The 57,671-nt window shown below is 44.6% G+C and carries 45 protein-coding genes and 3 pseudogenes (1 of these 48 running past the window's edge); 8 read left to right on the top strand and 40 right to left on the bottom strand.

Features of this window, described 5'->3' with window-relative positions; translation table 11 throughout:
• Both ACTNEW_RS10915 and ACTNEW_RS10920 read left to right on the top strand, forming a co-directional pair.
• The coding region (locus tag ACTNEW_RS10915; protein WP_441060750.1) for an IS3 family transposase at positions 1-227 on the top strand (227 nt) is incomplete at its 5' end.
• Positions 228-1,513: 1,286 nt separating this feature from the next.
• On the top strand, positions 1,514-2,668 hold the full coding sequence (locus ACTNEW_RS10920; protein ID WP_441060752.1) for a DUF4317 domain-containing protein: 1,155 nt from the start codon (positions 1,514-1,516) through the stop codon (positions 2,666-2,668).
• Positions 2,669-2,952: 284 nt separating this feature from the next.
• Here the strand turns inward: ACTNEW_RS10920 and ACTNEW_RS10925 are convergent, their stop codons facing one another.
• The 12 genes from ACTNEW_RS10925 to ACTNEW_RS10980 form a co-directional block, all read right to left on the bottom strand.
• Positions 2,953-4,278, bottom strand: coding sequence for an FKBP-type peptidylprolyl isomerase (locus tag ACTNEW_RS10925; RefSeq protein WP_441060754.1), 1,326 nt, complete (start codon positions 4,276-4,278; stop codon positions 2,953-2,955).
• A 249-nt stretch (positions 4,279-4,527) separates the two neighbouring features.
• Positions 4,528-7,848: a transcription-repair coupling factor gene (mfd, locus tag ACTNEW_RS10930; RefSeq protein WP_441060756.1), complete on the bottom strand. Its 3,321-nt coding sequence runs from the start codon at positions 7,846-7,848 to the stop codon at positions 4,528-4,530.
• Positions 7,845-8,432: an aminoacyl-tRNA hydrolase gene (pth, locus tag ACTNEW_RS10935; protein WP_441060758.1), complete on the bottom strand. Its 588-nt coding sequence runs from the start codon at positions 8,430-8,432 to the stop codon at positions 7,845-7,847. Before pth ends, mfd begins: the two co-directional genes overlap by 4 nt.
• Positions 8,433-8,475: 43 nt before the next feature.
• Positions 8,476-9,426: a TIGR03943 family putative permease subunit gene (locus ACTNEW_RS10940; RefSeq protein WP_441060760.1), complete on the bottom strand. Its 951-nt coding sequence runs from the start codon at positions 9,424-9,426 to the stop codon at positions 8,476-8,478.
• Positions 9,427-9,446: 20 nt separating this feature from the next.
• Positions 9,447-10,703: a CobW family GTP-binding protein gene (locus ACTNEW_RS10945; protein ID WP_441060762.1), complete on the bottom strand. Its 1,257-nt coding sequence runs from the start codon at positions 10,701-10,703 to the stop codon at positions 9,447-9,449.
• Positions 10,704-10,977: 274 nt separating this feature from the next.
• Positions 10,978-11,211 carry a polya polymerase gene (locus ACTNEW_RS10950; protein WP_441060764.1) on the bottom strand — a complete coding sequence of 78 codons (234 nt, stop codon included), beginning with the start codon at positions 11,209-11,211 and terminating at the stop codon, positions 10,978-10,980.
• A 177-nt stretch (positions 11,212-11,388) separates the two neighbouring features.
• On the bottom strand, positions 11,389-13,275 hold the full coding sequence (gene glgB / locus ACTNEW_RS10955; RefSeq protein WP_441060766.1) for a 1,4-alpha-glucan branching protein GlgB: 1,887 nt from the start codon (positions 13,273-13,275) through the stop codon (positions 11,389-11,391).
• A 33-nt stretch (positions 13,276-13,308) separates the two neighbouring features.
• Positions 13,309-14,658 (bottom strand): alpha-amylase family glycosyl hydrolase, encoded by a 1,350-nt coding sequence (locus tag ACTNEW_RS10960; RefSeq protein ID WP_441060768.1) that lies wholly within the window; start codon positions 14,656-14,658, stop codon positions 13,309-13,311.
• A 380-nt stretch (positions 14,659-15,038) separates the two neighbouring features.
• On the bottom strand, positions 15,039-16,295 hold the full coding sequence (locus ACTNEW_RS10965; RefSeq protein ID WP_441060770.1) for a polysaccharide deacetylase family protein: 1,257 nt from the start codon (positions 16,293-16,295) through the stop codon (positions 15,039-15,041).
• Between the two features lie 157 nt (positions 16,296-16,452).
• Positions 16,453-17,559: an N-acetylglucosamine-6-phosphate deacetylase gene (gene nagA, locus ACTNEW_RS10970; protein ID WP_441060772.1), complete on the bottom strand. Its 1,107-nt coding sequence runs from the start codon at positions 17,557-17,559 to the stop codon at positions 16,453-16,455.
• Entirely contained in the window at positions 17,556-18,869 is a 1,314-nt protein-coding gene (gene tig, locus ACTNEW_RS10975) for a trigger factor (protein ID WP_441060774.1), read from the bottom strand. The genes nagA and tig overlap by 4 nt, the downstream gene beginning before the upstream one ends.
• Positions 18,870-18,999: 130 nt before the next feature.
• Positions 19,000-20,703, bottom strand: coding sequence for a polysaccharide deacetylase (locus tag ACTNEW_RS10980; protein WP_441060776.1), 1,704 nt, complete (start codon positions 20,701-20,703; stop codon positions 19,000-19,002).
• Positions 20,704-21,096: 393 nt separating this feature from the next.
• On the opposite strand from ACTNEW_RS10980, the gene ACTNEW_RS10985 reads away from it, so the two are divergent.
• Positions 21,097-21,600 (top strand): hypothetical protein, encoded by a 504-nt coding sequence (locus ACTNEW_RS10985; protein ID WP_441060778.1) that lies wholly within the window; start codon positions 21,097-21,099, stop codon positions 21,598-21,600.
• A 174-nt stretch (positions 21,601-21,774) separates the two neighbouring features.
• Here the strand turns inward: ACTNEW_RS10985 and ACTNEW_RS10990 are convergent, their stop codons facing one another.
• The 16 genes and pseudogenes from ACTNEW_RS10990 to ACTNEW_RS11065 all read right to left on the bottom strand — a co-directional run bounded on the left by ACTNEW_RS10990 (position 21,775) and on the right by ACTNEW_RS11065 (position 38,056).
• Positions 21,775-23,100, bottom strand: coding sequence for a glycoside hydrolase family 140 protein (locus ACTNEW_RS10990; RefSeq protein ID WP_441060780.1), 1,326 nt, complete (start codon positions 23,098-23,100; stop codon positions 21,775-21,777).
• 24 nt (positions 23,101-23,124) lie between these two features.
• On the bottom strand, positions 23,125-23,571 hold the full coding sequence (locus tag ACTNEW_RS10995) for a DUF1934 domain-containing protein (protein ID WP_441060782.1): 447 nt from the start codon (positions 23,569-23,571) through the stop codon (positions 23,125-23,127).
• Between the two features lie 62 nt (positions 23,572-23,633).
• Positions 23,634-24,455 (bottom strand): glutamate racemase, encoded by an 822-nt coding sequence (gene murI / locus ACTNEW_RS11000; protein ID WP_441060784.1) that lies wholly within the window; start codon positions 24,453-24,455, stop codon positions 23,634-23,636.
• 40 nt (positions 24,456-24,495) lie between these two features.
• Positions 24,496-25,020, bottom strand: coding sequence for a hypothetical protein (locus ACTNEW_RS11005; protein ID WP_441060786.1), 525 nt, complete (start codon positions 25,018-25,020; stop codon positions 24,496-24,498).
• A 129-nt stretch (positions 25,021-25,149) separates the two neighbouring features.
• A complete protein-coding gene (locus tag ACTNEW_RS11010) occupies positions 25,150-26,820 on the bottom strand; it encodes a GerAB/ArcD/ProY family transporter (protein ID WP_441060788.1) in 1,671 nt (556 codons plus the stop codon).
• A gap of 94 nt (positions 26,821-26,914) precedes the next feature.
• The gene (locus ACTNEW_RS11015; RefSeq protein WP_441060790.1) at positions 26,915-28,411 is read right to left on the bottom strand and encodes a spore germination protein; all 1,497 of its coding nucleotides are present in this window, start codon (positions 28,409-28,411) and stop codon (positions 26,915-26,917) included.
• Between the two features lie 257 nt (positions 28,412-28,668).
• Positions 28,669-29,361, bottom strand: coding sequence for a GntR family transcriptional regulator (locus ACTNEW_RS11020; RefSeq protein ID WP_441060792.1), 693 nt, complete (start codon positions 29,359-29,361; stop codon positions 28,669-28,671).
• On the bottom strand, positions 29,351-30,247 hold the full coding sequence (gene ispE / locus ACTNEW_RS11025; RefSeq protein WP_441060877.1) for a 4-(cytidine 5'-diphospho)-2-C-methyl-D-erythritol kinase: 897 nt from the start codon (positions 30,245-30,247) through the stop codon (positions 29,351-29,353). Before ispE ends, ACTNEW_RS11020 begins: the two co-directional genes overlap by 11 nt.
• Before the next feature lie 110 nt (positions 30,248-30,357).
• A pseudogene (locus tag ACTNEW_RS11030) lies at positions 30,358-30,813 on the bottom strand (PD-(D/E)XK nuclease domain-containing protein); the annotation flags it as partial.
• A 133-nt stretch (positions 30,814-30,946) separates the two neighbouring features.
• A complete protein-coding gene (locus ACTNEW_RS11035) occupies positions 30,947-31,876 on the bottom strand; it encodes a DUF3878 family protein (protein ID WP_441060794.1) in 930 nt (309 codons plus the stop codon).
• Between the two features lie 39 nt (positions 31,877-31,915).
• Positions 31,916-32,683: pseudogene (locus tag ACTNEW_RS11040) on the bottom strand (transglutaminase domain-containing protein); the annotation flags it as partial.
• 3 nt (positions 32,684-32,686) lie between these two features.
• Positions 32,687-33,574 (bottom strand): ROK family protein, encoded by an 888-nt coding sequence (locus ACTNEW_RS11045; RefSeq protein ID WP_441060796.1) that lies wholly within the window; start codon positions 33,572-33,574, stop codon positions 32,687-32,689.
• Between the two features lie 4 nt (positions 33,575-33,578).
• Positions 33,579-34,283 carry an N-acetylmannosamine-6-phosphate 2-epimerase gene (locus tag ACTNEW_RS11050; RefSeq protein ID WP_441060799.1) on the bottom strand — a complete coding sequence of 235 codons (705 nt, stop codon included), beginning with the start codon at positions 34,281-34,283 and terminating at the stop codon, positions 33,579-33,581.
• A gap of 19 nt (positions 34,284-34,302) precedes the next feature.
• The gene (locus ACTNEW_RS11055) at positions 34,303-35,847 is read right to left on the bottom strand and encodes a serine hydrolase domain-containing protein (protein WP_441060803.1); all 1,545 of its coding nucleotides are present in this window, start codon (positions 35,845-35,847) and stop codon (positions 34,303-34,305) included.
• 216 nt (positions 35,848-36,063) lie between these two features.
• Positions 36,064-37,620 (bottom strand): DUF3794 and LysM peptidoglycan-binding domain-containing protein, encoded by a 1,557-nt coding sequence (locus ACTNEW_RS11060; protein WP_441060806.1) that lies wholly within the window; start codon positions 37,618-37,620, stop codon positions 36,064-36,066.
• A gap of 28 nt (positions 37,621-37,648) precedes the next feature.
• Complete coding sequence (locus tag ACTNEW_RS11065; RefSeq protein WP_441060808.1) at positions 37,649-38,056, bottom strand: protease complex subunit PrcB family protein; 408 nt, start codon at positions 38,054-38,056, stop codon at positions 37,649-37,651.
• 192 nt (positions 38,057-38,248) lie between these two features.
• On the opposite strand from ACTNEW_RS11065, the gene ACTNEW_RS11070 reads away from it, so the two are divergent.
• Positions 38,249-38,989 carry a lysophospholipid acyltransferase family protein gene (locus ACTNEW_RS11070; RefSeq protein WP_441060811.1) on the top strand — a complete coding sequence of 247 codons (741 nt, stop codon included), beginning with the start codon at positions 38,249-38,251 and terminating at the stop codon, positions 38,987-38,989.
• Positions 38,990-39,239: 250 nt separating this feature from the next.
• Here ACTNEW_RS11070 and ACTNEW_RS11075 read toward each other — a convergent pair whose 3' ends face one another.
• The 3 genes from ACTNEW_RS11075 to hcp form a co-directional block, all read right to left on the bottom strand.
• The gene (locus ACTNEW_RS11075) at positions 39,240-39,767 is read right to left on the bottom strand and encodes a spore maturation protein (protein WP_441060880.1); all 528 of its coding nucleotides are present in this window, start codon (positions 39,765-39,767) and stop codon (positions 39,240-39,242) included.
• Positions 39,768-39,856: 89 nt separating this feature from the next.
• On the bottom strand, positions 39,857-40,465 hold the full coding sequence (locus ACTNEW_RS11080; RefSeq protein ID WP_441060814.1) for a nucleoside recognition protein: 609 nt from the start codon (positions 40,463-40,465) through the stop codon (positions 39,857-39,859).
• Positions 40,466-40,556: 91 nt separating this feature from the next.
• On the bottom strand, positions 40,557-42,110 hold the full coding sequence (hcp, locus tag ACTNEW_RS11085) for a hydroxylamine reductase (RefSeq protein WP_441060816.1): 1,554 nt from the start codon (positions 42,108-42,110) through the stop codon (positions 40,557-40,559).
• Positions 42,111-42,251: 141 nt separating this feature from the next.
• Here hcp and ACTNEW_RS11090 point away from each other — a divergent pair, with 141 nt between their 5' ends.
• Positions 42,252-42,911 carry a Crp/Fnr family transcriptional regulator gene (locus ACTNEW_RS11090; RefSeq protein WP_441060819.1) on the top strand — a complete coding sequence of 220 codons (660 nt, stop codon included), beginning with the start codon at positions 42,252-42,254 and terminating at the stop codon, positions 42,909-42,911.
• Between the two features lie 54 nt (positions 42,912-42,965).
• Here the strand turns inward: ACTNEW_RS11090 and ACTNEW_RS11095 are convergent, their stop codons facing one another.
• Together ACTNEW_RS11095 and ACTNEW_RS11100 are read right to left on the bottom strand one after the other, a co-directional pair.
• Positions 42,966-43,127, bottom strand: coding sequence for a HipA N-terminal domain-containing protein (locus ACTNEW_RS11095; protein ID WP_441060822.1), 162 nt, complete (start codon positions 43,125-43,127; stop codon positions 42,966-42,968).
• Positions 43,111-43,317, bottom strand: a pseudogene (locus tag ACTNEW_RS11100) (helix-turn-helix domain-containing protein); the annotation flags it as partial. The gene ACTNEW_RS11095 and the pseudogene ACTNEW_RS11100, both read right to left, overlap by 17 nt.
• 254 nt (positions 43,318-43,571) lie before the next feature.
• Between ACTNEW_RS11100 and ACTNEW_RS11105 the strand changes: the two are divergent.
• Positions 43,572-44,600: an aldo/keto reductase gene (locus ACTNEW_RS11105; protein ID WP_441060824.1), complete on the top strand. Its 1,029-nt coding sequence runs from the start codon at positions 43,572-43,574 to the stop codon at positions 44,598-44,600.
• 88 nt (positions 44,601-44,688) lie between these two features.
• Here the strand turns inward: ACTNEW_RS11105 and ACTNEW_RS11110 are convergent, their stop codons facing one another.
• From ACTNEW_RS11110 to ACTNEW_RS11130, 5 genes are all read right to left on the bottom strand, one after another.
• A complete protein-coding gene (locus ACTNEW_RS11110; protein WP_441060827.1) occupies positions 44,689-46,251 on the bottom strand; it encodes a glycoside hydrolase family 43 protein in 1,563 nt (520 codons plus the stop codon).
• Positions 46,238-48,493 carry a glycosyl hydrolase family 95 catalytic domain-containing protein gene (locus ACTNEW_RS11115; protein ID WP_441060831.1) on the bottom strand — a complete coding sequence of 752 codons (2,256 nt, stop codon included), beginning with the start codon at positions 48,491-48,493 and terminating at the stop codon, positions 46,238-46,240. Before ACTNEW_RS11115 ends, ACTNEW_RS11110 begins: the two co-directional genes overlap by 14 nt.
• 2 nt (positions 48,494-48,495) lie before the next feature.
• Entirely contained in the window at positions 48,496-49,338 is an 843-nt protein-coding gene (locus ACTNEW_RS11120; RefSeq protein WP_441060834.1) for a carbohydrate ABC transporter permease, read from the bottom strand.
• A gap of 18 nt (positions 49,339-49,356) precedes the next feature.
• Positions 49,357-50,259, bottom strand: coding sequence for a carbohydrate ABC transporter permease (locus tag ACTNEW_RS11125; RefSeq protein WP_441060836.1), 903 nt, complete (start codon positions 50,257-50,259; stop codon positions 49,357-49,359).
• A gap of 102 nt (positions 50,260-50,361) precedes the next feature.
• Complete coding sequence (locus tag ACTNEW_RS11130) at positions 50,362-51,657, bottom strand: ABC transporter substrate-binding protein (protein ID WP_441060839.1); 1,296 nt, start codon at positions 51,655-51,657, stop codon at positions 50,362-50,364.
• 248 nt (positions 51,658-51,905) lie between these two features.
• Here ACTNEW_RS11130 and ACTNEW_RS11135 point away from each other — a divergent pair, with 248 nt between their 5' ends.
• Positions 51,906-52,661: a response regulator transcription factor gene (locus ACTNEW_RS11135; RefSeq protein ID WP_441060842.1), complete on the top strand. Its 756-nt coding sequence runs from the start codon at positions 51,906-51,908 to the stop codon at positions 52,659-52,661.
• 2 nt (positions 52,662-52,663) lie between these two features.
• Positions 52,664-54,427: a cache domain-containing sensor histidine kinase gene (locus ACTNEW_RS11140; RefSeq protein WP_441060845.1), complete on the top strand. Its 1,764-nt coding sequence runs from the start codon at positions 52,664-52,666 to the stop codon at positions 54,425-54,427.
• A gap of 242 nt (positions 54,428-54,669) precedes the next feature.
• Here the strand turns inward: ACTNEW_RS11140 and ACTNEW_RS11145 are convergent, their stop codons facing one another.
• Together ACTNEW_RS11145 and ileS are read right to left on the bottom strand one after the other, a co-directional pair.
• A complete protein-coding gene (locus tag ACTNEW_RS11145; RefSeq protein ID WP_441060848.1) occupies positions 54,670-57,126 on the bottom strand; it encodes a glycogen/starch/alpha-glucan phosphorylase in 2,457 nt (818 codons plus the stop codon).
• A gap of 11 nt (positions 57,127-57,137) precedes the next feature.
• A protein-coding gene (ileS, locus tag ACTNEW_RS11150; RefSeq protein WP_441060851.1) for an isoleucine--tRNA ligase crosses the window boundary here: on the bottom strand, positions 57,138-57,671 show its final stretch. The gene runs 2,619 nt beyond the window's last position; the window shows 534 of its 3,153 coding nt (coding positions 2,620-3,153); the start codon falls outside the window, past its right edge — the gene reads right to left on this strand; it ends in the stop codon at positions 57,138-57,140.

Raw genomic sequence — 57,671 nt, forward strand, 5'->3', positions numbered from 1 at the left:
ATGTGACAAGATCCATGTCCAGAGCAGGCACTCCTACCGATAATAGCGCAATGGAATCCATCAATGGCTGGATCAAAGCAGAGCTTTTTATGGATTTTCATGTCACAGGTGAACGACCAGTTCATGAAGAAGTAGATGAGTATATCAAGTTCTTCAACGAAGAACGTCCGGCTTATGCCCTTAGCTATCTTACTCCGAAGCAGTACCGTGAAAAGTATTCCGCATAATCTGTTCATAGGCTCGGATCCGGAGGCAGATACCAGACACCGCCTTAGCGGCTTGCCCTTGACATTCAGCCGTAAAGAAACGCTACAATATATGTCCGGCGGATGACAAATCAAATCTGTTCATGAGTTCATACCGTCGGCGAAAGCTGTCCAGCGTTTCTTGGAGCGATGTCAAGGGTGTCGTACGGCTTGTGTAGTCTTACGATGTAACTGAATAATTTTTTTAAATTCGTGTCCAAAATATGTTGACTAGTGCACCTTTGCCGACAGGAAATCTACTCTCATATTAGTTGTCCTATTGTTGTTAATAACCCCAATCCTCTGGATAAATCCAGTCAGATCTATAGAACAAAATATCAGCATTCCATTTCTAAACGGTTGGTTTTACAAAATAAATCGGTTGCATGCTGCCAAAAAAGAAAATTTCCCATCAGTAGAACAACTGCTGATTCTTCTGGATTACCCGATACCACAATCCGAAACTGTGCCAATGGAGTATTCTATACCAGTTGTAGCCATTGCAATCGATTGCAGCTAACAGTGGCGGTATAGATTATTCTTTTCGAACTGGACATGTAAGCAAATCATTTGTCGATTTAAAACCCATGAATCCATATCTTCTGTTTCCAATTCCCTCCCGGATTTTTCAACCCATAACTTCCCGTGAAACGCTAACTGTCAGCGGAAGAGGAACCCCTCCAGGGGCTGCGGCGGGCAGATACTTCCTGGTTCTGTGCACTCTGCAGGGGTTTTAGAAGTACTTGGCTTTCCGGTTTTCGCGTTGTGGGCCGGATTTGTGCTGTCTGAGCCAACGGCGAGTCCACGAATCCGGTCCACGGTTTTAGCGAAAACCGGAAAGCCTTAGTACTTCTTAAGCCCCGAAGCCTGCACAGGAACAGGAAGTATCTGTCCACCGCAGCCCCTGGAGGGGTTCCTCTTTCGCGTACGGTTTTTCACATCACACTTCACAGTGTTTCGCACTGAACCAAAGTTCTGGAGAAAACCATACGCATAGTAAAACTCGAAGAATTCTCACATACAGTTGCTGAACTAAAGCGCACTTTAGCAATCTAACTTCCAATATCATCTTACTGCATGGGCTCCCATAAAAATCAACCTTCATATTCTTTGTTCTGTTCTTCTTATACTTGCTCCTCTCTCTGGTCTGTTTTATAATAAAAAGAGTATCTATACAGCAGCAACTATCCTGCGCTATGTTTTTCACATATCGCAAAAATCCCGAAACATACAATCAAAAATCTATTACATATGAGGTGGCATATATCATGAATAAAAAAGAAATATCCGAAATCAAAAAACAGTTTACCCCTGCCAACTGTGCAATCACCCGCATACGCGGCTGCTATGTAGACGGCGAAAAGAATAAAAAAACAGAAGTAAAGGAAGCGTTTCTTTCTTTATCAGAAGAAGAAATGTTTAAGTATTTTGAAATTTTCCGTAAAACTCTTTCCGGTACTCTCGGCAAAAATCTCATCAACATGGAATTTCCGCTGGAGCAGGAAAAGGAAGGGGGAAATCAGCATTTCCTCATGAAACTGAGGGAGAGCAAACTCAAAGACGATGCTCTGACAGAGGCTTTTTTTGACAAGGTTATTGAAAATTATGATTATGCGGAAAATTACTACATTATTCTCATCCATGCGGTTTACGATATTCCGGGCAAAGCCTCCGATGGTCAGGAAATGTTTGATGCTTCTGACGAAATCTATGACCATATCCTCTGTAGCATCTGCCCGGTAAATCTGACCAAAGCAGGCCTTTGCTACAATGCCGAGACCAACAATATTGAAGACCGTATCCGGGACTGGATCGTGGAAATGCCGGATCTTGGTTTTCTGTTTCCTGTATTTAATGACAGGAGCACCGATATTCACGGGGTTCTCTATTATACCAAAAACGCCGAGCAGCTCCGCAGTTCCTTTGTGGATGAAATCCTCGGCTGCACTACGCCTCTTTCTGCCGGCGGACAGAGAGATTCCTTCAATGCTCTTGTAGAGGAAACACTGGGCGATGACTGCGCCTATGATACTGTCATGAATATTCACGGAAAACTGAATGAACTGGTAGAAGCCCAGAAAGAACTTCCGGATCCTGTCGTACTGACAAAATCCGAGGTGAAACGTCTCTTTGAAGACTGCGGCGTGGAAGAAACAAAACTGGAATCCTTTGATGAGCAGTACGAAATGGCTGCCGGAGAAAAATCCTCTCTGATGGCTGCCAATATTACCAACACCCGCCGCGTAGAGATTAAGACGCCGGATGTCGTAATCCACGTCAATCCGGAACGTGCGGACCTTGTCGAGACCCGGAACATCGACGGGCGCCGATGCCTTGTCATACCTATGGAAGATAATGTAGAAGTGAATGGAATCCATGTACGGATGAGTACCGGGAAAGATGCAGAAACTGAAGCAGAATAAGACAATAAGCCTCATTAACAGCTTTCCGGCCGCAATCACATGAAAGGTAATTTATATGTTTCGAAATGTCTGCATAAGCAGACATTTCCCTGTAATAAAAAAACCGGTCATTCTTCCCATTTCTGAAAAGATTAACCGGTTTTTGTTCTTTCTATCCAAATGTTGCCACCCGAGCTTTATGTTTCTTCCCAAATGTTGCCACCCGAGCTTTATGTTTCTTCCCAAATGTTACCATCCGAGCTTTATGTCTCTTCTGTCAAACTGACTCCTCTGCATTCCTGTCTTTATTTTGCAGCCTTCTCCGTTGGTGTCGGGGATGCAGTTGCTGTCGGCTCTGCTTTTTCTGTCGGAGTTACTTCTGCCCCGGCAGTTTCCGCTTCTTCAGTGTCTTCTGCCTCTGTTTCTTCTTCAGTTGCTTCCACCTCTGTCAGATCCGCGTCATCTGCTTCCTCGTCAATGATTTCCGCATCTTCCGCGATTTCCTCAGCTGCCTCTGCGTCAATTTCTTCTTCTGTCTGTACTTCCTCGTCCTCTGATTCTTCCTCAGCGGCATAGGTAAAACTGTGGCTGTCCGTAATCTTCAGTGTCTTCAGAACTTTTTCTTCCACCTGGATGTCTGCGTCTGCAAGCCACTGATCGGTTGTTTCTGTATAGAAGTCCTGTTCTCTCTGAGAAATAATGGATTCTCTCTCTGTCTCTGTGGCATCCTCGTCAAATACTTTATCCAGTCTGACTACATAGTATCCGTTCTCTTCTGTTTCAATGACCTCATCGTATACTTCTCCATCTTCCAGAGTACGAAGTGCTTCAATCACTTCATCCGGATAGCTTGAAGAAGCTTCTTCCTCATCTTCACTTACATTGGTCTTAAAAGAATCGGACAGTGCAGAAAGACTGTCATCAATCGCTTTTACAGTTTCACTCATATCTGCTTCCGGATCTTCTTTCACTGCATCAAGAACCTGCTGTGCCAGATCTTTCTTCTCTGCAAGTTCCTCTTCCGTAAGTTCTTCTTCACCATCTGTGCTGCTGGTAGAAACCTGCACATATGTAAAGCTGGATTTCTGTGCTTCTTCATCGGAAACTTCTGTATCAGCATCTGCAACGATCAAATCATACATTCTCGTCTGATAGGTCTGCAGTTCCAGGAATGTCTTCACTTGATCTTCGTTAACTGCCAGTTCTGCAAGTACTTCCTCGCTGTTATCCTCCATAAACTGAGCAGCAGCTTCCTCAATAGCCTTCTGATCTTCTTCTGTTACTTCCACACCATAATCTGCTGCCTTCGTCTTCATGATGTACATCAGCTCAACCTGCTCCAGAGAACTGCTGACAGCCTGATCACCGTAGGTTTCACCTGTCTCGGAATCTGCTTCTGTGTCCCAGATATTACCGGTACTCATACCAAAGCTGGCATACATAGACTCCGTATAAGCCTGCTGCTGACGGGCCATAAGGCTTACCACACCGAGAGGAATTTCTGTTCCGTCAACAGTTGCAACCGTCTTCGTTCCATCTAATTTCTTTTCTCCGCCACAGCCTGCAAGCATTCCTGCTGCCAGGATTCCTGCAAGTGATGCTGCAGCTGTTCTCTTCATTAACTTTTTCATGTTATCCTCCATAAATCAATCATCACTAGTGTAACCGGCGAAACATAAGGTTATTTATCGCGGGTCATACTAGTATGAGTATAATCTTTTTTTCTCCCAAGAGCAAGGCAAAACCTGAAAATCCGAAATTTTTCACATAACTTTCATATTCTGATACAAGGGGCGATTGACCCCATCATCATATTCTTTATTTCAAGCATGTTCCGACCCATGGCTGCTGTCCGGGACTTTCACAGCTACAGCCAGCCTTCACTCTTCCACCAGTTCTTCCAGCTCACCTGCAAATTCCGTCAGCGCATCCATCAGATTGCCCTCCGGTGTGAGAATAAATTTCGGTTCCTGGTCCATTTTGAACTGCAATCCCCTCCGGTGTTTCTGCAGCAGCAAAGGAAATCCTGCCGGATTCAGCTGTGCTTTTTCATAAATCGTGATCCGGATATCCCGTCCAAGCTGTTTGATTTCCGTAATATAAGCCCGATGTGCCTGCGCCTTCAGTTTTGCGATTGCCAGCAGGTTCATTACCGCCTTCGGGAGCTCGCCGAAACGGTCCAGAAGTTCTTCCAGCATATCATCATATTCCTGCTGTGTTTCAATCACTGCGATCCGCTTATAAATATCAAGCTTCTGGAACTCATTGCTGATATAGGAATCCGGAATAAAAGCATCCATGTTCAGATCAATCGTCGTTTCAAAATCTTCCATGGTACGAATTCCCTTTGCTTCTTTTACCGCCTCATTCAGCATTTTACAGTAAAGGTCATAGCCGACTGCATTCATATGCCCATGCTGTTCTGCCCCAAGAAGATTGCCTGCCCCCCGGAGCTCCAGGTCACGCATGGCGATTTTGAACCCGCTCCCCAGATCCGTAAATTCCCGGATAGCGGAAAGACGCTTTTCCGCAGTTTCTTTCAGCATCTTATTTTTCTTATACATCAGGAACGCATAAGCAGTTCTGTTGGAACGCCCGATTCGTCCCCGGAGCTGATAAAGCTGCGACAGACCGTATCGGTCTGAATCATGAATAATCATGGTATTTACATTGGAAATATCCAGCCCCGTCTCAATAATGGTTGTGGAAACAAGTACATCGATTTCTCCATTGATAAAACCGTACATGACATTTTCCAGTTCCCGTTCGCTCATCTGACCGTGGGCGAAATCCACTCTGGCATCCGGCACCAGTTTCGATATTTTCAGCGCCACATCTGCAATATCTGTCACTCTGTTATATACATAATAAACCTGTCCGCCTCTTCGAAGTTCTCTGCCGATTGCCTCACGGACAGTCTCCTCATCATATTCCATGACATAGGTCTGAATCGGCACACGGTCCATGGGCGGCTCTTCCAGCACACTCATATCGCGGATTCCGATCATACTCATATGAAGAGTACGAGGAATCGGAGTGGCAGTCAGAGTCAGTACATCCACATCTTTTTTCAGCTGTTTGATTTTCTCCTTATGGGCAACACCGAAACGCTGCTCTTCATCAATGATCAGAAGGCCCAGATTTTTGAACTGCACATCCTTGGAAAGCACACGGTGTGTTCCGATCACAACATCCACCATGCCTTTGCGCAGATCCTCCAGCGTTTTTTTCTGCTGGGCAGGCGTACGGAAACGGCAGAGCAGATCCACTCTTACCGGAAATTCCTTCATTCTCTGCACAAACGTATTATAATGCTGCTGGGCAAGAATGGTGGTAGGAACCAGATAAACCACTTGACGGCTTTCCTGTACTTCTTTAAAAGCAGCCCGCAAAGCCACTTCTGTCTTACCGTACCCCACATCTCCGCACACCAGGCGGTCCATGATCTTGGTACTCTCCATATCCCGCTTGGTATCTTCAATTGCCGAAAGCTGATCCTCTGTTTCTTCATAAGGGAACATTTCCTCAAATTCCCGCTGCCATACCGTATCCGGTCCACACACATAACCTTCCTTTTCCTGACGGACAGCATAAAGCTCCACCAGTTCTTTCGCTATATTCTGAACCGCGGTTTTTACACGCTTTTTTGTCTTATTCCATTCCTGACCGCCCAGCTTATTCAGTCTTGGTGTCCTGGCCGACTCACTGCTTCCGGAATATTTCTGCAGGGAATCCAGCTGTGTGGCAAGAATATAAAGATTGCTGTTGTCCCGGTATTCGATTTTGATATAATCCTTTACGATTTTATCTACTTCGACCTTTTCGATTCCTTTGTAGATTCCCAGGCCGTGCTTTTCGTGTACGACATAATCGCCGATGGAAAGCTCCGCAAAATCCTGAATTCTCTGTCCGCTGTAGGTTTTCTTTTTTTTCTTCGGTTTCTGTTCCTGTCCGAAAATATCTGTTTCTGTAATGACCGCAAATTTTACCAGAGGATATTCAAAACCTTTTTTGGCATGACCATAGACCACCATAATCTCGCCCGGCTGAATGATCCGTTCCGGGTCCTGTCCGTAAAAAGCATTCAGCCCTTCTGCCTGCAGATCCTTCGCAAGACGTTCCGCTCTTGTCCTGGAGCCGGAAAGCAGTGCGATCTGGTAGTTCTGTTTCTTATACTTATGAAGATCCTTTACAAGAAGCTCAAAGCTGCTGTTATAGGAACTGACAGATCTGACGGTCAGATTGAATTTCCCCGTCACTTTCCAGTTGTCTGTTCTTGGTTCCAGTGCACTGACAGAAATACAGTTGCGTCTGTTCAGTTCCCGGCAAAGGTCTTCCCATCCGCAAAGCCACTGAGCCGGCAGATTCTGCATGCCCTTTTCTTCTCTGTTTCTTCGGCTCTGGCAAAATTCTTCCTCCACTTCCTGCGCACTGGAGGAAAGATGATTGGGCTCATCCAGAAAAATCATGCTGGCCTCTTCCCGGAAATAATCCAGAAATGTGACCATTCCTTTTTCACAGGTTCGCTCCGAAGCCGGATAGATTGTGACCTCTTCCAGATTTTCCAGAGAACGCTGACTCTGTGCATCAAAGCTCCGGATCGAATCGATTTCATCTCCCCACAGTTCAATACGGATCGGGTTCTCCTCTGTCAACGGATAAATATCAATAATACCGCCCCTTACGGAAAACTGTCCGGGCATTTCCACCTGTCCTGCACGCTCATAGCCCAGCTGTACCAGAGATGCTTTCAATTCTTCCAGGTCCACTTCACTGTCGTTCTGATAATAAATAAGGCTTTTTTGGATCTCAGCAGGAGGCAACAGGTAGTCCATACATCCGTCCACACTTGTGACCACCGTTACTTCCTTCTGTTCCAGAAGTGCACGGATCACCTGCATCCTCTGGCGAATCAGCAGATTTCCATGGATATCCGCCTGGAAAAATAACAGATCTTTTGCCGGATAATAATATACATTTTTATCATAAAACCGGTAATCCTCGTAGAGTTCCTTCGCCCGGCGCTCATCCTCAGCCAGAACCAGCCGGAAAGGAAAGAGCCCGGAAAGCCCATAGATCAAATGCGCTTTCTGGGACTCAATACATCCGGTCAGTTCAAGAATTCCTCTGTTCTCTTTGCTTTTTTTCCATATATCTTCCATCTCTGCAAAATTCTGCAGAGGCTGCAAAAAGGCTCTCATAAATTTTCTTTTTCCTGCACCTTCCTGTTATACTCATTCATTGCTGCATCCACGCCCCTGGAAAGCATCAGTTCCACTGCGTCACCGGCTTTGCCGATGGCCTCATCCACAAGGCGTCTGTCACTGTCAGAAAAACGGCCTAATACATGATCTGCAAGATCCCAGCCCTTTGGCTTCGCGCCCACGCCGACCTTTACCCGCAGAAATTTCTGTGTGCCAAGCTGACGGATGATATCCTTGATTCCATTATGTCCGCCCGCACTTCCCTGCTTGCGGATACGGAGCTGGCCCGGTTCCAGGTCAATATCATCATAGATCACGATCATTTCCGTCTCCGGGTCTATTTTAAAATAATTTACCATCTCCCTTACAGGACCTCCGCTGAGGTTCATAAAGGACAAAGGCTTCATGAGAATGACTTTTTCTCCACCGATGATTCCTTTGCCGTACATGGCATTGAATTTCACACCGCCCTGCGGGATCTGATGCTTCTCGATCAGATAATCCAGTGTGTCAAATCCCATGTTGTGGCGTGTTCCATCATACTGTCTGCCTGGATTTCCCAAACCTACGATCAAATACATAATAGTTCTCTCCGTATTGTTAATCCATGTTGTTATTTTCTGCTCAGTTAAAGTATACCATTTCCTCTTCCAGTGCATCACATGGCTGTATATCTTCTGCATAAAGCACGATACCTTCACCCTGATATTCCATACGATTTTCAAAAGCGATTTTTGCAGTCACTTCCACCCACTGTCCTTCCTGCAGCTTCGGTGCATAAGCACTTTTGCAGACATAACCGAGGAATGTGGTATCATCTGCACAGCATGTCATGGCTGTACGTCCGGGGACAAAGAATTTGCTTCCCATTCCTCTCGGTTTCAGTGCCCGGCCTTTGAAGCGGACGGTTTTGCCCACATAAGTGTCCGGGTGATCCATGGCATCCACAAACCAGATACCATAATCTTCCGGCAAAATCTCAATGACAGGTGCATTGATGTCAAAAGGCATCTCATCCTGGAAAATATCATCGATTTCCCCTTCTTCATCTTCGAAGATCACTTCCGCCCGCTGGTTGGCAACTTTGATGCTTCTGCGATAGGAAGCCAGCGGATCTCCTGCTCTGCATCTGTTGAAAACAACCATATCCGCATTGCGCGCCATATCCATAAAAAGGGACTTCATGTTATTCATATACATCTGGAAAGTGCTGGCATCCACACAGGTAATTTCCTGCTCAATACCCCAGCCTTCCGGTTTTTTCATTTTTTCAAATTTGCTTGCAAGCCACATGCCGTTGTATTCCACAATCACACGCTCTGGCTGATGAATGATGTCCATCGCTGACAGACGCTCGGTAGTCAGGTCCTCTTCTTTTTCGATGACCTCTACAACCGTATTCGCAAGCTTCAGAGCTTCCATATCATATTCTTCCTCACCCTCTTCACAGAGAATCAGAAGCGTTTTTCCTTCAATATAAAAATAGTCCTGCTGCAGGGTAAAATTCAGGAAAGTGGTCTTGCCGCTTTCCAGAAAACCTGTAATCAAATATATGGGAACCCGGATCTCGTCCATTCGTTCATTCCCTCCCGTCTTTATAATCCGAATAATTCTGCAAGTTTATCTTCTTTGAGTTTGGAACCGATCACACAGAGACGTCCGGTATACTCCGGTGCTCCTTCACGAATCTCGGTCTCTTCCGGAACCATGTCAAAATAAATCCATGTGCCATCTTCTGCCGGAAGCATTCCTTTGGCACGAAGGATCATACCGTATTCCTCACTCTCTGAAAGTTTTTCCAGAATTGCTTCCAGGTTTTCTCTGGTATACTTCTTCACTGTCTCACGGCCCCAGCTGGTGAACACTTCATCTGCATGGTGGTGATGATGATGGTCATGATGATCGTGACCACAGCCGCATGTATCATGGTCATGGTGATGATGATCGTGACCGCATTCTTCATGGTCGTGATCATGGTGATGGTCGTGGCCGCACTCTTCATGATCGTGGTCATGGTGATGGTCGTGGCCGCATTCTTCATGGTCGTGATCATGGTGATGATGGTCATGGCCGCACTCTTCATGGTCGTGATCATGGTGATGGTCGTGGCCGCACTCTTCATGGTCGTGGTCATGATGATGATCGTGGCCGCATTCTTCATGGTCGTGGTCATGATGGTGTTCTTCTCCATGGGCGTGCACATGACCGCACTCCGGGCATACTTCCTCTTCTTCCATCATCTGTGCTTCCAGAGAAACCGGATGTTCCATAACTTCCAGAAGTTTTTTTCCGTCCAAATTTTCGATAGGAGTGGTAATAATTGCAGCTCTGGCATTCATTCCGCGAAGAAGTTCCATGGATTCCATTGTTTTTTTCTCATCTGCAATATCTGTACGGCTCATGATGATGGCACCGGCATATTCCACCTGGTTGTTAAAGAACTCACCAAAATTACGCATATACATTTTGCATTTCTTGGCATCTACCACAGTTGTATAGCTATTCAGCACAAGTCCTGTTTCCTCCTGGACTCCCTGAACGGCCTTGATGACATCTGATAATTTGCCGACACCAGACGGCTCGATCAGGATACGGTCCGGATGATATTTCTCAATCACTTCTTTCAGAGAAGCCCCGAAGTCCCCCACCAGTGAGCAGCAAATGCATCCGGAATTCATTTCACGAATCTCAATTCCGGCTTCCTTCAGAAAACCGCCGTCAATACCAATCTCACCGAATTCATTTTCAATCAGAACCACCTGCTCATCCTGAAAAGCTTCTTTGAGCAGTTTTTTGATCAGTGTCGTTTTTCCAGCTCCAAGGAACCCGGAAATAATGTCAATTTTTGCCATTTTTATTACTCCTTTCAAACGCAATTTGACCAGGAAGTATCAAATACCCCCTGGTTGTTCTCTTTTTTATAGCAGATAGAACGGGGATATGGCGGTTGCTTCTCACAAATCAGCCACATCCCCGACACTCTCTTATGTGCTTATCTAGTATAACCCACAATAAATAACCATATGTTTCGGTGAGATATTTCTTGTGACTTATACTGGTACAGATGATTTTCTCTTTTCGGTCATTTACATCTTTCCGTCAATATCATCTGCGTACCGGCATCAATCAGCCGTTGATCATGAAATTCATCAGTCTGTCGATGTCTTCCTTTTCATATGCAACGATTTCCAGTTCCGGAATCTCGCCGCCGGAAAAGATATTCGCAAGAGATACATACTGAGACAGTTTGGATTTCAGATTCAGTCTGTCACCCTCGCCTGTTACCAGTTCTACTTTGCCTTCACAGCTGTCTACTACTTCAAAGAATTTTTCTACATTTTTAATATTTGTTACTTTCATAATAATTCCCCTTTCCAACTCATTTTAACCAATCCTGCTTTCGCGGACATTATAACGCATATGTTTTTAAATTGCAATTGCTTTCTTTTTCAAAGTTGTCAAGTAATTTCTCTTGATTTTTATTTGTTTGTAACAAATTTCCAAGTTAAATTTTAGTTATTTTGCACATAAAATGAATTAATATACAAAGACACCTACTCCATATGGTGCCAGCGGATATGCCACAGAGTAATCGCGATTATCGCTTTCCTTCTTCTCTGCTTTGTATACCACCGGTTTCTCCAGCATTCCCTCTTCATTCATGATGAGCTTATACTGTTTCTTCTTCGGAACACCGACACGGTAATCCGGACGTTCTACAGGTGTAAAATTGCAAACGACCAGAATATTGTTTCTCTTGGTAGGTGATTTGCGTACAAAACTGAAAATACTTCTGTCTCCATCATCCGCATTGATCCATTCGAATCCTTCCGGTGTATTGTCCACTGCATAAAGTGCAGGATATTTTTTGTACAGATGAAGCAGACCTTTGACAAACTTCTGCATATCTTTATGCGGATCTTCCTCCAGCAGATACCAGTCCAGTTCTCTCTCCTCACTCCACTCACGAAGCTGGGCAAATTCCTGTCCCATGAACAGAAGTTTTTTGCCCGGATGACAGAACATAAATGTATAGGCTGTCTTCAGATTCTTAAACTTATCATCCGGATATCCCGGCATTTTATTCACCATGGAGCATTTCAGATGTACTACCTCATCATGAGAAATAACAAGGATATAATGCTCACTGTATGCATACATCATGGCAAAGGTCATTTTATTATGATTGTATTTGCGGAAATACGGATCCTGCTTCATGTATTCCAGGAAGTCGTTCATCCAGCCCATATTCCACTTCAGAGAGAATCCAAGACCGCCGTCCTCCGGAGAGCCGGTTACCATCGGCCATGCCGTGGATTCTTCCGCGATCATGACAACACCCGGATTTCTCTTTTTGATCATGGAATTCAGATGGCGGAAAAGCTCGATTGCTTCCAGATTCTTATTATCACCGTACTTGTTTGCCACCCACTGTCCGTCCTGTTTGCCGTAATCCAGATACAGCATGGACGCAACTGCATCCACACGAAGACCGTCCACATGACACTCCTCAACCCAGAACAGCGCATTGGCGATCAGGAAATTCTTAACTTCATTTCTTCCGTAATTGAAAATCTTGGTACCCCAGTCCGGATGCTCACCCTGTCTCGGATCCGCATGCTCGTAAAGTGCCGTACCATCAAAATTGGCAAGTCCCTGTGCATCCTTCGGAAAATGTGCCGGAACCCAGTCAAGAATGACACCAATTTTATTCTTATGCAGATAATCTACCATGTATTTGAAATCTTCCGGACTTCCATAGCGGGCAGTCGGTGCGTAATACCCGGTCACCTGATAACCCCAGGAACCATCAAAGGGATGTTCCGCAATACCCATCAGTTCTACATGCGTATATCCCATATCCTTCACATATTTGGCAAGTTCATGGGCAAATTCACGGTAATTGTAAAATCCTGCCGGATCATCTTCTGTAGCCGGATGCTTTCTCCAGGAGCCCGGATGCACCTCATAAATAGACATCGGTGAGCTGCTTTCCTCAAATGTCTTCCTTGCTTTCATCCAGTCACTGTCATTCCATTTGTATTTGGAAATGTTCGCAACTCTGGATGCCGTACCGGGGCGCACTTCTGCCCAGTTGCCATATGGATCACTTTTATCCAGTTCTTCTCCATGCATTCCCACAATATGGAACTTATACAGATCTCCCGCTTTTACCTTCGGAATAAAGGTTTCAAACACACCAATCGGTCCGGTTTTCTGCATGAGATTCGCCGTATGATCCCAGTCATTAAAATCTCCGATTACAGAAACAGACTGGGCATTCGGTGCCCATACTGCAAAATAAACGCCTCGTTTTCCGTCTACAGTTGTTGGATGCGCACCCAGTTTTTTGTATATGTCATAATGTGTTCCCTGACCAAACAGATACTGATCCAATTCTGTAAATTCCAGTTTCTTTGACATTTCCTCATACCTCCCTGATATACCTTTTTGTTGTCAGAATGAAAAAATCACACTTTCATTCGGCTGTAATGTAACGTGAAGCATTCCTCCTGAAACTTCCGGTTCTCTGTCATCTGTCAGGCTGGTGTAAGTTCTGCCCTCCACCGGAATACGGATATTCAGCTCCGCGTCTTTTTCATCATTATTCACTGCCACAACAACTCCCTGACCATCCAGTATCCGGGCAAAGGCATACTGCCTGTTGGTCAGAAGAAGTTCCTGATACGTTCCGTTCGCAAGTGCAGGCTGTTCTTTATGAATCCTGCCGAGCATCTGTACCCATTCCAGAAGTTTCGGATCCGGAACATCCGCAAGCACTTCCTGAAGATCTACTGCCGGACGGAGAGGATCATCATTGCCTCCTTCTTTTCGTCCCTTGATTCCCCATTCAGATCCATAATAAATGGACGGAATTCCCGGAAGTGTAAACAGCAGTGTATATACCGGATAAATATGCTCCGGTGTATTCAATTTGGATGCGATTCTGTCCACATCGTGATTATCCACAAACGAATACAGTTTCATGCCTCTGTAGATACCGCCGTTCTGGTCAAATTCCCTGCGAATGGTATGTGCGATCTCAAAATAATTATGATCATTATGACCGGAATAAAGTCCCTTATGAAGTTCATAGTTCGTTACACTGTCCAGCATCTGCGGCTTGATATAACGGCTGTAGTCTCCATGAATGACTTCACCCATCAGCCAGAAATCTTCTTTTTTCTCACTGGTAAATCTGCGCATGTCCTCCATAAAAGAAAATTCCAGACAATCCGCGCAGTCCAGACGAATACCATCTATATCAAATTCATCAATCCAGAAGCCGATCACATCCAGAAGATACTGACGTACCTGCGGCTCCCACAAATTCAGATTCACCAGTTCAAAACAGTTTCTCCATGCTTCATATCCAAATCCATCATTATATGGTGAATTCCATCCGAAATTCAATCCCTTATACCAGCTGCAGTAAGGAGAACTCTCCCGGTTGCGCTGAATATCCTGAAACGCAAAAAATTCACGTCCTGTATGATTGAATACACCATCTACCACGACCCTGATTCCAAGACCATGGGCTGCCTCAACAAAATGTTTAAAATCATCATTGTCACCCAGTCTTCTGTCCACAAGCCGGTAATCCCTGGTATCATATCCATGCGATGTAGACTCAAACAGCGGCCCTATATAAATCGCCGTACAGCCAAGAGAAGCGATATGCGGCAGCCATTCCTCCAGCTGAGGAAAACGGTGTGTTACTTCTGACTGCTCATTTCTTCTTGGCGCTCCTGTCATACCGATCGGATACATGTGATAAAAAACTGCTTCTTCAAACCATCTGCCCACTACGATGTCCTCCTGATTTATCCTGAACGTCAATGACTTTCCATCATTATACTTCCTATATTATACCAATATGCACAGTTTTCGTCAATCAGAAGGCTCACTATTTAGTAAATTTTCACGGCTTTTTTGCTATCCTTTCCCATGTTAACAGTAATATGTTTTGTACAGAAATTTCTTCATAATATCCACACGCTCTAATATCCTTTTTCAGTTTTTTTCAAACAGCTGTATTGACGGAAATTATTTCCCAAACGAAAATGACTGCATAAGCAGACATCACCACATTGCTGCTGTCCGGGACTCTTACAGCAAAAAAGAAGAACCCTGATTTTCCCTGAGCAAAACCGGATTCTTCTTTATTTTTCTTCACAGAGTTCTATTTATTCTTCTCCGTCACTGTAGGTGCTTTCATCTTCGGTTTCTTCTGAACCGTCGCTGTAGTCTCCTTCTGTACTCTCAGTACCGTCACTGAGCTGTTCCTCACCGGAGCCCTCTCCGTCCGTCAGGATGCCGTCTGAATCACTGCCTCCATTGTATCCCGCAACTTCACCGGCTGCAAGCGAGCTGTCCCAGAAATCAGAATAAGAAGCATTCTGAAGAGTCACTCCCTTGGCCTCTGCCAGTTCACTGACGGTCACAAATTTATACCCCTGTGCAGTAAGCTCCGGAATAATTCTGAGCAGTGCATTCACTGTAGGTTCATGAATATCATGCATCAGAATAATCGTACCATCCGTCAGATCTCCGGTCATAACAGAATTATAATCCAGCTCTTCATCTTTGTATGACCAGTCCAGAGAATCCAGAGACCACATAAAGAACGGTTTGCCGATCGTATTAATTATGTCCTGATTCCAGCTGCCATAAGGGGCACGGGCTACCGTAGACGCCTGTCCGCAGGCCTGAATCAATGCATTATCCGTTTTGGAATATTCTTCTGCTGCCGCATCCAGACTCAGGTTTACCAGATTCTGATGATCATAGGAATGATTACCTATTTCACATCCCAATTCTACCATTCTTTTCACCGTATCCGGATAAGATTCCACATTCTGTCCCAGCATAAAAAACGTTGCACGAGCATTATTCTCCTCCAGACAATCAAGAAGCGTATCTGTATACTGTCCCGGGCCATCATCCAGGGTCAGTGCCAGCATCGGACGTCTCTTCTCAGAATTATAAGATCCATCATCATTAAAATAATAATCCTTCACGCCTTTCGTCACCCAGCCAGTCTGCATATATCCATTATCGTCAAAACAATAAGTCACTCCGTCGATTTCCTGGAATCCACCTGCATAATATGTATGATCTGCATTCTGATACCATCTGCCGTTCTCGTCCTCATGCCATCCCGGGGTGAGTTCTGAAGTCTTCAAAAGATCCCCCTGTCCCTTCAGAGGCTGACGGACTGCTGCATTGGGATCTGCCTGTGCAGTCTGTGCCTGAACTTCCACGGTTTCACCGCCGCTCTTCCCGCCGCCGATTCTTCCTGCTATGGGAAGTATAATTCCACGCACCACAAAAATCACTGCCAGAACCAGTCCTACCGCATAGGTAATCAGCTTCATATACCTGCGTCTCCTGAGCTGACGCTGTTTCTGGCGCATTCTTTCCTGATATACTTTTTTATCCATTCTGTATCTCCATTAATTGTACTAAAATCGTTTACTTATTTCCCTGTATATCGTTCCGCAAACAGACAAATGTTTCGTTACTGATGTTTTGAAAATGATATACTTTTCTATATCTTACCTCATTTACCATGGGAATACAATGCTCTTTTGTCATTAATCATCCGAGCACTTTTTTCAGTTCCATCTGCGGGGTCACCAGAAGAATATCAGCCTCTTTCCCCACACAAAGAGATCCTACTCTGTCATAAATACCGATACTCTTTGCAGGATTCCGGGTTGCAGCAAAAACAGCATCACTTACCGGAACACCAAAGGAAATCGCTTTGCACATACAATCATAAAGGTTCGTTGCTGATCCCGCAATCGTACCATCCGCCAGCGTTGCTTTTCTGTCTTTCACCGTGACTGCCTGTCCGCCAAGTTCATACTGTCCGTTAGCCATACCAGTTGCCATCATAGAGTCACTGATGAGAATCACCCGCTCATTTCCGAACATCCGGAAAGTCGCCAGTACTACAGCAGGGTGGACATGAAGACCGTCACTGATCAGCTCCACCATGCACTGCGGATCATTACTCGCTGCCCCGATCAGTCCGGGATCACGGTGAGCCAGAGGCATCATGGCGTTAAAAAGATGTGTCACATGATGCGCCCCTCTGCGCATTGCCTCTGAAGCAATTTCATAATCAGCCCCCGTATGTCCCAGAGAAATACAGACTTCCTCATGAACCTCATCAATAAACTCCATTGCTCCTTCTGTATTCGGTGCAAGAGTCACAAGGCTGACCAGATTTCCGGAAGCTTCGTTCAGTTCACGAAAAAATGATGCATCCGGTCTGCGGATAAATTCTTCCACATGTGCTCCTTTTTTCTTCGGATCCAGGAACGGTCCCTCCATGTTAATTCCCCGGATGACTGCACCGTCTTGCGTACCTTCGGCTTCTCTTGCTGTTGCAAAAATTTTTCTGAGCCGTTCTTCCGGCAAAGTCATGGATGTCGGACAGTAAGAAGTAATACCGCAGCTTTTTTCATATCTTAGAATTGTTTTCAGGCCTTCGGTATCTGCATCGGAAAAATCATGTCCAAAAGCCCCATGGCTGTGAATATCCACAAGTCCCGGCAGCACCAGAAGCCCTTCTGCATCTATTTCCGTCCGATCTGTCACAGCCTCCTCACAGGTTACAATCTTATGATTTTCCACAAAAAGGTCTTCTCTGCGGAAAGTTCCATCCTCCCGAAATACAAGTCCGTTTCTGATAATCATGATTCTTCTTCTCCTTCTTCTGCTGTCGTAATTTCGTCTTCACCGGAATTCTCCGGAGCATCCGCATTTTCTGCTTCCGGAGCATCCTCAATCGTCTCCTCTTCGTCAACAGAAGAATCCTGAATATCTCCATTTACCCCAACCTGATCACCTTCCGATGTCAATTCCGTGATTTCTGCATTTTCTACAATAAAATGTTCCACTCTTAGAAGGCCGATAGATTCATCCACAGCCACCTGTCCGTATTCATCCACCAGATCTGCCAGACTCTGTTTGCCATAATTCTGAATCAGCTCATCCTGGATTGCCAGGCATTCCTCATCATCCAGACGGATGCCTTCCGCATCCATAATTCCCTGAACGATCAGATTCTGTTTGACTTTGTATTCCGCATACTGGCGGCACTCATCCTCAAAGCTTTCTTCTGTATATCCCTGAGATTCCACAAACTCCAGAAGTTCCATACCAGCCTGATCTGCATAACTTTCTACCTGTCTTTTAAATTCTGCAATACAGTCATTGATATCCTCCTCCGGGAATTCAATGATCTCGGAACTTTCGAGCACCTGATTCCATCCATCACTGTACATATTATATCTGGCAGCTTCTTCAGCATCCTTCTCAAGAAGGGCACGAATACCTGCCTTATACTCATCTATCGTGGAGTAATCGGTATTTTTGGCAACCCATTCGTCTGTCAGTTCCGGTGCGCGCCGGAAATTCTGCAGAGTGATTTTAAACACCACATCTTTGCCTGCCATGTCCTCTGAAAAATAATCTTCCGGGAAAGTCAGCGGAACCTCTTTGGTCTCTCCTTTTTTCATTCCGATAATGCCATCCTCAAATCCATCGATCATACCGCCCTCACCGACTGTAAGATCATAGTTTGTGGCGGTTCCTCCATCAAAAGTCTCTCCGTCCAGAAGTCCCACAAAATCAATGGTAACCAGATCTCCTGTCTGAACAGTTCCATTTTTGTCTGTTACCTCTTCTGCCTTATCCTCCAGTTCATATTCGATCTGCATTTCCACCTGATCATCTGTAACAGCTTCTATTGTATTGTTCAGCTTGATCCCCTTATATTCTCCAATAGTAACGTACTTGTCAATATCTTTTACTCTGACAAGACGGGTGGCTTCGGATTTTTTCTGTTCATCCGCTTTTGTATCTTCTTGTTCTTCAGTGGTTTCTGCTTCATCTGAAGTTTCTTTTTCAGCCATAGTATCCGTATCTTTTGCACTGCTTCCGCATCCTCCCACAGTCAGAACCATACACATTGCAAGAACTGCAAGAACTATTTTTTTCTTCATAATATTATACTCCCTTCAAATCTCTCAACATTTATTATCAATAATGATGGGGTCAAAAGGTATTTTGACCCCTCTGATACACGGATTTCTCCGCACTTTGCGCTCCCGAAATCCTCAGACTTCCCGCCTGTCACTGCATCGGCGGAACTGGCGTCGGTCTGCTCTTATCAAAAACTTCTGACGCATCAAACAGGTCTTCCACCAGTCCCGGATTATAATACATTCTGTAGCCATCCAGATTTCGTCTTCCCATCCGGAAATACCGGTCCCTAAGCTGAACAAAGTACTTACTGGAATCCACATTACAATAATAATTATATCCGCAGCCCTTCAGGTATTCAAATTTTTCTCCGGAGTAATCCTCCATCTGTGTCAGATCTGCTCCAAAGGCAAAAATGATAATATCGGTTCCCCCGATCAGCGGATCCACATTTTTTTTAAACTTCTTCGTATCTGCCTGAAGACGTTCCAGACTGATTTCACCAACATTCAGATGTCCCCATGTATGGCTTGCAAAAAGCCAGCCTTCTTTTTTCATGGCTTCTGCCACTTCTTTGGCACCGGCACGCTCTTCTTCCAGGTCAAAATCAGGGTGTTCCTCCAGCCACTTCACTTTCACTTCATCCAGATCATCCGGCTGCTCCTGATAACTGATATCTGTACGGTATCCCAGAATTCCATTATATCCTGTCAGCGCAACGATTCCTTTGGCTCCTCTATAGGAAAAATCCGGATGTTCTTCCACAAAACGGTCTATCAGCGGCACCATGTCATAATCGCCCACAGAAATACTTCCGTCATCTTCCACATATTCATTGCGAATTTTTCCGTCCTCATCCACGATCAGTTTTGAAGCAAATCCATCTCCGTCCATGTAATGGTAATAACACACATCATCCTGGGAAAGAATAAACGGAATCTTGCCCGGCGGCAGAAGAATCTCTCCTGCACTCATGGTTCCGTCTTTATTCACAGACGCCAGATCATAAATGCTGACCATCACATATCCCTTATCATACATTATCTGAGTAATCTTATTAAATTCATCAATCGTAGTCATTACCTGATTGTAATCTCCGGCCTTATAATCACCGTCAAATGCTTTGTCTGTATCTTTGACCAGGGTATGATAAAAAATATGTGTCACCTTTTCCGCAGGCCAGGAAACGCAGTTTGCCTTTGTTTCCCTGTATTCCGCAACAGCTGCTGTCATGTTGTCGTATAGCTGGTATTTTTCATAACTTTTTATGGTCTTGATTGCTGCATCATAATCATACTGCTCTGCCTGACGTTTTGCTTTTTTCAGAATCTTCGTCCGTTTCTGACGTTCTTCTTTCTCTTTTTCCAGTTTTTTCCCGGTAGCCTGCGCATAATGCGTATCAGCTGTACTTGTTTCATCCCAAAACGGATTTACCGATACAGGCGTTTCGGTCTCGCCGTCTGCTTCTTTTTCTGAATTCTCCTGACTGTCCTTTTTTTCATTTCCTGAGGGGAATATGGAAACGATCCTTTCCCAGGCATTTCTGACACCGGAAAGTTTTACTCTCGACATATCCGGAAAATGACCTGTCACATACAGAATTCCTCCCGCAAAAACAGCAATGACCAGAATAACGGTAAGCAGTATATTGAAAAAAAGTCTTCTGCGCCGCTTTTTCGCTGCTTTTTTCCGTCTTTCCCTCCATCGGGCAAGTATCTGCTCTTCCTCTTCCGTAAAGGTTGCCTCTGCCTCCTCATCTTTTCCCTCAGGATGCATGGCAAGTCCATTATCCTCTTCCGCAGAATGCGGATCGGGCAGACCTCCCTCTCTGTTTATCCTCTTATCATTATTCATTTTAACTCCTTATATTACTGCAAAAGTCCCGGAAACAGACATGAAACCATGCGCATCTGCACATAATCGTTCATGATGATTTTTCTGTCTGAGCAGTACTGCTCACTCCGTCTGCTGTAACAACATTATACCTTTAATTATGTAAGATTTCTACCAATTTCATAGGAAATCTCCATAAAAACTTCATGAAATAACTGGAAACTTCCATGAAACGCAACGGAAAATTATCATTTTTTCTATTATAGAAAAACACGGAGTCCTTATCTGTAATATCAAAAATCACCCGGAAAACCTCATAAAAATAATTGCCTTTTTATTTATTTAATGATAGAATAAATCTCGCAAATATATGTTTCGGCAATATTTCAATTTATACATATCAGGAGGATATCTATGAGTACAGTAACGATCGTCCTTCTTGTTATTCTGGTAATTCTGATCGGAGTATTGGTTGCTTTATACTTCTTCGGCAAGAAAGCTCAGAAGAAACAGGAAGAACAGCAGGCACAGATTGAAGCAACCAAACAAACCGTTTCCATGCTGGTCATTGATAAGAAAAGGCTTCCGCTTAAGAATTCCGGTCTTCCGCAGATGGTGATCGATCAGACACCAAAGCTTATGCGCCGTTCCAAGCTTCCTATTGTCAAAGCCAAAGTCGGTCCTAAGATTTCTGTTCTGATCGCCGATGAGAAGGTATTCGATCTGATTCCTGTTAAGAAAGAGATCAAGGCTGAAGTCAGTGGACTTTATATCGTAGGTGTTCGAGGCATCCGTGGTCCGCTGGAAACCCCACAGAAAAAACAGAACTTCTTCAAACGTATCTTTGAGAAAAACAAAACACAGAACACCAACACAGCTAAAAATAAAACACCAAAAAATAAAACCAATAAGAAATAATTACAAAAAGACTTCCGCATTTATGATCTTTCAACCATAAATGCGAAAGCCTTTCTTTTTTATTCAATATCTTCCGGTCTGTAACGCCGGCATTACCTTTCTCACAATTCCTGTAACATCGCCGGAGAGATCGCTGGAATCAAAGCGCGAATGGCGGCACTCGGATATATATGGTTATTTTCCTCTGGCAAGAAGCACCAGAACCCAGTCCGAGTGTCCTTCTTTTCTTTCAGCAGGGACAAACCGAATATTCTTATCGGCGGATATGGACGCAAAATAGCTCTTTCCTCCTGTCACAGGATCCATCCAGTATGCATCAAAGTATCCCTGATATTCTGATAAATCCAGAGAAAACGGATGATTGTTATAATCATAACAAAAGACAAATCCATCTCCGGCAAACACAGCAACACGGTCATATTTCTCACCCTGACCCTCTGTTACAAGTTCCTGCGCCGGATGCCCTGTCTGATAATCCACACTTTCCATTAAGTTTTTCAAATGAGTCATTGTCATTCCGCCAATATTATGAAGAGCATCCTGCCAATTCTGCCAAACTCCAAAAGAACCTTCTCCGTCCCGTTCCTTTACATAAAACTGCATTATGGCATTATCCCCGAAAGTATGCCCAAAAGCACCTGCAAATACAGACCAGTACGCATATCTTCTCGTATCCCATGCCTGCCAGTAAGGCTGTGTCTTATCATGCAGCCCCTGAAGAATCTGTTCATAGGAAGGTTCTCCGTCCACAACAGGCCTCTCCGGTAAATAACTTCGGTCCCTTTCCACGTATTTCCAGTTGTCTTCCCCGAAATAATCCGGATTTTTTCCATTGTCATCCCAGGCTCCCAGGCTAATCTGGTCATATCTTCTGTGACCGGACTGAAACATATGGAAATCCAGCCATTCTTCTTCGTTAAACCATTGAGAGGAAGAAGTTCTTCCAAAAGGATGAAAACCAACAAGCTTGTCCGGGCAATCCTTTTTCAGTTTACGTCCCATATGACAGAATAATTCAAAAGCAGCGTCACCCTTTACATCTCCTCCCAGAAGCCAGATTACATTGGGCCGTTTTCCATATCGCTCTATCAGAAAATCCAGATAAACATCCACATTTTCCATATTCAGAAGACCGTTGGCAGTATGAAATCCCCAGGATGGCAGAAGAGCCATATAAAGTCCCAATTCCTCTGCCATGGAAACCATTGCGTCTACTCTCTGCCAGTATCCGCCATTCCGATCAGGTCCGGCAAAATCATTATCTTCCAGAGCAAATGCTCCCTCTATGTTCTTCTGCGGCCATTCATGAATCAGTGTTGCCTGAATCACGTTATATCCTTTTTCCTTACGGTTGCGAAGATATGTACACGCTTCTTCCTGAGTCAGTCTGGAAAACATCAGCCAGGCTGTGTCTCCCAGCCAGAAAAAGGGGATATCACCATTCTGAAGATATCTGTGGTTTTCACTAATTTTTAAAACTCCATTTTCCCATGGTTTCATTTTTTAATAATTTCCTCTCTGCCCTCACAAAAATGCTTCACCGGAACCTTTCTCCTGTGCCTGGATCGTAAGATAACAGTCTGCCACATGTTCCTCATTCATATCCAGCGCATAATCCACTTTCATATCAATACTTCCCTTGTGTTCCGTCAGTTCCAGATTCGTCGTGGCAATCCCCATCTGAAGTGTCCCATAAGGCGTCGTATAATAGGTCATGTTCTTTTTGCCCTGCTCAAAGACCATATGCACATTGACCAGCCCTTTTTTCCTTACTTCCACTCCTCCGGGAGACATTTTTATGTAGTTGATCGTTGGCTCTGCTGAATCATCCAGAATCTCTTCGTAGCGAAGATAATGACTGCCGTTACGGAAGTAATACTGTCCCGGAACCACAATTTCAATCGGCTCCTGACCTTCCTCTGTTTCCATCATCTGAAGACCACGCACATGTATCAGCACATCTTTGTCCATATACACTCCCCCATTTCTGATCCAGATATCATCCTCCATTTCCATGGCGGTTGGAACCTGCATCAGTATTTTTCAATATCGATTTTCTGAGTCATTTCCACATCGTAAGGCAAAATGGAATTTGCAAAACTCTTGAATTTGTCTGCAAGATCACTCACATAAAAACGGTATGGAAATTCCTCCTCTTCCTTTCCGGTACTCAGCAGATCCTTTTCTGTCAGAAGTCTCTTCAGCTCCAGGGCTGTCTCATATGCCGGATTAACCAGCCGCACACTTTCCCCCATGACTTCGCGTATCGTGGAGCGAAGCAGCGGATAATGGGTACAGCCTAAAATTAATGTATCGATTTCTCTCTCCTGCAGTTCTCTCAGATACCTTCTGGCAACTTCAAAGGTCACCGGATCGTGCAGCCATCCCTCTTCTACCAGCGGTACAAACAGAGGGCAGGCTTTGCCCAGAACAGTAATCTCCGGATCCAGCTGTCTTAGGAAATCCTCATGTATTCCGCTTCCCACCGTACCAATCGTTCCGATGACTCCGACTCTCTTATTTCTGGTCTCCCGGGCAGCAACTACAGCTCCCGGCTCAATCACTCCCAGCACGGGAATATCCAGATCGTCCCGGACTGCATCCAGTGCAAACGCACTTGCTGTATTGCAGGCAATGACGATGGCTTTTACCTGCTGTTCCTGAAGAAATCGGATGATCTGACGGGAATAGCGGATAATGGTATCTTTGGATTTGTTTCCATAGGGTACTCTCGCGGTATCTCCGAAATATACAATTTTTTCAGAAGGGAGGTTGCGCATAATTTCTCTGGCTACCGTAAGACCTCCAACACCCGAATCAAATACACCGACAGGAGCATCTCTGTCTATTTTCATTTTTTTCTCCATTTCCTGACTTTGATTTTTATTTATTCTATCACCAATCAAGGGCTTGCGCAAGCCAGAAGGATATCTTTACCCGCCGCTTCCCGGATGTTTCTGTACTGCTTTCTCCGGTTTTCTCTTTTTCTGTAATTTTAAAACAGAATTTCGGATACATCGTTCCCCACCATGCCAGAAAAGATGGATTCTGCACTTCTCCTGTCTTTACGGACAAGTCAAAAAATTCCGGAGAGGTTCCTTCCAAAACCGATGGTGTGTGTGCGAAAGTCGGTGAAATTTCCTCCAAAGGCAAAGACAGGTTTGGTAAATTCATGGGCATTCCTTCCAAAATCAAAGGCATGTGTGATAAATTCACGAGTATTCCCGTCAAAATCAGAATCCATATTCCATAAACCAGCCGTCTTCTCAGCAATCTGCTTTTCATTTTGCGATTGGTCTGGAATCTATCTGTTTCTTCCCGTTTTTTTAAAAAAAGCCTCCTGATACGGTATCCTGTTATTTCTGTTATTTCTTTTTTTTCTTCGTTTTCTCCACTGGAACTATCTGTAAATAAATCCATAAAATCCCTCCTGATTGCCTTTATCAGAAGTATTTCCCGGACTATTCTTTTTATACCGTTCTGTAATACATTCTCTTCTATTGACAGTTTTATTCCGACAGACACGCTCTAGTTTCAGGAAACCTTCCATCACATCCACACTTCCAGTTCTGTTCCCGACAGTCTCACTTTCGGCAAAATCCGCATGCCTCCCGTCAGATATCGCTGATGATAAACTTCCCGGAGTGTCACTCCCTTTTTTTCCTGACCGGAGACACGGTTCTCCAGAATACCGACCAGATATTCTCCCACGGAAGTCCCGCTTCCCCCTTCCCACTCCAGAATTTCCCGTGGATCTTCTGCACGGAACACATACACATTTTCCCCCACAAAAGGCTCTTCCTTCAAATAATCCAGGAGTACCTGCCACCGCTCATTTTCCAGCAGACGGTCACTCAGTATCAGCACCTGCAGGTGTCCCATATCCAGATACTTTTCCTGCGACCTTTCGTATTTCTCCTCAATCTCATCAAAATCCGCTCCTGTAATCGTAAGAACAGAAGTCTGATTATTTTCCTCCTCTTTTCCCTGTCCGGTCGCCTGCGGCAAATCCGGCATTCCATAAGTAATTTCAAAACTATCGGCAGTTCCATCCACCCCCAGCGCAAGAGGATACATTCTTTTTTCCGGTTCAATCCCTGCACATCCTGAAAGGAAAAGCATCAGGGAGATTCCTGCTGCAGCTGCGGCTGTTTTTTTTCGCCTTTTTCCTTTTCCCCGCATCATGATCAGTACCTGCAGAAGCAGCATACCAGGTACAAAAATATAAGCCAGGTATCGTCCATAAATATCTTCTATCCCCCATCCGCGGAATTTCAGAACAGAAAGCCCGTAAACCACAATTGCCATCCAGTATCTTCCTGTCCCCAGATGTGTCTGCCGGATAATCTGGTGTCCGTAATGGAACAGACTCCCCACCGCAAACAAAAGGCTGTACAGCAAAAATCCCATCCACAGCACATCAAATCTTGCCAGCACATTTCCTGGAAGATCTGCTCCTGCAAGCAAAGGAATGACAGGATATTCTTCCGCCAGAAGCCGGTTCCATCCAAAAACAGCAGGAAGCAGAATCAGCATTCCCAGAATGATTCCTCCAAGCGTCACAATTCCAAACACAGCTGTTTTTCCCGCACTCCCTCTTTTTTCCACATTTCCCAGTACAAAAGGCAGAAGCCCTATTCCGGAAAAAGCACATAACACTCCATAAGTACTTCTCAAAAATTCCCTTCCAGTGAAATCCCATGCCACAGACATTTCCATCAGGTACGAAATTCTGCTTTGTCCCAGGCACAAAATCATCATCAATATCATACCTCCCAGCAGCAATCCTCCGGAAACTTCCGCAATCCTGCCTCTTCGCTGCATTCCTTTGTGTGTTCCAAAGGCACACACCAGCACGGCACATAAAGCGATCCATTTACCTTCCACACCTTCCAGAAGGCTTTCCGGAACAATTTTCATCAGCACGGTCAGAAGATATGCCGCTGTAAAAATCACATAGATCACAAAAAAGCTGCCAAACACACGCCCGGCAAATCCTCCTTCCGATTTTCCCAGATTCGAATAATACGGTTCCAGACGTATCAGAAAAATCACATAAAACAGGAGCAGCAGAATCGCTGCCAGTGTTCCCGCAATCCCCGATGACCCGAGAATCCGGTCCCGCCCAAACAGACACAGCATAAATGGTGCCAGAAATGCCAGCACCATCTGACGATAAAGCTGTCTGTGGGAAATTCTGTTATTTTCTGCAAACTCCATACTTCACACCACCCTGTCCTGCAGGTTCCTTTCCGCATTTCTCTCTATTCTTTCTGATTTCTTTTCAATCATTCTTTTTCTTCAGCTGAATATTCTAATTTCTTTTGCATTCTTCTCTTTTCTTTAACCGGACATTCTGGTCGTTCTTCGCATACAGAGGCCGCCTCCATCGCCTCTGAAAAGGCATCCGCAGAATTCCGTCTCCCACACCATGCTCCGGATTTCTTTTTACAAAAGGCATCAGATATGGCATACCGAAGCTCAATAGTCCCGCAAGATGAGATATCAAAAGATAAATCCCCAGCACGATCCCGAAGATTCCCAGAAATCCTCCAAGGAACAAGAATACATATTTGATCAGCCGGAATGCAGAGGCAAATTCCTCATTCGGAATCGTCATGGAGCCCAACGCAGTCAGGGCAACGATCATCACCACAATAGGGCTTACCAGATTTGCGCTGACGGCCGCATCTCCTACAATCAGTCCGCCTACGATCCCAATCGCATTTCCCAATGCCCCCGGAACTCTCACCCCTGCCTCACGGATCAGCTCAAAAGCCAGTTCCAGAAATATCAGTTCCGCCACGCTGGAAAAAGGCACTCCCTCCCGCGCATCCGCAAAGGACAAAATCAGATTTGTGGGCAGAATCTGCGTATGAAACCGGATAACTGCCAGATAAAGTCCCGGAAAAAGTGTTGCGCAGGCCAGTGCCAGATACCGCAGGACCCGCAGAAACGATGCCATCTCAAAACGCTGATTCCAGTCTTCACTGCTCTCCATAAAGCCCTGAAACGAACTTGGAAGAATCAATACCGACGGTGAATTATCACAGATCAGAACGATTTTTCCATTCAGAATTTCCTGCGCAGCTCTATCCGGACGTTCCGTTATCTGGTATTGGGGAAACGGCGAATACCAGACCTCCTCTGTCAGCTGTTCCAGCATCCCGCTGTCCAGAATTCCGTCGATCTCATAAGTATCCAGTCTTTCCCGGACATCTTCCAGAAATTCCTCACGCACCAGATCTTCCATATAAAGCATATGGAGCATCGTATGCGTTCTGGTTCCAATCTGGCGTTCCTCCACTTTCAGCCTCGTATCCCGCAAACGTTTCCGCACAAGCGCAGAATTCGTTTTTACAGAATCTGAAAATCCCTCTCTAGATCCGCGCAGAACTTTTTCCGCTTCCGCCTCGGATACTCCCATTCCCGGATAACCCTTGCTGGAGATTTTCATGGCCTGATCATAACCATCCATAAAGAAAACGGCATTTCCCGCCAGAAGCGCAGAAAATACTTCATCCATAGATTCCAGCTTTTTTACATCAGCAATCCCAAGGCTGTTATCAGCCACAAATTCCTGAATTTTTTCCGGAGAAACCTCCCAGAAATGATTCACCATCTTTCCGATTGCCGAATCATCCAGCATCATATTGGACACAGCCACCTCAATGTAAACCATCAGGCAGTCTACTTTCCGCTCCTCACCCAGTTTCATCTGACGGACCTGGATGTCCGCACAGTTTTCACATCTGTTTCTCACATATTCTTCATTGATACGTAAGTTCTTTGAAATCTTAATATTGTCCACAGCTGGTCACCTCTTCTGCTTTTTCTCGTCTGATTTTTCAATGTACTAAAGTGTGTTTGAAAATTCCCGGACTGTCCACTGTTCTTTTCTGTAACAAAAAAGAGAGACGTTCTCACATCTCTCCTAGTATCTCCAAAATCTTCTATATTTAGTACGGATTATTCAAAAGAAATCCGAAACAGTCAAAATAAAAACAGCTCAAATCAAAAACAACTCAAAGCAGAATCAGTTCAAAGCAGAATCAGCTCCATACTGCATCATTTCTTCTGCGCAGCATTTGCTTCGCCCTGAATGGACCGGATAATTCCCTTCCTCTGATTCTCAATATGATGGAAGCTGATTTCCTGGGCTTTTTCCACATTCCGTTCTTTCATCGCAAGGTACAGCTGCTCATGCTCCTTGACAAGCTGGTTTCTCATTTCTTCATCTTTCAGATACTCTACACGGTAACGGTAGATCTGTTCACGCAGATTGCTCTGTACCTGATTCAGAGTCTGATTGTCCGCCGCCTGGTAAATGATCTCATGAAAAGCCACATCTGCTTCCGCCAGCTTCACCAGATTATTTTCTGCAATCGTGCGTTCAAACTCTCTGGCTGCAAGCCCCAGTTTTTTGATCTGTTCCTCTGTCATTCGCTTGCACGCTTTTTCAACAGAAAGATTTTCCAATGCAATACGAACCTCCAGAACATCATTCAGATCCTTTTCTGTAATATCCGCTACCTGTGCACCGCGGCGCGGAATCATGAATACGAGACCCTCCTGCTCCAGTTTGCGCAGAGCCTCCCGGATCGGCGTACGGCTGACACCAAGCTTATCTGCAAGAGCAATCTCCATCAGACGTTCACCCGGCTTGAGTTCTCCTTTCAAAATTGCCTGACGAAGGGTATTGAATACAACATCTCTCAGAGGCAGATACTGGTCCATATTTACTGTAAAATCACTTGTCATTCGCAAAACCTCCTTCTCTATTGTATGTTTCCGTAGCAAACACGGTCTTGGCCAGATGACTTTCCCGAAGGATTGCTGCGGCTTTTTCCATTTTTTCCGCATCATCAAAGATACCAAATACTGTCGGACCGCTGCCGCTCATCATTGCTTTCAGCGCTCCGTTGGCTTCCATGAGATCCTTAATCTCCTGAATAACCGGATAACGTCCGATAATCCCCGGTTCAAATACATTGCCCATTTTCGATACCATGGCATACAGGTCACCATTAGTGATATCCTGAATCATTCCGTCAATATCCGGACGTTCTTTAATTTCATCCAGATGCAGATTCTCATATGCCATCTTTGTGGAAACGTTGACACCCGGTTTTCCTACCAGGATATAACACTTCGGTACCTGTGGGATCCAGGTCAGCTTCTCCCCGATTCCTTCCGCAAGCGCAGTTCCGCGCATAACACAATAAGGCACGTCTGCGCCTACTTTTACTGCGCGTTCCATCAGTTCCCGCTCGCTTAAGCCCAGATTAAAAAGCCGGTTCACCCCTACAAAAGCCGCCGCTGCATCGGAACTTCCGCCTGCCATACCCGCAGCTACAGGAATCGATTTATCCAGTTTCATGGAAATGCCTTCTTCCACGTGAAACTCATCCATCAGAAGTTTTGCTGCTTTGTAAACAAGATTTCTTTCATCAGATGGAACAAACGGCAGATTCGTCACAAGAGAAATTCCCGGTGTTTTGCTGCGATGAAGTTCCAGCACATCATACATCTGTATCGTCTGCATGATCATGCGTACCTCATGATACCCGTCATCTCTCTTTCCTAAAATATCAAGTCCCAAATTAATTTTTGCCAGTGCACGTAATCGCATAGCTTCCTCCGATATTGTATCTTTTCCTACTGTTTTGTTTTTTGTATACAGTATTTTCTGTCCTTTATTTTATATGATTTTTTCCTGAATTTCAATATGCTTCTGCGGATAATCGAAAAGGAGGCTTACGCCTCCCCTTTTTCAACTTTACATTCTTTTTTATAGCATGCAATTCCGTATTTCATAACATTTCTCATGCCGTCTTCTTTTAATCTGGCTTCGTATTTTTTGTCTTTTATCTGCTGAAGAGCTTTCTGACATGCCTTTTCTAAATTACCATCCTCCGCATATTTCATTTCGATCACAATTCCAATCCGGTTTCTTCGTATCTCAACCAGAATATCACTAAAACCAATTCCAGACTCTGCATTTGACTTCACAAGCCACTCATCCTGAAAACCAAGAAGTCCAAGAAGAAGCCCATGATAAAAATTTTCTTTCCGCTCCTTTTGAGCTGCCGTATCACGAATACTGATAGTATTCCACAGATAGTCATTGAAAATTTCTTCTATGAATGCTGTATCTCCGTTTAAAAATGCACTGCAGAATTTATCCAGTGTTTTCCGGTCATTTCCGCTTGTATTTGACCAGTAATCCTCTGGTCTGGCATTTGGATCTGCGCGCAGATTATCACAATGGCTGATCAATTTTATTCTATTGTATCGGCTATTTCATATTCCCATTCCATTTTAGCCGACCATATAAAAATACGCTCTAGCGAAAGCTCTCCACCTCCGCTCTCCTGTTGATCCACCCTCTCTTCCAGATCATCAGATGCACCTGAAATTTCATGTCATCCGCTGCCGTCACAAAGGGCTGTTCCAGCAATAGAACGGAATCTCTTCCCTGACGTTTCAGAAGCTCCTGCCGCTCCTGCGCCTGTTTTATAATCTGTGCATACTTCCTGTCCGTTTCTTCCCCGAAAGAACGCACAGGATAAACGGCTGCTGCCTCACACAGTTTCTCCGTCAGAAGATCTGTCAATTCCGCATGAGCGTTCCGGTGCAGCATCCGGGCAATTTTTTTCGCAGCAAATGGATTCGGATGTCTGCGGTAAAACCCAAGCATCCTTTTCATTCTGCGATCATGGACTTCATCTGTCAATTCCTCCATAACCGCAATCGCTTCTTCCGAGACCTGCCAGGGTTCTCCTCGGGGAACGATATATTTCTCCGGTACTGCCGGATAACAGCAGTAATTCAACGGCGGAAAATCCGCAAGAGCAGCAAGTTTTTGTTCCTGCTGTGTACAGTATTCCTCACCCAGATAATCCCGTTTGTCCCGCAGAATCGCAATCCGGTATTCCAGCTGTCTCAGGTATTCGTATCCTTTCACCCAGAAATGCCCCAGCCCGCTGTAATCATACAGCCGGACATCCAGCATCAGATCAGTAAAAAACAGAGTCACCACCGTATCTCCCTGATAAACAGACAGGATATATGTTTCCTCTTCCCTGTTCAGCGATGCATTCAGTTTTCCCTCATAATTTTTCTTGTAATTACCAGTCATCACTGCATTCTGAAAGACCAGAAAACTCTCTGCCGCATCATTCATCAGATACACAAGACGAATCTCCGGTCCCTGACATATCAATTCAAACTGGTTCTGCTCCAGAAGCTCCTGAAGCATAATAAAGGTATCCATCGTTTATTCCTTCTCCCCTTCATTTGCCTCTTCCACTGTAATCTCCGGCTGTCTGGTAAAGGAAAGCTTCTTTTCTCTGTAATAAAAATGATCTCCGTCTGTGCAGGCAGGTGCCGGCACGAGCAGAGGCTCATGATCACGGAAAATGTTTTTATCATTCAGGTTAAAGTAATCGTAACGGATTTCTTCTTTGCCAAGCGTATTATCAAAAGTCGCATCCAGATGGTAGTATTGTCCGCCGATTTTTACCACATTCCAGGTATGGCGGTATTTGATTCCTTTCTCCGGATTATTTCCGCAGATGACGATCAGACACCAGATGCCAAGCGCATCGCACAGGATTTTCACGGACTTTGCGATTCCCTCACAGACACCAACACCCTGTCCAAGCGGTCCGATAATTTCATGGGAATAGGGCTTTTTCAGTTTGTCATAATGAATATTGGTACAGATAAAATCGTGTACATACTTCTCTTTTTCCCATTCGGAAAGCTTCTGTGCCGGGCGGGCAAGTTTCTCCACTCTGGCTTTCATCGCTTTTTGATGCTCTTTGATTTTCCCCTTTTCAAAGAGATATTCCGGAAGAAAAATCAGATTCGGGGAATCCGGATAGTATTTATACTGATATCCCGGTGCCCAGAAAATCTCCGGATGATCCAGGCGCAGCTGGAAAAAAATGTGATAGAGTTCCTCAGCTTCTACCCTTGGAATCAGAAAAGAATCGTCAATTCTCAAAAGCCCCTGATAAATGGCGTGGTAGACAGCCTGCTGTGTTTTATTCATTCGGTTGTAGTAATATGGTTCCATAAATCATCCCTTATATCTATACTCGCAGGTCAGATAATTGATCCCCAGCAAACCCGCGCTATTTCCCAGCATTGCCGGAAGGATTTCCACGTGCGCAAAGTTCGGCATCACATATCGGGAAATCCGCTGCCGGATCTGATCTGTAATAAACGGCTGGGTCATAATTCCGCCTCCCAGTATCACACAGGACGGATTAAAAATATGAATCAGACTGCCAAGTCCCATCATGATCTCATCAATCCATTCATCAACGATCCGGAAAACTTCCGGGTCATCCAGTTTCTCAAAAATTTTTCTGCCGTCTGTCAGTTCTTTCTCATATTTCATGGCTCTCTGCACCAGAGCCGTTACAGATGCATATTTCTCATAACAGCCGTCAAAGAAATCTTTTCCATGGATTTTTTCCTCTGCATGTGTGACAATGGCCCCAAACTCTGCAGCAGAAAACGTTGCTCCGTGATAAATCATCCGATCCTGCACGATTGCACCACCGATACCGGTTCCGTAAGTCAGGCACAGAAATGCTTTTTTCTCTCTTCCAGCACCGTACACAGCCTCTCCCATAGCTGCAGCATTCACATCGTTTTCTGCCATCACCGGCACATGGAACCGCTTCTCCAATACTTTCCGGATTTCGGTTCCTGTATAAGCAGGAATATTGCTGTTGGCATAAATAATGGAACCCTCATCTGCATTTACCTGTCCGGCAGTGCTGATTCCAATGGCATCATAATCCATCTGTCCGGAAATCAGAGAAATCACTTTTTCCAGAATATGCGGACCGCCTTTCTCTGCTTCTGTGGGCACCTCATGAATCTCTGTCAGTTTATGATTCACACAACAGCCATATTTAATAAATGTTCCTCCAATGTCAAATACCAGTATTTTCATATGTTTACCGTTCCACCGCACAGGGCGCAATCTCTCTGTAAAACCGCTGCGCGATTTCCAGCGGGCGTGTGATTGCTCCACCAACCACTACTGCATAGGCTCCTAACTCCAGCATCTTCTTTGCCTCTTCAGGATAATGGATTTTTCCCTCCGCAATGACAGGAATTTCCACATTTTTCACCAGGTTTTCCACCAATTCATAATCCGGTCCGTCTTTCTTCGGAGAATATGCCGTATATCCGCTCAATGTGGTTCCAACCAGATTCACACCGCATTTCCATGCATTGATTCCCTCTTCCAGAGTGGAAACATCCGCCATCAGCAAAATATAAGGATATTTTTCACGGATTTTCTTCAGAAATTCGTTAATAGTCATCCCGTCTCCTCTGGCACGCATGGTACAGTCAAGGGCAATGATATCTGCTTTTGCAGCAACCAGCTCATCCACTTCTTTCATCGTTGGTGTGATATATCCCTCGTACCCCTCATAAACCCGTTTGATCAGACCAATGACGGGAAGCCCTGTCTTTTCTTTGATACCCACAACATCCCGGACACTGCTTGTACGGATACATCTGCATCCTGCTTCCTGTGCCGCCTTTGCCATAAAAGGCATCAATGACATCTCCTCGCAGTAAAGCGGTTCACCAGGAAGTGCCTGACAGGAAACGATCATCGTGTTTCGGATTGCTTCCAGAATCTGCTCCATTTTTTTCTCCTTGTTCTGTTTATTCTTTTACAACCCCCGGATTGTTTCCGGTAACTTCAATTGCCACATCCTCCAGACAGGCAGTCTGACAAAATTCTGCCATACGGCGCTCCGTCATGCCAAGTCCTCCGTCCGTCATCAGTGTTTCATCTGCTTCCGGAATCAGACGGTCTCCATCAAATCTAAAGATGATTCTTGCACCGCTCATCGCATCCATGCGGCGGATCTCTACTTCCAGTTTGCGCAGGCTGCGCCATCTGGCGGTAGCCGCATAACGGATTTCATCCACAACCGAGAAAGCAAAACTGCTGTCCAGAGCCGCTGCAATATCTTTTTCCACACCATTTTCCGTAAAGTGAAGAACCACCTGGTCTCTCTCGAAAGAAAAACGAATCTGCGTGACAGCACCGTCATCCGGAATCACATAAATCCCGGCACCGCCTACCAGACGCTTAATTCCGGACAACGTTTTATCCTGATCTGCAAGGGTATAAACGGAATGATTCAGTTTTTCTTCCAGCATCGGATTTCTGCATCCGGTCAGAACAGGAATGGATTTTTTCAGGCAAAGCGCCTCTCCCTTTTCTTCTGCTGCACCGTGTACTTCCGGGTCCACGCACGGTAACAGATATTCATTCACTGCATCGATCATCGTCTGCGTCTGCTCTGTGGCAGAGTTGGTAATAATGCAGAGATCCAGAGTCGGATATACAAGGCCAAACTGTCCGAACGCACCGTCCGCACGGAAAGACCCCGGCAGATTTCCCATCCAGCACTGATAGCCGTAACCATTTGCCCAGTCTTTCACATGCCCTGCACTGTCGCCTTTTGTTTCCATATGTTTCACACGAGCATTGTCATAATACCAGTCCTTCAGAAGCTGTTTGCCTTCCCACCAGCCATCCTGCAGCATAAACTGGGTAAATTTCGCCATATCTTCCAGTTTCATCTTCATACCGCCGCCTCCGGCTTCGGTCTCCAGATCATCCGGAAGCTGGAAGCAGTAAACTTCTCCCATCCCCAGCGGATCAAACAGACGGGGACGAAGATACTCCGTTACCTGCTGCCCTGTTTTTTTTCTTACAATGGCTGCCAGAAGATTGCTTCCCGGAGTATTGTACTGATAAAAAGTTCCCGGTTCATGAAGGAACGGATGCGCAAAAAAGCTCTTACGCCACTGCGAACTGCGATCTCCGATTTCTGTTTCATGTCCGCAGCTCATACAGAGCAGATGATGAATCGTACAGGCTTTCAGATTTTCGGACGGATTTTCCGGCACATCCTCCAAAAAGATATCCGTTATTTTTTCATCCAGTGACAGGAGTCCCTCCTGACGGGCAAAACCGATTGCAGTCGCAGTCACAGATTTGCTGAAAGAATACAGCGGATGCATATCGTTTTCATCATAGGGAGCCCATGTAACCTTCGCACAGCATTTCCCGTGACGCAGAATCATCAGGCGGTGCAGCTCCAGTCCGGTCCTCTCTGTTTCTTTCAAAAAAGCGCGGATTCCCTCTGATGAAATCCCGACCGCTTCCGGTGATGTCATTTCAAAATATCCCATTGTCGTCTCCTTTCCTGCAGCTGTCATTTCTGCACATGAATCATTTCTGCAGTGTTGTTATCTTGCTTTCTATTGTAACATCTTTCCTTTCAGAAAAAAAGAGAGAGACAGAACAAATCACCAAAAAGAATAGAAACACAGAAAGACTCGCAGCAAAAGCCTCTGATATCCGACCTTTACTGCAAGTCTTGAAATTTTTATATGAAACATCCAGCCTTACCCTTCCACTTTCTTCACCAGAAGCAGCGGCTGTCCGGGATTGACGTTTTCATCTTCCAGTTCATTCAGCATCCGGATTTCCTCCGTTGTCGTGTAAAACCGCTTCGCAATGTTCCACATGGTATCCTCCGGTTTTACCATATACACCGTGATTCCCGGCATACTGCGGATTTTTTCCACATCCAGAGGCTTTTCTTCCACACGGTCAATGATCATCGTTTTTTCCTGCCGGATCACCAGTACATTCAGGCTGACCGCAGCTTTTACCTCAATTTCATTGCTGTCCGCCATTGTAGTGGAAAGCTGTTCTATTCCGGCTTTCAGATAATACAGACAATCCGGTGTGATGCCGCGGGCTTCCACCACATGGGTAAACGGCAGCATCGCCTCCATGGAATAAAACGGCATATCATCATTCCCCACACTGTAGAGAATCTTCATGAAAACAATCCCCTCTGCCTGAATACCGTTCTCTACGATCTGTGTCTTATCGATTTTTACCCTTCCCTGGCTATGACAGATCTGAAGGATTTTCCCCTGATTTTCTTTGACCTCTATTCTGTCTGACAGCCTGCATTTGGAAAAATTACGCACCAGCAGACTTTCCAGTGTTTCCATTTTTCCCTGTGGAATACATTCCCGCAGAGGTGTATAGACATCTGTGATGATCTCATGTTCTTCTTCCCGGTAAAGCTTCATATCCAGTTCCAGAACCACATCTGCAAGCAGAACACGTTCCTCCCCGTCCGCATCCGGCTTCACCTCGACCGCCTGATTGATCACTGCTGCTTCCATATTCGGAATCATATTTCCACTGCAGTTTCCGCACTCCACTTCTCCCGAAAACGGCAGGGAATATTCCAGCCACTGAAGCGGATTTCCCTCATCATCTCCTGAATAAAGAACAAATACCGCAAGTTCTCCCCTGGCTTTTACCAGATTCTCCTCCGGACGCAGATCCAGTCCGCGCACATCCATATGATACCAGAGGAGCTCTGCAATATTGGGTTTGTTGGAAGCCAGAGAGATTTCCTCTTTCAGCCGCATGGTATCTTTTTTATGTACTGCAAGATCCAGAAGTCTCATCTGCTTTTTCAATACGGAAACCGACGGATCATCCAGAGCCACAGGCAGACGGATTCCTGCCAGTTCGTCCACCACAGCATAAAATGTAACGATTGCTTTGATGTTCATTTTTCTGGAATGAATCAGATGCACGCTCAGATCTTCAATCTCCCACTTCAGGCAGATTTTATCCCCGCTCACGATATTTTCCAGGTTCAGAGTTTCCTCCAACGGCAATTTTGCCGAAAGACTGTAAACTTTTTTCTCCTCATCCCCCACATAAAGCAGATCCACATTCAGACTGCCCTTCAAAAACGCATGGCCATCACTGAGGCGTACCTCATCCATGCGCACATCTCCCTTGTTCTGGATCATCCTCCCGATATCCGGCTTTGCATCCGGAACATTATAGTCCGCATCAAAAGTCACCTGGCTGGTTGCCCTGCTCTTTTCCCGAAGCATCTGAATGTCTTCTTTTTTTAACTCCATGCTCATTCTCCCTCCTGCACTCTTCTTTTTATTCAAACACCACCGGCTCCTCCCGGTATGCCATTTTTACAACAATATACGGATAGGACGGTTCACCGGCCATGCTGTCATCCTTCGGCCCGATCAGATGTGTCATAAAAAAGATTCCATTGGAAGAATGTGACAGCTCTTCCACACGGATACTGTAACCGCCGCTCATCTGACGGCCATAACCTTTGATCAGATACATCTCTTCCCCGCTCTGATACGTCATCTGAAACTCTCCGGCTTTTTTCTCCTCAATCAGAGACAGAATCTCTTCCGGGATTTCCTGCTGATTCACGATCGTATACTCCAGAGGTTTTCTTTCCTCTTCCTCAATGCGGATGATCCTGCATCCGCCAAGTCCCAGGAGCACACACACCGCCAGTACCAACAGGCAGATTCTCTTCCCCATACTGCCACCCCAAACCGTTCCTTCGTAAGCATTTTATGCGGCAGATCCGCCGGATATTACTGCCCGTTTTTTCCACTGACATTTTCCTTCATCCGCAGCAACTTATTCCCTGTATTTCTTTCAATCATTTATTGCAAGTCGCCTTTTATTTCCGTATAATAAAAAAAGAATACACACGAAAGGAATCTTGTTATGATACGTTTTTGTTTAGTATGCATTACCGTTGTCGGTTTCCTGATTCTGTCCATCCCTCTTCTGATCGTTGAATGGGGCATCGGGAAATTCACTCCCATGAAAAAGGACATCAGCTCGCTCCGAATCATCCAGGCAGTTTTTCGTTTCATCCTCTGGCTGACGGGAGCACGCATCACCGTAATCGGAGAAGAAAATGTGCCGAAGGATACACCCGTCCTGTACATCGGCAATCACAGGAGCTTTTTTGACATCCTTCTGACTTACACCCGCTGCCCGATCCGCACCGGTTATGTTGCCAAAAAAGAAATGGAAAAAGTCCCGCTGCTTTCCAACTGGATGAAATATCTGCACTGTCTTTTCCTGGACCGAAAAGATATCAAGCAGGGTCTGAAAACGATCCTCGCTGCAGTGGACAAAATCAAAGACGGTATTTCCATCTGTATTTTCCCGGAAGGCACCCGGAGCAGAGGCGAAGACGAACTGGACATGCTTTCTTTCCATGAAGGCAGTTTCAAAATTGCCACGAAAGGCAAATGCCCCATTATCCCAATCGCCCTGAGCAATACAGCAGGTATCTGGGAATCACATTTCCCAACCATCAAACCGGCTCATGTAATTGTCGAATACGGTAAGCCAATCTATCCGGACGAACTGGATAAAGAAGACAAAAAACATCTCGGAATCTACACACAGAATGTGATCCGCGAGATGCTTACCAAAAATAAAGAGCTTATCTGAACAAATTTATCTGGTTCAAATTTGTCTGCCAGAATTGCATAATGATTTTTATGACTTTCTGACAGTATAAAAATTTTCTGCACCTCCGGTATTATCAAAATCAGATGTATCTGTTATTTGATTTGTGATGTACCAGCAGCACTCTGACGCAGAATAACCCTGTCCGACGGGCATTATCTAGAGCGTGTTTGAAAATTGCTTTCCGCAAAGTGTGGCACACAAATGTCGGAAATGAATTTTTCAACACGCTCTATCTCATCCATCTTACCATCCACACTGCCGCAATCACCCCTGCCACTGTCGCAATCAGAGCTCCCGGCAGTGTATATCTGGTCTTCTGTATTTTGATTGAACCAAAATACACGCTCATACAATAAAAAACGCTCTCTGTTGCGCCAAGAATCAGTCCTGCCATCAATCCCGTCGGCGAATCTGTCCCGAATTCTTTAAAAATATCCAGAAGCAGCCCCGTTGCCGCACTGGACGAAAACATTCTTACCAGTGTAAGAGGTACCAGTTCTGCCGGAAATCCGAAAGATTCCGTCACTCTTCCCATCAATCCTCCAAGAAATTCCAGAAAACCCGAAGCGCGCAGAACACCTACTCCCGTCATCAGTCCGATCAGTGCAGGCACAATTTTTCCCACAGTCCGAAGCCCCTCGCAGGCTCCGTCCAGAAAATCTCTGTAAATATCCCGTTTTGACAGTAATCCGTATCCAATCACATAAAACAGCAAAAAAGGTATCATGAGACTGGAAAGATAGGAAATCACCTTCATAGCTTCTCCCGCAAACACTCTCATGATACCTTATGATATTCTGTTTCTCATAAGAACCGGCATATCGGAAAATAGACAAATCAAATATGTCATCTTCTCCGATTCATAATGGTGCAAAATATTACAGCGGCTGCCGTACTGATCATGGTAACCACCAGCCCGGGACCTGCAATGGCCGCAGGCTGCGGGCTTCCATACTGTGCCCGGTATGCAATCATATTCATTGGAATCAGCTGAAGAGAAGAAACATTGATGATCAGAAACGTACACATGGCATTGCTGGCAATAGGAATTCCCCGTTTCCCGGTCTCACCCAGCCGGATACAATTTTCCCTATTAATCCTGTCCAATTCCTGAAAAGCCAGCAGCCCCGATGAAGTGGCAGCCCACCCGAGCCCCAGCATATTGGAAAGAAAATTCAGGGAAATATAACTGCACGCCCTGACCTCTCCTGTAAGTTCCGGAAACAAAAGCTTCAGCACCGGGCGGAGTCCCCCGGACAATTTCTCTACCAGTCCGGTGGTTTCCGCAATCTTCATGATTCCCGTCCACATGGCAGTGATTCCCGCCATGCCGATACACAGATTTACCGCTTCTTTTGAAGAAGAGATTACAGCCTCTGTCACTGCCTCCAGATTCCCGGTCAGAACACCATAAACAATCCCGATCAGGATCATCCCGCTCCATAAATACGTCATATTCTTCACCTGTACAGGACACCTGTTTTTATACCTTATGCCCTTTTTGAGCAATGTATGTGAAATTAACTTTTATTCCAAACTCACTCCATTATTTCAGATCATTTTCCACTGTCGAAATCGGAGCGATACCAAACTGATCCACCAGGAAATTCAGTACATTAGGAGATACAAAGGCCGGAAGAGACGGGCCCAGTTTGATATTCCTGATTCCCAGATGCAGTAAGGTCAGCAGAATACTGACAGCCTTCTGTTCATACCAGGAGAGAATAATCGTAAGCGGAAGTTCATTTACAGAGCATCCAAAAGCTTCTGCCAGTGCTGCTGCCACCCTGATCGCACTGTAGGCATCGTTGCACTGTCCCATATCCATCAGTCTCGGAAGTCCGGCAATCGTTCCCAGATCCAGATCATTAAACCGGTATTTTCCACAGGCAAGCGTCAGAACAACTCCGTCTTTTGGCGTATTTTTCACCAGCTCTGTATAATAATTGCGGCCGGTCTTTGCCCCGTCACAGCCTCCGATCAGATAGAAGTGTCTGATTTCTCCGCTCTTCACTGCTTCGATCACTTTGTCCGCCACAGATAATACGGTTCCATGTCCAAAACCGGTCAGTACTTTACTTCCGCCATTGATTCCTGTCATCGCACGATCCTCGGGATATCCGCCAAGCTGCAGTGCCTTCCCAATCACCGGAGTAAAATCCCGGTCTTCTCCAATATGCACGATTTCCGGATATGCAACTGTTTCTGTTGTAAAGACGCGATCCGCATAGCTTGCTTTCGGCGGCATCAGGCAGTTGGTTGTAAATACTACCGGTGCCGGAATTTCTGCAAATTCTTTCTGCTGGTTCTGCCATGCGGTTCCAAAATTGCCTTTCAAATGCGGATATTTTTTCAGTTCCGGATAAGCATGCGCGGGCAGCATCTCTCCATGGGTATAAATATTGATTCCTTTTCCTTCTGTCTGTTCCAGAAGCTGTTTTAAATCATAAAGATCATGACCGGATATCACAATAAACGGACCTTTTTCCACATTCAGAGTCACCTCTGTCGGAGCCGGTGTACCAAATGTCTCTGTATTTGCCCGGTCAAGCAGTTCCATACACTTCAGATTTACCTCTCCGACTTCCATTACGACCGGAAGCAGTTCCTCCATTCCCCAGTCCATCCCGATTGCATACAGGGCTTTGTAAAAGAATCTGCTGATTTCCTCCTCATGATAGCCCAGAACCTCTGCATGATACGCATAAGCAGCGATTCCGCGAATACCGAATAAAATGAGAGATTTTAAAGAACGGATATCCTCCTCTGCATTCCAGAGAAGTTCCATCGGATAATCTGCCGCTTCTCCCATAGTTTTGATCATTGCATGAGTCCTGTTGAGCAGTTCTGTAAGAGATTCGTTATCAAAATTTACATTGGTAAGCGTGGAAAACAACGCTTCCATCACCAGTTGATTCATTTCCCCGGTGATAAACTCTTCTTTCCCCTTAACCGCTCCTGCAAGTCCGATCAGCGCTCCTGTCAGATTATCCTGCAGATTGGCCGTGTCCGCTTTTTTCCCGCACACGCCCGCATTTCCTGTACAGCCTTTGCATCCCGCTGTCTGTTCACATTGAAAACAAAACATTTTATAATCCATAGTTTCCTCCCTGAATCTATTTATTTCTTTCAAAAAAGCTTCCCGGCTTTTCTGAAACGTTGAATTGCTATTGACTTTACAGCCATAGTTTAATATACTGACCGCAAAAAGTATGTTGGATTTCCAACAAAAAGGAGCACCATGGAAAAATTATTTCTGCCATTATTAAACTGTAATTTATTTCAGGGTATCAAAGAAGAAGAGATTGAAGCAATGCTGAAATGTCTGAATGCCAAAGTGAAAGTTTATAAGAAAGATGATTTTATTTATCACGAAGGACAGAAAATTCAAAATATCGGTGTCATCCTATCCGGTTCTGTTCAGATCATAAAAGAAGATTTTTACGGAAACCGGAATATCCTGTCCAGACTTGTTCAGTCAGAAGCATTTGGGGAATCCTTTGCCTGCGCAGACATTGCTGCACTGCCCGTAAATGTCATTGCCGCGGAAGACTGCTCCGTCCTTTTTCTGAACTGCCGCAAAATTACTGATACATGTACCAGCACCTGCAGTTTCCACAAACAGATTATTTACAATCTGTTGTGTGACATCGCCACAAAAAACATCGCATTTCAGCAAAAAATCGAGATCACCTCCAAACGGACAACACGAGAAAAACTTATGACTTACCTCACTGTCCAGGCAAGGCTTCACCAGAGCAATTCTTTCACGATTCCCTACAACCGCCAGGAACTGGCCGACTACCTGGAAGTGGACAGAAGCGCCATGTCCGCGGAGATTTCCCGGCTGAAAAAAGAGGGGCTGATCGACTGCCGCAGGAGTGAATTTACGATATTATAATTCATAATAATACAGACTTCTTCAAAAAGCGAAAGCACTTATGAAAAGACCGACTTACGCATATGATTCCAATATGTCTTTTAATGGACTGATAGAAAATCCGTCCACCAACCAACTTTTATCATACTGAAATGCTCCTTTTCCATCTTTTGTTTCAGCCAGAATCCCGACTATTCTATCATGATATTTTATTGTAAGATTATTGATTTCTTTCATCTATAACCTCCTGTATGGATGAATATTCCCTAGTTTGAAACAACTGATCAAGCGTCTCTGTTTCATCCAGTACAACTGCTATTTTTATTAAAGATACAAAAGAAATCTCCCCTGTCTGTTCAAAACGCTTCAGCGAAGCAAGACTGATCCCTGCCCGAGCACTTAATTCTGCCTGTGTCAATTTTCTTTTTTTCTTTTTCCTTTTTCCTGTTTTGCTATATCTTTCGCTATTTCACCCGGAAACCTGATTTGATTCAGCAATCTCTTGCACTTCCTTTTATAAAGAATAAAATACTAGCTTTTTTCAAAAAATATTCTATAAAAGAATAATATTTTATCCTTATCATAACATCATACGATTCATCTGAAAAGGCCCCATTCACAAATCCAGTTGACTCTCTCAACTCACTTTGCTAGAATAATTTCAAACAGGAGGATCAAACTATGAACCAGATTACATTAGGAACCACAGGAATCACTGTCTGTCAGAACGCTTTTGGCGCACTGCCGATACAGCGGGTGGGAATGGACGAGGCAACTGCTATTCTGCGCAGAGCCTATGAAGGCGGAATTCGTTTTTTTGACACCGCAAGAGCTTACAGTGACAGTGAAGAAAAAGTCGGCGCTGCCTTTGACGGTATGCGTGACAAAATTTATATTGCATCCAAGACTGCTGCCAAAACACCGGAAGACTTCTGGCAGCATCTCGAAACTTCTCTGAAAAATCTTCGTACCGATTACATTGACCTTTATCAGTTTCACTGCGTAGACCAGTGCTACAGACCAGGTGACGGAACCGGTATGTATGAATGCATGCTGCAGGCCAAGGAACAGGGCAAAATCCGCCACATCGGCGTGACCGCTCACAAGCTTGCCATTGCCATGGAATGTGTGGAATCCGGACTTTACGAAACCTTGCAGTTTCCGTTCAGCTATCTTTCATCAGAAAAAGACATTGAACTGGTCAATGCCTGCCAAAAAGCGAATATGGGATTTATCGCCATGAAAGGACTCGCAGGGGGACTTATCCATAACTCAAGGGCTGCCATGGCCTTTATGACACAGTTTGACAATGTCCTCCCGATCTGGGGAATCCAGAAAATGGAGGAGCTGGAAGAATGGCTGGTCTTTATGGAGGAAACACCCGTATACGATGAAGAACTGCGTGCCTATGTAGAACAGGAGAAAAAGGAACTTTCCGGAGATTTCTGCCGCGGCTGCGGATACTGTATGCCCTGTCCGGCAGGTATCATGATCAACAATTGCGCCAGAATGTCACTGATGCTGCGCCGTGCGCCATCCAAAGCATGGCTCACAGAAGAGATGCAGGCCGAAATGGCAAAAATCAAGAACTGCCTGAACTGCCGCCAGTGTGTCAGCAAATGCCCTTATGAATTGAACACACCGGAATTATTACGGAAAAATCTGGAGGATTACAGAAAAGTTCTTGCAGGGGAAGTGAAAGTGCAGTAAATCAAAAAACAGGAAGATTTCCCCAATTGGGGGTTCCTTCCTGTTTTTCTATTCTTCATCAGTACTCGCCTGAAATGTATCCTATTTCTCATTTCTCCAGTGGTTCAAACACAAAATAGTCGAATGTCACACTTCCTCCTCTGCATTCCTCAGAAGACTCATTCCAGGCTGCCAGTCCGGCTTTGGCACCAACCCATTTTCCCGGCGAAGCCAGCATCTCCTCTCCAACCGGAACAAAAGAGTATTCATCTGTACTCACCTGAAAAGAAATTTTTTTCGTTTCTTTCACCTGCATCCGGAGATAAATCCTGTCAAAATCTTGCGCGATCGTCTGAAAACTTTTACAGTCTTCTATCTTTGTTTCTATTTCTCCTTCCCAAAGCTGCAGCACTCGTTCACCATTTTTTACAATAACACAGAGTAGCGCATACTTTCCCCCAAAGGAAACCAGACCGCAGAAATCCCCTTCCTCCATATCCGAAAGTTCCATACAGGCAGTGATCCGGAATTCCGGGGCAGGCCATTTCTGCAGAAGAAGATTCGGCATATCACAGATGCACTCTCCGGCCCGCTTTTTCTGAGCATAAAGCTTCAATCCGCTACCAGTCATTTCATACCAGTTCTTCTTTGGATTCCCATTCCACTGCCATTGAAGTCCCAGACACTTTTCCTCAAAGAAATCACTTTCTGCAGGGCTGCAGATGGGATATTCTGCCCCTACATCCGGCTTTTTATGCCGCAAAACAGGGGTTCCGCACCCTGTATGCTCCAGATCTTCCCCGATTACCGGCCAGTCATCTTTCCAGTGCATTGGCTGCAAATGAATGATCCGCCCCGCATTTCCCACATCCTGAAAATGTACAAACCAGCTTTCTCCTGTCTGCGTTTCTACCCAGCCTCCCTGGTGAGGTCCATTCACCGGACTGTCTCCCTGATGCATAACTATCCGTTCTTCGTATGGTCCATATACATTTCTTGAACGCAGCACCGTCTGCCAGCCTGTCGCCACGCCTCCTGCCGGAGCAAAAATGTAATACCAGCCATTTCTTTTATACATCTTCGGACCTTCAATGGTCGGCTGTGTTTCATGTCCGTCATAGACGAACTTTCCATCATTCAGTATTTCCCCGCATTTCGGATCCATTTCGCTGATATACAGCATGCTTTTGAAGCCAATCCTGCTTTTTGCAAAGGCATTGACCATATATGCTTTTCCATCCTCATCCCAGAACGGACAAGGATCAATCCACCCGCAGGCTCTCTTCACAAAGGATGGTTCACTCCATTTTCCCCAGGGATTTTTCGTACAGCACATCATGATTCCCTCATCCGGAAATGGCACAAACACATAATAAAAAGAATCATGATACCGGATAGAAGGCGCCCATGTCCCGCAGCCATGAACCGGTTGGTCATACCGCTCAAAAGGCAGTTTTTCCATAACATAGTTGATTACTTTCCAGTTTACCAGGTCTCTGGAATGAAGCAGCGGTACCGCCGGAACATTACAAAAACTGGATGCGACCATAAAATAATCATCCCCTGCGCGAATCACATCCGGATCAGAATAATCGGTATAAAGAATAGGATTCTGATAAGTTCCGTCACCCTGGTCTGCCAGCCACATTCTTCTGATATTATTTTTCTCCATTCTGTCCTCCCAGCACGTGATATTTTCTGTGAAGCGGATTTTTCAGATTCCAGGAAACCAGCATCCCGTTTTCCCATTTCAAATCGATCAGGAATCCTCCCCTCAGATGTACATTTTCTATTTCACCGGTTTTCATCAAGTCCGGAACAGCAGGAAGAAGCCGGATTTCATACTCACAGATTCTGTCCTCCTCATCCGTCAAAACAGAGCACTGCACCAGACATTCCAGCATCAGGGCAGGTACCCCACCGCTGATATCTGCGTTAAAAATACTGGGGCCATAATCATGGGAACTTGCATAAGTACGGTAATAGTTGTTTTCACTCATGCTTTTCAGCATCACACCAGCCATTTCCCGGTCACCGAGATGAGCTGCCGCCATTCCAGCCTGCACCAGCCCAAATGCCATCGTACCCTGTTCTTCTTTCTTCCGTTTCATTTTAATCTCATAGGCTTTCTTTGCTGCCTCTAACACTTCCGGCTTCTCATCGGGAACATCATAATACAACATATACAGGTGGGAAGAATGACGATGATCATACCGGTCCTCCAGATCTTCCGTTGCCCATTCTTTCAAAGCACCTTCCTCATTCATTAAATATGGAGGCATTTTATCCAAAAATATTTTCCATTTCTGAACGTTCTCCTCTTCGATTCCCAGCGTCCGACAGCCTGTAATCAGATTTCGGAATAATTCCATTGCAACGGAAATATCCATTGTTGCGTTGATGCAGGCAGCATTATCTTTGTTTCCAGGTGTATTTTCCGGAGAGTAGGAAGGATTAAATTCCCAATATCCCCTCTCATCCTCGTAAAGATAATCCTCATAAAACAGCGCAGCCTCTTTCATAAACGGCAATGCCCTGTTTTTGAAAAATTCATCATCTCCCGTATAAAGCCAGTAATCGTAATAAAAATGAGAAACCCAGGCAGCCCCGGCTGTCCAGAACACCATCGGCCAGGTAATGTCAAAGTGGAAATCCACACCGCAGTCCGACGTACGGCTTGGAACATGAATACCCCTGCATCCGTACAAAACTCTGCTGTTTTCCCGATAGTCTTCCAGCAGGCCCTCCTGATATCCGAAATAACTCTCCATGCCTTCAAAATCTCCGCATGGAAGCAATCCCATGATTGCGGTCTGGAGATTTCCATTCTGGGTATAATCACTACTCCAGGGCGTATCGTAAGTTCCATTCCACACGCCCTGCAGATTAGGCGGAAGCTTTCCACAGGAAGAAAAGATTTCATAGCGTCCGGCATGGAACATGGTCTCCAGATGTTTGTTTTCCAGCGTCAGGTCCATCCGGTTAAACCGCTCCTGATGAATGACTTTGTGCCGTGCAAAAAGCTTCTGATAATTCTCTTCCACACTGCAGTTACCATCTGTCATCTCCTGCAGTTCTGCCTGATGGTTCTTCCATAAATTCTCGTTTCCGGCATTTTCTGCTGCAAAGGTCCTCACAAGAAACAGTACTTTTTTCGTATCTTTGATATGTATTTTCTTACCGGAAATCTCCGTATTTCCATCAGTCTGCGCAATTTCCAGTATAATTCCGTACCCTTTTTCTTTTCCCTCATATGCGCACTGATACCATAAGCCGGTATCCTGTTCCTGGATATGAGGCTTGAAAAACTGCGTACCGCCGCTGGCAGGAAACATTTTTTTATTGACATGCATTCCATTTTTCACATAAGGCGTGCGGGACAGATAAATCTGATAATCCGCCGGTTCTTCACTGCAAATCTCCACCACCAGGCATTCATCCGCTCTGGACAGAAAATACTTTCTCAAAAAACTGTTTTTGTCAGTCTGAAAAGTTACCTGCCCTTCTCCTGTTTCAAATACCAGCTTTCTTTCATAATTTTCATAAATTTCCGTATTTTCCGTTAATATATGCAAATCTCCTGCCGGAATGAATGGGTTTGTCCAGATTTTTTCTTCCAATCCCTCTTTTTCCCGGAACATGGACACAACCAGTTCAGAAGCATCTTTACTTTTGCCGTCTTTCAGCAGTTTCCGGATTTCCGGCAGTCTTTCTGCCATTTCAATGGGAGTAAGCCCCTCATCCACCGGAGCAAACAGCGTTTCTTCTGTAAGGGTGATTTTTTCATGTTCTGCATCTCCCCAGGCATCGGCCCCCTGGGATCCATTGCCCAGCAGCATGCCTTCTTCCCAGCGCCAGGCGGGATAGGGAAGCGTATAGCCTTCTTTGTTCTGAATCAGTAATTGTCTCAGCATTTTTATCCTTTCATTCCACTGGTGGAAATTCCCTCTACAAAATATTTCTGACCGGCAAAGAACAAAATAATCAACGGGATAACAGACAAAAATGCCATTGCCATAATTTCATTCCACTGAATATTTGCCTCGGAGTCAATCGCTGTACGAAGAGCCAGCGCAATTGGGTATTTTTCAACACTGTTAATAAAAATCAGCGAATTCATAAAGTCATTATAAGTCCACATAAACTGAAACAATCCTGCTGAAAATAATGCCGGTTTCAAAAGCGGCAGCAGAATACTGGCAAAGCATCGAAAAGTTCCGCATCCGTCAATATAAGCTGATTCGTCCAATTCTCGCGGAAGCCCCCGGATAAACTGCATCAGCATGTAAATAAAGAACGGATAACATGCCAGAATAGCAGGTGCATAAAACGGCATATAGGTATTCAGCCAGCCCAGTTTATTAAACATCATATAACGTGGAATAATGATAACCGTATTGGGAAGCATCAATGTTCCAATAAGAATCGCAAACAAAATTTTTTTAAATGGAAAGCGAAATCTTGCAAATCCATAAGCTACGATCGTACAGGAAATCAGGGTAAACAACGTTGTCGGTATCACGATTAAAAAGGTATTCAGGAAATATCTGGAATAATTGTACTTTCCAATTCCCTGCCAGCCTTCAATATAAGCATCCAGTCCAAAAGATTCCGGAAGCAGCTTCAGTGTTCCAAATATCTCGTTATTTTCCTTAAATGTAGCAAAGAACATCCATACCAGCGGATACAGCATGACAATGCCCACCAGACCGATCAGGATATATAATAAGATTCTTCCTGATATTTTCTTTTTCTTCACAGTTATCTGCCTCCTTCTTTAGAAATCCCCGCCGTCTTCGTAATACATTTTTCCGGAAGAATAGCGGAACAACAGTAAAGTCACTACCATAATCAGCGCAAAAATCACCCAGGATGTGGCACAGGCATAACCCATCTTGTAATATCCAAAAGCATCGGTATACAGCTTCATTCCAAGTACGTAAGTCCCTTTGTTCGGACCTCCGCCCGTTACAACAAATGCAGAGGTAAAGTTCTGTAAAGCGGTAATTGTCTGCATAATCAGATTAAAGAAAATAATCGGCGAAATCTGCGGAAGCGTAATGGAGAAAAATTTCTTTACAGGACCTGCGCCGTCAATGGATGCCGCCTCATAAAGTGCTGAAGGAACCTGTTTTAATGCAGCCAGGAACATGACCATGGAAGAGCCAAACTGCCAGATTTCCAACATGCAGATAGTCACAAGTGCCGTATTTTTATTTCCCAGCCACTGTACGGCAGGAAGGTGAAGAGCACTCAGAATGTGGTTAATGGCTCCATCGCTCATAAAAAGGATTTTCCACAAAATTGCCACAGCCACACTTCCTCCAAACAGTGACGGCAGATAATAGACCGTACGGATCACGCCGATTCCTTTTATATCACGATTGAGAAGGCAGGCTATAAACAATGCCATTGCCAGTTTGCCCGGAACAGTAAACAAGGTGTATACAATTGTTACCCTCAGGGAGTTATAAAACTCCGGGTCATACTGGAACAAACGAATATAGTTCTTCAGACCGACAAATGCCGGTTCATTGAAAAATCCATAATCCGTAAAGGAATAAATAAAAGAAGTCACAAACGGATACAGCTGCAGCAGCAGAAATCCGATCAGCCATGGCGCAATATAAACCAATCCCATATAATCTCTTTTACGATATTTTCTCTTTGCTTTTTTCACAAAATCCTCTCCTCTCCACACAAACATGATACTTTTTGTGTTATGAATCCTATGATAAAAGAAAACGGGGTAATCATACCCCGTTTTCCTGTCTGCCGGTCATTATTTCTCAGAAAGAACAAATTCCAACGTTGAGATTCCCTCTTCTGCAGCCTCATCTACGGTACTTTCTCCGTACATGATGCTTTCAAGCATTGTTTTGATACAGGACTCTACTTCAGAATCTGTTGTAAGACCCATTTCGTTTGTCCCGTTCTGGGAAAGTCCATACTCAACTGCCTCATTTACCAACGGGCTGATCAGGTTCTGTTTTTCGCAGACTTCACGAGCAGTAGTTGTCGGAGGAACGGAACGAAGGTCTTTCAGTACAGCTGCTGCATCCGGATCATTAAAGAAGAAATCATAGAACATCACAGCTTCTTCAATATGTTCACTGGATTTGTTTACACACATCAGCTGAGGCGGTGCTGCATAGAAACCATCATCCTTTGCATCTGCTGCATGTGGAAGTGCCAAAACTTCATATTCTGCATCCGGATTGGCAGATGTCATAATATCGATCTGAGAAGAGTTGGTAAATGCACATACAAATTCGCCATTGATCCATTTCGGATTAGTCTGAGTAGCGCCAACAAAAGTTGCGCTTTCGCCTGCCGGCTGTACAACCTTATTGTCATACAGAGACTGTACATAGTTCAGTACCTGTTTCAGAGTATCCTCATCACCGCTCATTGCCTTTGTCTCATCATCAATAAACGGTTTTCCGGAAAGCTGCATATAGTACGGTCTGAATACGTGCGTATTCATAATTTCGGTATCCATGTTCAGGAAATACAGATTGCTGTCATATTCCTGTACCTGCTGACCAAGAGTGATGAAATCATCCCAGGTCAATGTTTCTGGAATTTCCAAACCGATTTCATCTGCAAGTGTCTTATTTACCAGAAGTGCCTGAACAGCGATACCACTTGGAAGACCTACCAGTTTTCCATCATAGGTAGCCACATTTTCCAGGTACTCCGGATCAAAACCACTCAGATCAATGGTATCGGAATATTCATTAAAATCAATAAAGAAATCACCTTTGCTCATGAACTCCGGCATCCAGCCCGGACCGTTCTGAATAATATCAGCTGCCTGTCCGCCTGCCAGAGCGGTGGAAAGTTTCTCCTGATATCCATCACTTCCGCTGAATTCCGGCTCGATGGTAATCCACGGATACTTTTCCTCAAACATGTTGATGACTTCTACCGTTGCTTCGTTTCTTTCATCTCCACCCCACCACATAAAGCGTAAGGTCACCGGTTCATGTTCTTCTTCAGCCATAACCATTGCCGGTGCAGTTAAAGTCGAAATTGCCAGAGCTCCTGCCATAAGTGCCGCAAGTTTCTTTTTCATTTGATACATCCTCCTTTTTCTTTTTTCGGAAATCCTTTTCTCTGTATGTTTCCCCTGTCTTTAAGGTACTTTTATTTTATCAAAACCTCTTTTTTTTCCAATCTCTTTCCTTACGAACTTTTCTTCATAATCTACGGACTTTTTCTAAAAAGTTTCTTAAATTACGAAAAAGTCTCTTTTTTTATCCTTTTATTTACCAAAAAGAATTTCCAATATATAATACTGTTATGAGAATTTGGGAGGAGATCATGATGTATTCTCTGATTATTGTAGATGATGAGGTAAAAATACGGGAGGGAATAGCCAATTTATTTCCCTGGGAGCAGAATGGTTTTGAAATCAAAGGATTATTTTCCAATGGGAAACAGGCGCTGGATTATTTGCAAAAAAATCCGACGGATGTGGTAATGACGGATATCCAGATGCCGGTTATGAATGGTCTGGAACTGAGCACATTCATCGCCAATGAATTTCCGGATACCATCCACGTTTTTCTTACCGGATACCAGGATTTTCAATACATGCATACTGCGATTCTCAATCGCGCAGCAGATTATCTGCTAAAGCCAATCAAATATGAGGAGCTGCTCACCTGTATCGAAAATATACGAAAAAAACTGGATAAAAAAAATAATATTCGCACAGAACCCTCCGTGGATTCTTCCTATTATGGACAGATTATCGCTCGGGTTCAGGAATATCTGAAAACCAATTACCGCACCGCAACACTTGAGGAAGCGGCTGTCACCGTAAATCTCAGCCCTAACTATCTCTCTAAGATATTTAAAGAAAAATCCGGAATGGGCTTTTCGGATTACCTGAATCGCATCCGCATGGAAAAAGCGGCAGAACTTTTGAAAGACATTTCCTACAAACACTACGAAATTGCAGACCTCATAGGATATGACAATCCCAAAAACTTTTCACGTGCCTTTAAGCAGTACTACCACGTCACACCCCGGGAATTCCGGGATCAGAATCTGGGATCAAAGGAGAACAGATAATTATGATGATGCGCCGTTTTTTTCTAAAACGTTTTAAGCAGTTTTTGCTGGTCACACTCATCCCGACACTGCTGCTTTCTGCTGTTTTCCTTGGTTTTCAGTTTCGAAGCTCCATCAGGAACATGACAACTGAATCCGCCAATACCCTCATCCGCGTGGATGACAATATCACCAATGTGGTCGGCTCCTCTGTTTACCAGTATGAGCTTCTTACCTACAATCCGCGCCTGGCTCTTTCCCTGAAAAAATTTTTCCAGCATGATGACTTTACCTATTCAGACGTTGTCCTTCTGAACAGTCTTCGCGTACTTCTTGGAAGTGTTGCACAGGCTCACGATTATATTTCTTCCATTTACCTGTATCTGGACGGGTTTGATGATTTTTTCTCTACTACAAAAGGCTTTCAGAGCATTGCAGGCTTTTCCGACCAGGACTGGTTTCCCGTCTACCAGCAGATGGATAATCAAAAAAGATTCTGGATTACAAACAGGACTTTTAAAGAATATTCCTATATTCCGCCAACCCAATACATTACTGTTTTTCAGAGAATGAGCAACATTTCCGGAGTAATCGTTCTGAATATTGATATTTCCGATTTTACACGTACGTTAAATAACAGTACTTCCATAAATCAGGAGTATCTCTATATTTTAAATGAAGATATGCAGATTTTAAGCTCTAATGATTCAGGCGCACAGAAAAGCCAGCTCTTTCAGAATTACCTGATACAGCACGCCGTCCAGAATGGCACACTGTCCAATCTTTCCAATACCTGGATTTCCATGAATGGGCATCGATATTACCTGGAAGTACGTAATAATTATGATTATGGCATTTCTTATTGTGCACTGACTCCTGCTTCTCTGATTGTCAGCCAGCAATATTTCACCTTATTTATCCTGCTGAGTATTTTCCTGTGCTACTGTATGATCATGCTGTTTTTGTCCTATCGTATCACAAAACGAAATTTTCAGAAAATCTCAGATATTATACAGGTATTTGACAATGCAGAAAAAGGAACACTTCCTGAATGGCATACACCTCTTGTGGCAGATGAATATGATGTAATTCTGGACAACGTCATCCAGGTGTTCCTGAAATCCACCTATCTTCAGCGGGAACTGACAGAAAAGCAGTATCAGCAGCAGCTGGCGGAAAAAACTGCCCTGCAGCTTCAGATCAACCCACATTTTCTGTTTAATACCCTCCAGACATTGGATTTTCAGGCACTGAAAATCACAGGACACCCGGGAACCATGAACCGGACTATTCAGAATCTGTCGGATATTCTCAAATATTCCCTGCAGGATCCCAGCACCATGGTGACGCTGCAGGACGAGCTCATTTACCTGAAAAAATATATCGAAATACAGAAGCAGCGCTACGGAAATCAGTTTATTATTTATTTCGAAATCCAAGAAGATCTTCCGGGCTTTTCCATTCCAAGGCTTCTGCTCCAGCCTCTGGTGGAAAACAGCATCAGCCACGGCATTGCCGCCCTGAATCGTACCGGATATATCAAAGTACGTATTTATCAGCACAAAGAACTGATTCATTTTGCTGTCATTGATAATGGAATTGGGCTCGGCAAAGACGAGATTCAACATCTCTATGAATTGATCAATAGTGAAAAGAGCAAAAACATCGGTCTGACCAATGTCAACCGACGACTTATTCTGCAGTATGGTTCCAAATATGCACTGCACATCCAAAGCAAAAAAGGACTTTGCACGCGCATTTCCTTCTCGCTTCCGTTAAAATCCTGACAAAAATGCTCTGTCAGATTCCATATCTAAACGGAAATGTCTGCTTACGCAGACATCACCAATAATAAAAGTCGATTGCTAACGCAATCGCCCTGTAATCACAAAAAACAGGAAGGTTTCCCCAACCGGAGGCCTTCCTGTTTTTCTATTCTTTATCTTTTCTATTCAGAAACAAAATTTATATTTTGCAAACACCTGCACAATTCTCCATAAATATGGATTTCAGACATTCATTCACTCTCTCAGTCCACAAACACTTTATCCAGATGCCAAATATCATCCACATATTCCTGAATGGTTCTATCGGAAGAGAATTTGCCGCTGCATGCGGTGTTCAGCATAGCCATCTTAGCCCAGCGTTTTTCATCGCGGTAAGCTTCTTCCACACGTTTCTGTGCTTCTGCATAGGAACGGAAGTCAGCCAGAATGAAGTATCTGTCAGGACGGTCTGTATTTCTGGTATTCAGAAGAGAATCATACAGATCACGGAACAGCTCTGTATCGTTGCTGAAAGTTCCGTTGATAAGCTGCATCAGTACCTGACGGATATCGCCGTCTGTGTTGTAGATCACGTTTGGATCATAGCCGCCGTGGTTTTCATAATTGATAACCTCTTCAGAGCTGAGACCGAAGATAAATGCATTTTCTGCACCAACTTCTTCTACGATCTCTACGTTTGCGCCGTCCATCGTTCCGATGGTAGGAGCACCATTCAGCATGAACTTCATGTTACCGGTACCGGAAGCCTCTTTACTTGCAGTAGAAATCTGCTCGGAAACATCTGCTGCGGCAAAAATCATCTCAGCATTGGATACACGATAATTCTCAATAAATACCACTTTCAGCTTGCCGCCGATAGAAGCATCATTATTTACAACATCGCCGACCGCATTGATCAGTTTGATGATCTTTTTAGCGGTATGATATCCTGCGGATGCCTTTGCACCGAAGATGAATGTTCTTGGATAGAAATCCATTTCCGGATGCATCTTAATCTGGTTGTACAGATAAATTACATGCAGGATATTCAGCAGCTGACGTTTGTACTCATGAAGTCTCTTAACCTGTACATCAAAGATGGAACGCGGATTTACTTCTACGCCATTGTGCTCCAGGATGTATTTTGCCAGACGGACTTTGTTCTGGTATTTGATATTCATGAATTCCTGCTGAGCTTTTTCATCGTCTGCATAAACAGCCAGTTTCTTAAGCTGCGGCAGATCAGTGATCCAGTCAGGACCGATATGATCGGTGATCCAGTCAGCAAGAAGCTGATTGCCGTGAAGCAGGAAACGTCTCTGTGTGATTCCGTTTGTTTTGTTGTTGAATTTCTCAGGCATCATTTCATAGAAATCTCTGAGTGTTTCTGCTTTCAGGATTTCTGTATGAAGTCTTGCAACACCGTTTACAGAGTAACCTGCAACGATTGCAAGGTTAGCCATCTTGATCTGGCCGTCATAAATGATTGCCATTTTCTTGATCTTGTCATAGTTTCCAGGATATTTTGCCTGTACTTCGATGATGAAACGGCGGTTGATCTCCTCGATGATCTGGTATACACGCGGAAGCAGTCTGGAGAACAGCTCGATCGGCCATTTCTCAAGAGCTTCGCTCATAATGGTATGGTTGGTATAAGCAACGCACTTCGTGGTGATTGCCCATGCCTGATCCCATCCGAGACCTTCTTCATCCATAAGGATACGCATCAGCTCTGCAACTGCAACAGTCGGATGAGTATCATTCATCTGGAATACCACTTTTTCGTACAGTTTTGTGATATCGCTGTGGCTCTTCTTATATTTTTCAATAGCTGCCTGAAGACTGGCAGATACAAAGAAGTACTGCTGTTTCAGACGGAGCTCTTTACCTGCATAGTGATTGTCATTCGGGTAAAGTACCTCTACGATATTGCGGGCAAGGTTTTCCTGCTCAACGGCTTTTTTGTAATCACCTTTGTCAAAGGAGTCAAGACCGAAATCAACGATCGGCTCTGCATCCCAGATACGCAGGGTGTTGACAATCTTATTGTTATATCCGACGATCGGCATATCATATGGTACGGCTCTTACTGCCTGATATCCCTCATGGATGAATTTGTTTTCACCTTTCACCGGATCATATTCTACTCTTACATATCCGCCAAAGTGTACTTCCTTGCCGTATTCCGGACGGCGCAATTCAAAAGGATATCCCTCTTTCAGCCAGTTATCCGGTACCTCGATCTGGAAACCATTCTCAATTTTCTGTTTGAACATACCATAACGGTAACGGATACCGCATCCATATGCGCAGTAATTCAGAGTTGCAAGGGAATCCAGGAAACATGCCGCCAGACGTCCCAGACCACCATTTCCAAGTGCAGGATCCGGCTCCTGATCCTCGATCACATTCAGATCAAGTCCCAGTTCTTCCAGAGCTTCTTTTACTTCCTTGTAAGCTGTCAGGTTGATCAGGTTGTTGCCCAGGGCACGGCCCATCAGGAATTCCATGGACATGTAATATACAATCTTCGGATCCTGTTTGTCATATGCTTTCTGAGTTTCCAGCCAGTTGTCAATGATGACATCTTTTACGGTGTAGCTTACAGCCTGGAAAATCTGCTGCTGAGTTGCTTCCTCCAAAGTTTTGCGATAGAGGAATTTGACATTTTCCCTTACGCTCTCTTTGAAAGCTTCTTTCTTAAACTGCTTATCAATCATTCCTTAACCTCCTATAATCTGGTTACACCAAGGGTTACTTTTTCTTTGTTGATATTCCATTCTTTTACATAACCTTCAGTTTCGCCCGTCACTACGTTTTCTGCGAGGACGTCTTTCATGATCTCATCCTGGTGTTCTTTCATAATTTCGACAATCTTATCATTGTCTTTGACATAGATACAGATCTTATCCATCACCTCAAAACCTGCCTCTTTTCTCATGGTCTGGATCTTGCTGATGATTTCGCGGACAAAACCTTCTTCAATTAATTCCGGAGTCAGGTTGGTATCCAGAACAACGGAGATATCTCCTTCTGTCTCTGTTACATAACCTTCTGTCTGTGCGGTCTCGATTAATAAGTCTTCTTCTGACAGCTCCACTTTGTTGCCATTGATATCCAGGGTAAGAAGACCCGTGGATTTCAGTTCCTGCATGGCTTTGCTTCCATCGATCTCAGAGAGCGCCTGACGGATGCCGCCCAGGAGTTTGCCGTATTTCGGTCCGACAGTCCGAAGCTGCGGCTTAAAGCTGTAGGAAATAAAGGA

Source organism: Blautia sp. HCP3S3_G3 (assembly GCF_052063365.1).
In the GTDB taxonomy this organism is placed as follows: domain Bacteria; phylum Bacillota; class Clostridia; order Lachnospirales; family Lachnospiraceae; genus Blautia_A.

Coding starts and splice junctions, on each gene's coding strand:
- ACTNEW_RS10920 (WP_441060752.1), top strand. CDS start 1,514: ATGAATAAAAAAGAAATATCCGAAATCAAAAAACAGTTTACCCCTGCC.
- ACTNEW_RS10925 (WP_441060754.1), bottom strand. CDS start 4,278: ATGAAAAAGTTAATGAAGAGAACAGCTGCAGCATCACTTGCAGGAATC.
- mfd (WP_441060756.1), bottom strand. CDS start 7,848: ATGAGAGCCTTTTTGCAGCCTCTGCAGAATTTTGCAGAGATGGAAGAT.
- pth (WP_441060758.1), bottom strand. CDS start 8,432: ATGTATTTGATCGTAGGTTTGGGAAATCCAGGCAGACAGTATGATGGA.
- ACTNEW_RS10940 (WP_441060760.1), bottom strand. CDS start 9,426: ATGGACGAGATCCGGGTTCCCATATATTTGATTACAGGTTTTCTGGAA.
- ACTNEW_RS10945 (WP_441060762.1), bottom strand. CDS start 10,703: ATGGCAAAAATTGACATTATTTCCGGGTTCCTTGGAGCTGGAAAAACG.
- ACTNEW_RS10950 (WP_441060764.1), bottom strand. CDS start 11,211: ATGAAAGTAACAAATATTAAAAATGTAGAAAAATTCTTTGAAGTAGTA.
- glgB (WP_441060766.1), bottom strand. CDS start 13,275: ATGTCAAAGAAACTGGAATTTACAGAATTGGATCAGTATCTGTTTGGT.
- ACTNEW_RS10965 (WP_441060770.1), bottom strand. CDS start 16,295: ATGGATAAAAAAGTATATCAGGAAAGAATGCGCCAGAAACAGCGTCAG.
- nagA (WP_441060772.1), bottom strand. CDS start 17,559: ATGATTATCAGAAACGGACTTGTATTTCGGGAGGATGGAACTTTCCGC.
- tig (WP_441060774.1), bottom strand. CDS start 18,869: ATGAAGAAAAAAATAGTTCTTGCAGTTCTTGCAATGTGTATGGTTCTG.
- ACTNEW_RS10980 (WP_441060776.1), bottom strand. CDS start 20,703: ATGAATAATGATAAGAGGATAAACAGAGAGGGAGGTCTGCCCGATCCG.
- ACTNEW_RS10985 (WP_441060778.1), top strand. CDS start 21,097: ATGAGTACAGTAACGATCGTCCTTCTTGTTATTCTGGTAATTCTGATC.
- ACTNEW_RS10990 (WP_441060780.1), bottom strand. CDS start 23,100: ATGAAACCATGGGAAAATGGAGTTTTAAAAATTAGTGAAAACCACAGA.
- ACTNEW_RS10995 (WP_441060782.1), bottom strand. CDS start 23,571: ATGGACAAAGATGTGCTGATACATGTGCGTGGTCTTCAGATGATGGAA.
- murI (WP_441060784.1), bottom strand. CDS start 24,455: ATGAAAATAGACAGAGATGCTCCTGTCGGTGTATTTGATTCGGGTGTT.
- ACTNEW_RS11005 (WP_441060786.1), bottom strand. CDS start 25,020: ATGGATTTATTTACAGATAGTTCCAGTGGAGAAAACGAAGAAAAAAAA.
- ACTNEW_RS11010 (WP_441060788.1), bottom strand. CDS start 26,820: ATGGAGTTTGCAGAAAATAACAGAATTTCCCACAGACAGCTTTATCGT.
- ACTNEW_RS11020 (WP_441060792.1), bottom strand. CDS start 29,361: ATGACAAGTGATTTTACAGTAAATATGGACCAGTATCTGCCTCTGAGA.
- ACTNEW_RS11035 (WP_441060794.1), bottom strand. CDS start 31,876: ATGGATACCTTTATTATGCTTCAGGAGCTTCTGGAGCAGAACCAGTTT.
- ACTNEW_RS11045 (WP_441060796.1), bottom strand. CDS start 33,574: ATGAAAATACTGGTATTTGACATTGGAGGAACATTTATTAAATATGGC.
- ACTNEW_RS11050 (WP_441060799.1), bottom strand. CDS start 34,283: ATGGAGCAGATTCTGGAAGCAATCCGAAACACGATGATCGTTTCCTGT.
- ACTNEW_RS11055 (WP_441060803.1), bottom strand. CDS start 35,847: ATGGGATATTTTGAAATGACATCACCGGAAGCGGTCGGGATTTCATCA.
- ACTNEW_RS11060 (WP_441060806.1), bottom strand. CDS start 37,620: ATGGAGTTAAAAAAAGAAGACATTCAGATGCTTCGGGAAAAGAGCAGG.
- ACTNEW_RS11065 (WP_441060808.1), bottom strand. CDS start 38,056: ATGGGGAAGAGAATCTGCCTGTTGGTACTGGCGGTGTGTGTGCTCCTG.
- ACTNEW_RS11070 (WP_441060811.1), top strand. CDS start 38,249: ATGATACGTTTTTGTTTAGTATGCATTACCGTTGTCGGTTTCCTGATT.
- ACTNEW_RS11075 (WP_441060880.1), bottom strand. CDS start 39,767: ATGAAGGTGATTTCCTATCTTTCCAGTCTCATGATACCTTTTTTGCTG.
- ACTNEW_RS11080 (WP_441060814.1), bottom strand. CDS start 40,465: ATGACGTATTTATGGAGCGGGATGATCCTGATCGGGATTGTTTATGGT.
- hcp (WP_441060816.1), bottom strand. CDS start 42,110: ATGGATTATAAAATGTTTTGTTTTCAATGTGAACAGACAGCGGGATGC.
- ACTNEW_RS11090 (WP_441060819.1), top strand. CDS start 42,252: ATGGAAAAATTATTTCTGCCATTATTAAACTGTAATTTATTTCAGGGT.
- ACTNEW_RS11095 (WP_441060822.1), bottom strand. CDS start 43,127: ATGAAAGAAATCAATAATCTTACAATAAAATATCATGATAGAATAGTC.
- ACTNEW_RS11105 (WP_441060824.1), top strand. CDS start 43,572: ATGAACCAGATTACATTAGGAACCACAGGAATCACTGTCTGTCAGAAC.
- ACTNEW_RS11110 (WP_441060827.1), bottom strand. CDS start 46,251: ATGGAGAAAAATAATATCAGAAGAATGTGGCTGGCAGACCAGGGTGAC.
- ACTNEW_RS11115 (WP_441060831.1), bottom strand. CDS start 48,493: ATGCTGAGACAATTACTGATTCAGAACAAAGAAGGCTATACGCTTCCC.
- ACTNEW_RS11130 (WP_441060839.1), bottom strand. CDS start 51,657: ATGAAAAAGAAACTTGCGGCACTTATGGCAGGAGCTCTGGCAATTTCG.
- ACTNEW_RS11135 (WP_441060842.1), top strand. CDS start 51,906: ATGATGTATTCTCTGATTATTGTAGATGATGAGGTAAAAATACGGGAG.
- ACTNEW_RS11140 (WP_441060845.1), top strand. CDS start 52,664: ATGATGATGCGCCGTTTTTTTCTAAAACGTTTTAAGCAGTTTTTGCTG.
- ACTNEW_RS11145 (WP_441060848.1), bottom strand. CDS start 57,126: ATGATTGATAAGCAGTTTAAGAAAGAAGCTTTCAAAGAGAGCGTAAGG.